This is a genomic window from Arthrobacter sp. U41 (assembly GCF_001750145.1).
GTDB lineage: Bacteria > Actinomycetota > Actinomycetes > Actinomycetales > Micrococcaceae > Arthrobacter.
In genome coordinates, this window is record NZ_CP015732.1 from 3,140,158 (window position 1) to 3,195,543 (window position 55,386).

General features: G+C 65.1%; 57 protein-coding genes, 5 pseudogenes and 1 other annotated feature (1 of these 63 only partly in view). Of the genes and pseudogenes, 34 read left to right on the forward strand and 28 right to left on the reverse strand.

Features of this window, described 5'->3' with window-relative positions:
* Positions 1-101 precede the first annotated feature (101 nt).
* From ASPU41_RS14240 to ASPU41_RS14245, 3 genes and pseudogenes are all read right to left on the reverse strand, one after another.
* The gene (locus tag ASPU41_RS14240) at positions 102-314 is read right to left on the reverse strand and encodes a hypothetical protein (protein ID WP_069951469.1); all 213 of its coding nucleotides are present in this window, start codon (positions 312-314) and stop codon (positions 102-104) included.
* A 219-nt stretch (positions 315-533) separates the two neighbouring features.
* Positions 534-734: pseudogene (locus ASPU41_RS24055) on the reverse strand (IS110 family transposase); the annotation flags it as partial.
* Between the two features lie 55 nt (positions 735-789).
* Positions 790-3,849, reverse strand: coding sequence for a Tn3 family transposase (locus tag ASPU41_RS14245; RefSeq protein WP_069951470.1), 3,060 nt, complete (start codon positions 3,847-3,849; stop codon positions 790-792).
* A 608-nt stretch (positions 3,850-4,457) separates the two neighbouring features.
* On the opposite strand from ASPU41_RS14245, the gene ASPU41_RS14250 reads away from it, so the two are divergent.
* The 9 genes and pseudogenes from ASPU41_RS14250 to ASPU41_RS23465 all read left to right on the forward strand — a co-directional run.
* Positions 4,458-4,889, forward strand: coding sequence for a hypothetical protein (locus ASPU41_RS14250; protein ID WP_083266521.1), 432 nt, complete (start codon positions 4,458-4,460; stop codon positions 4,887-4,889).
* 10 nt (positions 4,890-4,899) lie between these two features.
* Complete coding sequence (locus tag ASPU41_RS14255) at positions 4,900-5,076, forward strand: CsbD family protein (RefSeq protein ID WP_069952709.1); 177 nt, start codon at positions 4,900-4,902, stop codon at positions 5,074-5,076.
* A 105-nt stretch (positions 5,077-5,181) separates the two neighbouring features.
* Positions 5,182-5,523 (forward strand): LapA family protein, encoded by a 342-nt coding sequence (locus tag ASPU41_RS14260; protein WP_231941080.1) that lies wholly within the window; start codon positions 5,182-5,184, stop codon positions 5,521-5,523.
* Entirely contained in the window at positions 5,520-5,918 is a 399-nt protein-coding gene (locus ASPU41_RS14265; protein WP_069951472.1) for a hypothetical protein, read from the forward strand. Before ASPU41_RS14260 ends, ASPU41_RS14265 begins: the two co-directional genes overlap by 4 nt.
* 376 nt (positions 5,919-6,294) lie before the next feature.
* Positions 6,295-6,666, forward strand: a complete 372-nt coding sequence (locus ASPU41_RS14270; RefSeq protein ID WP_069951473.1) for a YegP family protein — start codon at positions 6,295-6,297, stop codon at positions 6,664-6,666.
* Positions 6,667-6,749: 83 nt separating this feature from the next.
* A complete protein-coding gene (locus ASPU41_RS14275; RefSeq protein WP_083266522.1) occupies positions 6,750-7,028 on the forward strand; it encodes a cupin domain-containing protein in 279 nt (92 codons plus the stop codon).
* 143 nt (positions 7,029-7,171) lie between these two features.
* On the forward strand, positions 7,172-7,420 hold the full coding sequence (locus tag ASPU41_RS14280; protein WP_069951475.1) for a hypothetical protein: 249 nt from the start codon (positions 7,172-7,174) through the stop codon (positions 7,418-7,420).
* Positions 7,421-7,711: 291 nt separating this feature from the next.
* A complete protein-coding gene (locus tag ASPU41_RS14285; protein ID WP_069951476.1) occupies positions 7,712-7,972 on the forward strand; it encodes a hypothetical protein in 261 nt (86 codons plus the stop codon).
* 371 nt (positions 7,973-8,343) lie between these two features.
* Positions 8,344-8,711, forward strand: a pseudogene (locus tag ASPU41_RS23465) (Hsp20/alpha crystallin family protein); the annotation flags it as partial.
* Between the two features lie 25 nt (positions 8,712-8,736).
* Here ASPU41_RS23465 and ASPU41_RS14295 read toward each other — a convergent pair.
* Positions 8,737-9,958 (reverse strand): IS3 family transposase gene (locus ASPU41_RS14295; RefSeq protein ID WP_157357005.1). Its coding sequence is split into 2 segments (ribosomal slippage): positions 8,737-9,670 and positions 9,669-9,958, totalling 1,224 coding nucleotides; the frame shifts between segments, so codons are not numbered across the junction.
* Positions 9,565-9,680: a sequence feature (AL1L pseudoknot), on the reverse strand. It overlaps the preceding gene by 116 nt.
* A 223-nt stretch (positions 9,959-10,181) precedes the next feature.
* Between ASPU41_RS14295 and ASPU41_RS14305 the strand changes: the two genes are divergently transcribed.
* Complete coding sequence (locus ASPU41_RS14305; protein ID WP_069951480.1) at positions 10,182-10,364, forward strand: DUF1206 domain-containing protein; 183 nt, start codon at positions 10,182-10,184, stop codon at positions 10,362-10,364.
* Positions 10,365-10,946: 582 nt separating this feature from the next.
* Here the strand turns inward: ASPU41_RS14305 and ASPU41_RS23060 are convergent.
* Positions 10,947-11,099 (reverse strand): hypothetical protein, encoded by a 153-nt coding sequence (locus ASPU41_RS23060; RefSeq protein ID WP_197515662.1) that lies wholly within the window; start codon positions 11,097-11,099, stop codon positions 10,947-10,949.
* A 321-nt stretch (positions 11,100-11,420) separates the two neighbouring features.
* Here ASPU41_RS23060 and ASPU41_RS23065 point away from each other — a divergent pair, with 321 nt between their 5' ends.
* From ASPU41_RS23065 to ASPU41_RS14330, 5 genes are all read left to right on the forward strand, one after another.
* Positions 11,421-11,969, forward strand: a complete 549-nt coding sequence (locus ASPU41_RS23065; RefSeq protein ID WP_197515663.1) for a helix-turn-helix domain-containing protein — start codon at positions 11,421-11,423, stop codon at positions 11,967-11,969.
* Between the two features lie 233 nt (positions 11,970-12,202).
* Positions 12,203-12,877, forward strand: coding sequence for a response regulator (locus tag ASPU41_RS14315; RefSeq protein ID WP_069951482.1), 675 nt, complete (start codon positions 12,203-12,205; stop codon positions 12,875-12,877).
* Between the two features lie 122 nt (positions 12,878-12,999).
* A complete protein-coding gene (locus ASPU41_RS14320; RefSeq protein ID WP_069951483.1) occupies positions 13,000-13,290 on the forward strand; it encodes a hypothetical protein in 291 nt (96 codons plus the stop codon).
* Positions 13,291-13,710: 420 nt separating this feature from the next.
* Entirely contained in the window at positions 13,711-14,067 is a 357-nt protein-coding gene (locus ASPU41_RS14325; RefSeq protein ID WP_157357006.1) for a hypothetical protein, read from the forward strand.
* Positions 14,068-14,485: 418 nt separating this feature from the next.
* Positions 14,486-16,156 carry a GAF domain-containing sensor histidine kinase gene (locus ASPU41_RS14330; RefSeq protein ID WP_069951485.1) on the forward strand — a complete coding sequence of 557 codons (1,671 nt, stop codon included), beginning with the start codon at positions 14,486-14,488 and terminating at the stop codon, positions 16,154-16,156.
* A 58-nt stretch (positions 16,157-16,214) separates the two neighbouring features.
* Here ASPU41_RS14330 and ASPU41_RS14335 read toward each other — a convergent pair whose 3' ends face one another.
* The 6 genes and pseudogenes from ASPU41_RS14335 to ASPU41_RS14355 all read right to left on the reverse strand — a co-directional run.
* The gene (locus ASPU41_RS14335; protein WP_069951486.1) at positions 16,215-16,901 is read right to left on the reverse strand and encodes a response regulator; all 687 of its coding nucleotides are present in this window, start codon (positions 16,899-16,901) and stop codon (positions 16,215-16,217) included.
* A 323-nt stretch (positions 16,902-17,224) separates the two neighbouring features.
* Complete coding sequence (locus ASPU41_RS24060) at positions 17,225-17,626, reverse strand: YegP family protein (protein WP_083266524.1); 402 nt, start codon at positions 17,624-17,626, stop codon at positions 17,225-17,227.
* 123 nt (positions 17,627-17,749) lie between these two features.
* Positions 17,750-17,926 (reverse strand): CsbD family protein, encoded by a 177-nt coding sequence (locus ASPU41_RS14345; RefSeq protein WP_069951487.1) that lies wholly within the window; start codon positions 17,924-17,926, stop codon positions 17,750-17,752.
* 219 nt (positions 17,927-18,145) lie between these two features.
* A complete protein-coding gene (locus tag ASPU41_RS24065) occupies positions 18,146-18,397 on the reverse strand; it encodes an Lsr2 family DNA-binding protein (RefSeq protein ID WP_083266525.1) in 252 nt (83 codons plus the stop codon).
* Positions 18,398-18,862: 465 nt separating this feature from the next.
* Positions 18,863-19,066 (reverse strand): cold-shock protein, encoded by a 204-nt coding sequence (locus tag ASPU41_RS14350; RefSeq protein ID WP_069951488.1) that lies wholly within the window; start codon positions 19,064-19,066, stop codon positions 18,863-18,865.
* 123 nt (positions 19,067-19,189) lie between these two features.
* Positions 19,190-19,907, reverse strand: a pseudogene (locus ASPU41_RS14355) (IS30 family transposase); the annotation flags it as partial.
* 70 nt (positions 19,908-19,977) lie between these two features.
* On the opposite strand from ASPU41_RS14355, the gene ASPU41_RS14365 reads away from it, so the two are divergent.
* Positions 19,978-21,161 (forward strand): IS3 family transposase gene (locus ASPU41_RS14365; RefSeq protein WP_157357007.1). Its coding sequence is split into 2 segments (ribosomal slippage): positions 19,978-20,239 and positions 20,239-21,161, totalling 1,185 coding nucleotides; the frame shifts between segments, so codons are not numbered across the junction.
* On the opposite strand, the gene ASPU41_RS22115 is transcribed toward ASPU41_RS14365, so the two are convergent.
* A complete protein-coding gene (locus ASPU41_RS22115; protein WP_197515664.1) occupies positions 21,049-22,230 on the reverse strand; it encodes a helix-turn-helix domain-containing protein in 1,182 nt (393 codons plus the stop codon). The genes ASPU41_RS14365 and ASPU41_RS22115 overlap by 113 nt on opposite strands.
* Before the next feature lie 286 nt (positions 22,231-22,516).
* On the opposite strand from ASPU41_RS22115, the gene ASPU41_RS14375 reads away from it, so the two are divergent.
* Together ASPU41_RS14375 and ASPU41_RS14380 are read left to right on the forward strand one after the other, a co-directional pair.
* Entirely contained in the window at positions 22,517-23,119 is a 603-nt protein-coding gene (locus tag ASPU41_RS14375) for a TetR/AcrR family transcriptional regulator (RefSeq protein WP_083266527.1), read from the forward strand.
* Between the two features lie 106 nt (positions 23,120-23,225).
* A complete protein-coding gene (locus tag ASPU41_RS14380; protein ID WP_197515665.1) occupies positions 23,226-25,406 on the forward strand; it encodes an MMPL family transporter in 2,181 nt (726 codons plus the stop codon).
* A gap of 520 nt (positions 25,407-25,926) precedes the next feature.
* Here ASPU41_RS14380 and ASPU41_RS14385 read toward each other — a convergent pair.
* Positions 25,927-27,110 (reverse strand): IS3 family transposase gene (locus ASPU41_RS14385; RefSeq protein WP_157357008.1). Its coding sequence is split into 2 segments (ribosomal slippage): positions 25,927-26,849 and positions 26,849-27,110, totalling 1,185 coding nucleotides; the frame shifts between segments, so codons are not numbered across the junction.
* Positions 27,111-27,533: 423 nt separating this feature from the next.
* On the opposite strand from ASPU41_RS14385, the gene ASPU41_RS14395 reads away from it, so the two are divergent.
* From ASPU41_RS14395 to ASPU41_RS14405, 3 genes are all read left to right on the forward strand, one after another.
* Positions 27,534-28,739, forward strand: a complete 1,206-nt coding sequence (locus ASPU41_RS14395; RefSeq protein ID WP_083266529.1) for an IS110 family transposase — start codon at positions 27,534-27,536, stop codon at positions 28,737-28,739.
* Positions 28,740-28,838: 99 nt separating this feature from the next.
* Positions 28,839-29,342 (forward strand): transposase, encoded by a 504-nt coding sequence (locus tag ASPU41_RS23070; RefSeq protein WP_197515666.1) that lies wholly within the window; start codon positions 28,839-28,841, stop codon positions 29,340-29,342.
* A gap of 17 nt (positions 29,343-29,359) precedes the next feature.
* The gene (locus ASPU41_RS14405; RefSeq protein WP_231941082.1) at positions 29,360-30,346 is read left to right on the forward strand and encodes an IS3 family transposase; all 987 of its coding nucleotides are present in this window, start codon (positions 29,360-29,362) and stop codon (positions 30,344-30,346) included.
* Positions 30,347-30,528: 182 nt separating this feature from the next.
* Here the strand turns inward: ASPU41_RS14405 and ASPU41_RS14410 are convergent, their stop codons facing one another.
* From ASPU41_RS14410 to bioB, 6 genes are read right to left on the reverse strand one after another with little or no spacing between them, the layout of a single operon-like run.
* A complete protein-coding gene (locus ASPU41_RS14410; protein ID WP_231941083.1) occupies positions 30,529-31,761 on the reverse strand; it encodes a cytochrome P450 in 1,233 nt (410 codons plus the stop codon).
* Positions 31,737-32,414, reverse strand: a complete 678-nt coding sequence (gene bioD, locus ASPU41_RS14415; RefSeq protein ID WP_069951495.1) for a dethiobiotin synthase — start codon at positions 32,412-32,414, stop codon at positions 31,737-31,739. Before bioD ends, ASPU41_RS14410 begins: the two co-directional genes overlap by 25 nt.
* Entirely contained in the window at positions 32,411-33,568 is a 1,158-nt protein-coding gene (locus ASPU41_RS14420; RefSeq protein ID WP_069952713.1) for an 8-amino-7-oxononanoate synthase, read from the reverse strand. The genes bioD and ASPU41_RS14420 overlap by 4 nt, the downstream gene beginning before the upstream one ends.
* An 8-nt stretch (positions 33,569-33,576) precedes the next feature.
* The gene (locus ASPU41_RS14425) at positions 33,577-34,917 is read right to left on the reverse strand and encodes an adenosylmethionine--8-amino-7-oxononanoate transaminase (RefSeq protein WP_331712760.1); all 1,341 of its coding nucleotides are present in this window, start codon (positions 34,915-34,917) and stop codon (positions 33,577-33,579) included.
* Positions 34,918-34,934: 17 nt separating this feature from the next.
* The gene (gene bsaP / locus ASPU41_RS24070) at positions 34,935-35,174 is read right to left on the reverse strand and encodes a biotin synthase auxiliary protein BsaP (protein ID WP_083266530.1); all 240 of its coding nucleotides are present in this window, start codon (positions 35,172-35,174) and stop codon (positions 34,935-34,937) included.
* Complete coding sequence (gene bioB / locus ASPU41_RS14430; protein ID WP_069951497.1) at positions 35,171-36,196, reverse strand: biotin synthase BioB; 1,026 nt, start codon at positions 36,194-36,196, stop codon at positions 35,171-35,173. The genes bsaP and bioB overlap by 4 nt, the downstream gene beginning before the upstream one ends.
* A gap of 542 nt (positions 36,197-36,738) precedes the next feature.
* Between bioB and ASPU41_RS22715 the strand changes: the two genes are divergently transcribed.
* Complete coding sequence (locus tag ASPU41_RS22715) at positions 36,739-37,323, forward strand: hypothetical protein (protein ID WP_157357009.1); 585 nt, start codon at positions 36,739-36,741, stop codon at positions 37,321-37,323.
* Here ASPU41_RS22715 and ASPU41_RS14435 read toward each other — a convergent pair.
* A protein-coding gene (locus ASPU41_RS14435; protein WP_157357008.1) for an IS3 family transposase occupies positions 37,211-38,394 on the reverse strand; the annotation gives its coding sequence in 2 pieces (ribosomal slippage) (positions 37,211-38,133 and positions 38,133-38,394; 1,185 coding nt in all). The genes ASPU41_RS22715 and ASPU41_RS14435 overlap by 113 nt on opposite strands.
* Before the next feature lie 101 nt (positions 38,395-38,495).
* Here ASPU41_RS14435 and ASPU41_RS14445 point away from each other — a divergent pair.
* Together ASPU41_RS14445 and ASPU41_RS14450 are read left to right on the forward strand one after the other, a co-directional pair.
* Positions 38,496-38,879, forward strand: a complete 384-nt coding sequence (locus ASPU41_RS14445) for a hypothetical protein (RefSeq protein WP_157357010.1) — start codon at positions 38,496-38,498, stop codon at positions 38,877-38,879.
* A 441-nt stretch (positions 38,880-39,320) separates the two neighbouring features.
* Positions 39,321-39,764: an ester cyclase gene (locus ASPU41_RS14450; protein WP_069951499.1), complete on the forward strand. Its 444-nt coding sequence runs from the start codon at positions 39,321-39,323 to the stop codon at positions 39,762-39,764.
* Positions 39,765-39,974: 210 nt separating this feature from the next.
* Here the strand turns inward: ASPU41_RS14450 and ASPU41_RS14455 are convergent, their stop codons facing one another.
* Positions 39,975-40,259, reverse strand: a complete 285-nt coding sequence (locus ASPU41_RS14455) for a helix-turn-helix domain-containing protein (protein WP_157357011.1) — start codon at positions 40,257-40,259, stop codon at positions 39,975-39,977.
* 5 nt (positions 40,260-40,264) lie between these two features.
* Entirely contained in the window at positions 40,265-40,579 is a 315-nt protein-coding gene (locus ASPU41_RS14460; RefSeq protein WP_069951501.1) for a hypothetical protein, read from the reverse strand.
* Between the two features lie 84 nt (positions 40,580-40,663).
* On the opposite strand from ASPU41_RS14460, the gene ASPU41_RS14465 reads away from it, so the two are divergent.
* The 3 genes from ASPU41_RS14465 (at position 40,664) to ASPU41_RS14475 (ending at position 42,971) form a co-directional block, all read left to right on the forward strand.
* On the forward strand, positions 40,664-41,542 hold the full coding sequence (locus ASPU41_RS14465; protein WP_069951502.1) for a hypothetical protein: 879 nt from the start codon (positions 40,664-40,666) through the stop codon (positions 41,540-41,542).
* A 50-nt stretch (positions 41,543-41,592) separates the two neighbouring features.
* Positions 41,593-42,048: a hypothetical protein gene (locus ASPU41_RS14470; protein ID WP_197515667.1), complete on the forward strand. Its 456-nt coding sequence runs from the start codon at positions 41,593-41,595 to the stop codon at positions 42,046-42,048.
* Positions 42,049-42,365: 317 nt separating this feature from the next.
* Entirely contained in the window at positions 42,366-42,971 is a 606-nt protein-coding gene (locus ASPU41_RS14475; protein WP_069951504.1) for a hypothetical protein, read from the forward strand.
* A gap of 178 nt (positions 42,972-43,149) precedes the next feature.
* Here ASPU41_RS14475 and ASPU41_RS14480 read toward each other — a convergent pair whose 3' ends face one another.
* The 6 genes and pseudogenes from ASPU41_RS14480 to ASPU41_RS22720 all read right to left on the reverse strand — a co-directional run bounded on the left by ASPU41_RS14480 (position 43,150) and on the right by ASPU41_RS22720 (position 48,508).
* Positions 43,150-44,247, reverse strand: a complete 1,098-nt coding sequence (locus ASPU41_RS14480; protein ID WP_231941085.1) for a phosphodiester glycosidase family protein — start codon at positions 44,245-44,247, stop codon at positions 43,150-43,152.
* A gap of 103 nt (positions 44,248-44,350) precedes the next feature.
* A pseudogene (locus tag ASPU41_RS23470) lies at positions 44,351-44,821 on the reverse strand (SPOR domain-containing protein); the annotation flags it as partial.
* 1,075 nt (positions 44,822-45,896) lie between these two features.
* Positions 45,897-46,409 carry a universal stress protein gene (locus ASPU41_RS14485; protein ID WP_069952714.1) on the reverse strand — a complete coding sequence of 171 codons (513 nt, stop codon included), beginning with the start codon at positions 46,407-46,409 and terminating at the stop codon, positions 45,897-45,899.
* 309 nt (positions 46,410-46,718) lie between these two features.
* Positions 46,719-46,954: pseudogene (locus ASPU41_RS22125) on the reverse strand (AMP-binding enzyme); the annotation flags it as partial.
* Between the two features lie 50 nt (positions 46,955-47,004).
* On the reverse strand, positions 47,005-48,207 hold the full coding sequence (locus ASPU41_RS14490) for an MFS transporter (protein WP_157357013.1): 1,203 nt from the start codon (positions 48,205-48,207) through the stop codon (positions 47,005-47,007).
* Positions 48,208-48,262: 55 nt separating this feature from the next.
* The gene (locus ASPU41_RS22720; RefSeq protein ID WP_157357014.1) at positions 48,263-48,508 is read right to left on the reverse strand and encodes a hypothetical protein; all 246 of its coding nucleotides are present in this window, start codon (positions 48,506-48,508) and stop codon (positions 48,263-48,265) included.
* Between the two features lie 376 nt (positions 48,509-48,884).
* Here ASPU41_RS22720 and ASPU41_RS23475 point away from each other — a divergent pair, with 376 nt between their 5' ends.
* The 7 genes from ASPU41_RS23475 to ASPU41_RS14520 form a co-directional block, all read left to right on the forward strand.
* A complete protein-coding gene (locus tag ASPU41_RS23475; protein ID WP_231941087.1) occupies positions 48,885-49,061 on the forward strand; it encodes a hypothetical protein in 177 nt (58 codons plus the stop codon).
* A gap of 9 nt (positions 49,062-49,070) precedes the next feature.
* Positions 49,071-49,310 (forward strand): MFS transporter, encoded by a 240-nt coding sequence (locus ASPU41_RS23480; protein ID WP_069951507.1) that lies wholly within the window; start codon positions 49,071-49,073, stop codon positions 49,308-49,310.
* A gap of 1,069 nt (positions 49,311-50,379) precedes the next feature.
* On the forward strand, positions 50,380-50,910 hold the full coding sequence (locus ASPU41_RS14505; protein WP_083266532.1) for an OsmC family protein: 531 nt from the start codon (positions 50,380-50,382) through the stop codon (positions 50,908-50,910).
* Positions 50,907-52,547, forward strand: a complete 1,641-nt coding sequence (locus tag ASPU41_RS14510; protein ID WP_069951508.1) for a sodium:solute symporter family protein — start codon at positions 50,907-50,909, stop codon at positions 52,545-52,547. Before ASPU41_RS14505 ends, ASPU41_RS14510 begins: the two co-directional genes overlap by 4 nt.
* Positions 52,548-52,896: 349 nt before the next feature.
* Positions 52,897-53,340, forward strand: a complete 444-nt coding sequence (locus ASPU41_RS22135) for a hypothetical protein (protein ID WP_157357015.1) — start codon at positions 52,897-52,899, stop codon at positions 53,338-53,340.
* Positions 53,340-54,107: a hypothetical protein gene (locus ASPU41_RS14515; protein WP_069951509.1), complete on the forward strand. Its 768-nt coding sequence runs from the start codon at positions 53,340-53,342 to the stop codon at positions 54,105-54,107. Before ASPU41_RS22135 ends, ASPU41_RS14515 begins: the two co-directional genes overlap by 1 nt.
* A 199-nt stretch (positions 54,108-54,306) precedes the next feature.
* Positions 54,307-55,386 carry the 5' portion of an acyl-CoA dehydrogenase family protein gene (locus tag ASPU41_RS14520; protein WP_069951510.1) on the forward strand. The gene runs 57 nt beyond the window's last position, so the window shows 1,080 of its 1,137 coding nt (coding positions 1-1,080); it begins with the start codon at positions 54,307-54,309; the stop codon falls past the right edge of the window.

Here is a 55,386-nt window from a genome sequence, read left to right on the forward strand (position 1 = left end):
CCGGACACGCAGAACAAACGTGACGCACCGCCGCCGCGTCCCGGCAAGCGGTTTCATCCACGAACGGTGAAGGCCCGTAAGCAGCCTGGATTTGCGGGGTCCTATGCGATCAACGTGTGCAGATCGACCCCGAAGAGGGCCACGAGAGGCCACAGGACAATCGCCGCGAGGCCTTCCAGAATGTTGCCGGGAACGTTCCATGCCACGAGATAGCCGTGGGTGGCGGCGACCACTACCCCGATGATCAGATACACGATCCCGATCAGACCTATTCCGCGCCTGCCCATTTTGCGCCTGCCAATTCCGCGTATCATCGCTCATCTCCCGCTGCGGGGTGTGAATCAGATTATAGTATCGCCGGGGGCGTTCGGGGGAGTGTCACCATCGGCTCAGCTCAGAGCCTCAACGCCTCTGGGATTGCCATCGAGTGAGCTTCTCAACTCAGGCCTCGCCCCAGCTCATCCTTGAACTCCTGACTGAACTGCCGACGTGGTGCAGACACACTGCCGTTTTCTCTTTCAGGGGAAACCTCAGAGCACGTTCGACCGGCCTGCAGCGCGCAGACCGGTGGGACCGGCGTACCTGACCAGCACGGTCCCCGGGAAAGCCCGCTCAAGGCCAGGGAATATCTGCAGCAGCGACCGCAGACGGTTGATCGCGCGGGTGCATTCATGGGTCAGGTCGGCATCGAACCCGGAGAGCACCTTCAGTGCGGAGAGGACCTCGCTGTCCCGGCCACGGACCCATGCCCGGGGATGCGACGTGGCTGCCTGCTCCGGCGTCTTACTCCTAGTCGCTGTCGCGGTGGTCTGGATCGCGCAGCGTGCGGCGGCCGCCGGAGAGGTCGGGAAGTTGGAAGGAGTAGTGGCCGTGGACGTTGATGTGCCGGCGCACGTACGCCGACAGGCGGACGACATCGGCATCGAGCACCGGGTAGCCCTGTTCCCGCAGTGCGGTCAGGGCGTGGTCGAGGTAGACCGTGTTCCACAACGTCACACAATTCAAGACAAGGCCCAGGGCGCCGAGTTGGTCTTCCTGCCCGTCACGGTACGCCTGGTGGAGCTTGCCCTCGCGGCCGTGGAAGATGTGCCTGGCCAGGGCGTGGCGGCTCTCCTGGAGGTTGCGCATCGCTTTCATCTCCCGGCGGTAGGCCGGGTCATCGACGAAGGTGAGGACGTGCAGGGTTTTGAAGATCCGGCCGTAGTGAGCCACCGCCTCGCCCAGATCGGTCGGACGGCCGTCGCGTTGCAGGATGCGGATCACATCGTGGGCGGAGACCTCGCGGGTGTGGATCGAAGCGGCGATCCGGCAGATGTCCGGCCAGTGCCGGCGGACCTTCTCAACGTCAACCTTTCCCCGGGCGGTCCTGTCGAGCCGGCCGTAGTCGGCTGACCCGTTGATCCGCCACAGCTTGGCGTCGGGCAGGTCCGCGAGGACCGGCCGATAGTCGAACCCCAGCAAGGTGACGAGTCCGAACACGATGTCGGAGTAGGAACCCTGGTCGGTGATCAGCACCTCGGGCCGCTGGCTGCCGTCGGGGTTGTAGAGCAGGTCCACGAAGTGAAGGGTGTCCTTCGGGGTGCCCGACACCACCTTGGCCGCCAGCCCGACGGACTGATCGGAGATCATGTTCAGCCAGGTCACGCCCTTCTTTCGGTGGAAGTACTTCGGGTTTGGGCGGGCGTCGACGGAGCGGACCGGCACGATGAACCGCATCCCGTCGACGGCGGCGACCAGCCCACCGCCCCACGCCTGCGCCAAGTCGCTGGTGCCCTGGGCATCGATGAGCACCGCGTTGGCTGCGGCGTAGGAGTCCGAGCCGAGGTAGTGCTGGTCGACGTGGGAGAGCCGGTCGCGGGTCAGCGCCGGAGCGTCGGCGATCACCGGTCCGAACCCGATGTTCAGCGCGTGCGCGGTCAGCAGCGCGGCGACCGAGACGTGCAGGTCGCTCAGCCGGGAGGACACGCCGGCTGCGGAGGTGAAGGAAGCGGTGAAGTCCGGGCGCCAGCCCATCACCTCGAGCACCAGCTCCGACAGATCCACGCGCGGGATCATGCCGGCTACACGGGTACGCAGTTCTTTCAGGCTGGGCGACTCCTCCAGGGCGTCGTCCTTGTCCAGGTGCATCCGGCCGTCGGTGTCCACGGTGATGTCCCCGCCTGCGATCATCCCGCCGGCCACCGTTCGCCATGCCGTGTCCAAGGTCCCGGCATGCTCGGCGAGCAGCGAGTCGGGCTGCTCCGGCAGTAGCAACGCGCCCAGCGCCGGGCCCTTCGCGTTCTCCCACGCCGGGCCGGACAGTAGCCGGGCCCGGGGATCTGACCAGCGGTCGGAGGTGGCCGCGAAGATGTCGCGGTGCTTGAGCGCGGTGTGGAACTGCTCCAGGACGCAGAACACGTAGGCGTTGCGGTCCACCGTGCCCCCGGGCCTGCCGGCGGGGAACACCAGCTTCTGCCACCAGCCCTTCGGCACCACCGACAGGTCGACTTTGCGGGCATCGAGGTACCCTTTGGGCACCTTCACGCTCTCCCGCAGGTCCAGCAGATGCGCCAGGTCCTGCATCGCCGCCAGGATCTTGTGTGCGTCGGCGGTCGCCGCGAACCCGACTACCTCGCATAGCATCTTGGCGAAGCCGCGTACGGTGGCGTACCGCTCCACGACCGCCTCCCGCCACTGCCCCTCCGGTTCGGCCTGCGGCGGCGGGATGATTTCCCGGATTCCCTCCACCGCCGCGGCGATCTGCGCCCGGGAGCCCACCTGGTGCTCGATCATTTCCCACACCAGGCCCAACGGAATCTCCTCACTCGCCCCCTCGGCCTCGAGCAGAAGTTCCACCACCGACTGGAGTACCCGGGCGTGCCGGGCGACCATCGGCGCCCGCTTGATTGTGGCCTTCTCCGCGGCCTTGTTTGCCCGCCCGATCAGCTCGTTGGACATGAATACGTCGAACAGTTCCAGGGCGTCGTCGGTGGCGCTAAATTCCAGCCACCGCACCGTGGCCAGCAGTGTGGTGATCTTCTTCTCGTACGGCAACCGGTCAAGCTTGGTCGCCGTCTCGTTCCTGCCCTCCTTCGCCAGAGCGATCAACCGCCGCTTGGGCACCCCGCCCACATCCACCTCGCCCAGGTGCAGCCCAGCGATCTCCGATACCCGGTTCAGCGCCATGACCATGCCGCGCCCTGTCGTGTTCTTCCCCGCCTTGCGCCACATCTCCAACTGCGACCAACGGCTAGGCTCGGGCACCTGCAGCAGTTTCTCCAGCTCAAGGGCCTGCTCGCCGGTCACCGCCCCCGCCAGGGCGGCGTACAGCCTGGTCTCCGCCTTCTTACGGACGCTGGCCACCTCGTCCCGTAAAGTCGTGACCCCCGGCAGCAGCGCTCTCCGCGCCCGTAACCATCCCACCGCCGCGTAGAACAGCGGCTTCGGTTGATCACCGGTCGTCCACGCCTGTCCGTCCAACCAGCCGATCAACTCCGCCTCCGCCGAGGCGTAGGAGACATAACCGTATACCTCGGCGATCTCCGCCTGATGCTCAAACCGCGTCGGCCGCCGTTCCAAGTACCCCTTCACGCACGACGGATCCGCCACCCCGACTTGTCCGGCCACATAATCCACCACCGTGGTCGGTACGTCGAGGGGGTCCTCCAGAAACGTGCCCAGGTGTCGGACGGTCACCAGCTGGAGACTGAACCCGATTCGGTTGCGATCACCGCGCCGTTTCGCGACGAGGTCCAGATCGGCGTCGTCCAGGAAGAAGAACCGCTCCAACACCGCCTGTTCCGGGGCTTGCGCCTCGAATCTCCCGTACGAGGCCTCCTCGGCCGCAGTCAAATATTTATGTTTATCCATACAGGCTCAACGAACCGAGGCGACCATCGTTACCACTGGAGATCGGCTTAGCGTAGCGTGGTCGATCCAACGAAACTCGCCTACGCAGCACACCTTCGCGACCAGGAGGACCGTGGACCGTTTGCTCATAGCTGGCTCTCGAGTTAGCTCCGCATGCTGCCACGTCACCGGTGTACCACCGTCCGGGGCACGTTATGGTCAGGCCGCGTTCATGCGTTCTCCTTGCTGGAGCGGGGCGGCCAGTGACCAGCACCAGCCGGCGAGCTCGCGGGCGATGGCGGTGTTGGCCTTGACTGACATTTTATGGCGGTCATCGAAGTGCTCCCACTTGTGGTCACAGGCTGCCGCCGGGCGTCCATGCCCTCCAGCTGGACCTGCGCGAGGCCATGTCCACGGTCCATGATGGGGAACGTGGATGGGCCTCCGCCAGCGCAGCCACACTCACCGATGGCCAGTGCGTCATCTTCGCCCGCAGGATCCTGGACGCCGCCCGCCTCCTGCGGGAGGAACGCGGCGGTGCCCAGGTACGCCGGCCGGGCCGGTTGTGGGAGAGAATGAGGAACCGCCGGCCGGCGGGGTGGTGGTGCTGCTGGCGGAAGGGAGGGGCTGTGGAGGACCCGTACACGGTTTCGCTGCACCTGATCTTCCTGGGAACGCTCATGCTGGTCACCATGTTCCTCGCCGGGCTTGTGCTGTTCGCGGCCCTGCTGTTCCTGGCCGGGGCTGCCCGGTTGCTGGCACTGCTCGCCCGAGGGCTCTTCCGCCGGGCGGTTCTCAGGCACCGGCCACGTCCCCTCGGGAAGGCATCCGGATCAGGCCGAAGCGGCAGCGCGAATGAACAGCGCGCAGTGCCCACGGTGCCTCGGAATCCGGGTCTGACGGGGATGCCCGGGGGCCGGACCGCGGGCGGCCTTATCAGCACAATGTCGGGCCAGGGCGAGGGCAGGTCCTCCGGCGCGCAGAATGAGGATCCGGTGACGGCACCCGGGGTTACGATGAACATGTCCCCGGGGCTCTCCGGCGGACCATCCGCTCGATAGGGGAATGATCATGGGTTTGGGTGACAAGTTCAAGCACGCTACCGAGAAGGCCGCGGGCAAAGGCAAAGAGACGACCGGGGAAGCGACCGGCGATGAAAGCCTGAAAGCCGAAGGCAAAACCGACCAGACCAAGGCAAGCCTGAAGCAGGCTGCAGAGAAGGTCAAGGACGCTTTCAAAAAACGCTGATGCGCAACTCATGGATTGCCGCGGACGGGGCGCACGGACCGCCCTGCCCTGGTTAGTCCAGCCCTCGGGGATGGAGAACGCCAATGGGAGGAACGAGGAGACCGCGTGAATGCTGAACCGCCTCCGGCGCCTCAGCCGGCGCCTCAGCCGGCGCCCGGCCCGGCGCCCACACCGGCCGCCGGCAAGCGCCCGGCGGTCACCCGCGCCGGGATGGTCTGGGTCTCCACGGTAGCTGCCCTGGTGCTGCTGGTCCTCCTCATCGCCTTCATCGTGCAGAACCAGGACGATGTCAGGGTACGTTTCTTCACCCTGGAGGGAACCATATCCCTGGGGATGGCCCTGTTCATCGCAGCGGTGGGCGGAGGTGTCCTGGTCGCCGTGGCCGGTGCGGTAAGAATCATCCAACTCAGGTCCCGCAGCCACCGGACCGTAAGGAGATCACCATGATCGGATGGAACAAGACCGCGCACGACGTTCAGCCCCGCGTGGCGGGCTGGATCAAACACGTCGCCCAGGACCGCTCGCCCCAGGCGGAAGCGGCTGTGCGATGGGCGCTGTCCCGGCTCGACGACGCCAATGTGCCCGAGGTGGCCCACGCGGTGGTCCTCACGCTCACGGGGAATCAGAAGGCCGCGAAACAGGCACGGAAGGCTGCCGAAACGGCAGTACACCGCGCCGAGCGCAAACTCAGGCACACAGACCACGGCCACGCCAAGGCATGGCTGGCCGCGGGCCTCCTCACCGCGGCCGCGGCCGCAGGAGTAATCATCTGGCGGAGCCTGTCCGGTAGCGGAGAGCCCGAAGCAGCCCAGTCAGGGGACCACCCCACGGACCTCACCTGACATCAATTCCGGATACATGCCCGGAACGGACACCAGCCCGGTTGCCGGTGTGCAGAGGAGTTCTGGACCGACGGCCTGATAGTGGTACCCGCTGCCGGGGTCGAGACCCAAGGAATGCGGGAATTCCTCGCGCTCTGGCACTGCCGGCCTGGTTCAAGTTCAGGGCCGCGGGCTTCCGGTCCGTCAGGCCCGGCCTGGTTCGGGTACTGGTCAGTACGCTTGCTGACCGCGTAGTCTTAGCCCGCATGTGCGTGTCGCGCGTCACAGACACGCAGAACTGAGTCCCTTGCCTGACCAGAGTCTCCGGAATGCAACGTCGCGTCCCGGACCCGAGGAGAAAGCCGGCGCGGCTCCTTCCGCGTCCAGGAGGACACCCATGACAGGTACATTCGAACTCTTCCACGACGAAGACAAGCACTTCAAATTCAGGCTCACGGCCCCCGACGGGACCGTGATGGCCGTTTCCAGGCCATTCCCTGACAAAGCGGCCGCTGTCGCCGGCATCACCGCCGTCCGCGAATACGCCGGCATGGGCTTGATCACTGATCTCTGCCCCGACATCCCCCTCCACAGACCATCGGCTAAAACCCGGCCCGCGACCCGGACTACCTCCCCGGTATCCACCGCCGCTCCGCTGACGGCGGCCCGTTCGGCCGGCGCGCTGCCACCCTGGACGGCGACCGGCGCGCCCGCAAGGCCGGGACACAGCACACGCGACCGCGACCCCCGCCGCCACAGGGCTGCCTGAACCGTTCCAGGGCAGTTCCCCTGGCCGGGGACGGATCGCCCCGGTGACCGGCACGGCGGCAACAGCAACCCATAGGAGCGACCTTGCCCATCAGTGAAACGCAGATCGAGAACGGCACCTTCCGGGTAACCCGCTGGGAACTGGAACCGGGCGATACGATCCCGGCGCACGTGCACGAGCACGAGTACGTGGTCGTGCCCCTCACCGAGGGCACCCTGTGGGCGACCGCCACGGACGGCACCGAGACCGCCGTCGAACTGAGTATTGGCATAAGCTACGCCCGCCCCGCCGGCGCCTCCCGCACCGTCGAAAACCGCGGCACCGCCTGGATCATGTTCGTCGAAATCGAGACGCTTTCCTAGCGTCCCCGTGCTTCACCCGCGCCGCCGGCCTGCCCCTGTCCCTTCACCGACCGGAGGGCGTACCCTGAGCACACTCTCATACCGGGATCCCATGCCGGGGTTCTGTCGGCATGAGTTCACACAGGAAGGAAGCAGAGATTGGCATGAGCATCAAGGATCAGTGGGACCGCCTCGATTCCGCCACACGGAAGTGGCTCATCGATAATCCGGGGTGTCTGATCCTGCCCCGCACCATCACCGCGACTATATGTAAGGAGACGGGCACCGACGAGGGTGACCGGCCCGGCGAGACCGTGCTCTCCCAGGAGGACCGCGACTTCATCCAGGCCAAGGCACACGAGGCGGAAGCCCCGCCCCGGGAGTACCGGTTCTTCGACGCAGCACAACCCTGAAAAACCGGGCACCCTTGCCGCCGGGCAGGGGTGATGCCCGCAGAACCGCCCTGCCGACGGGGGATTCCGGACAGGCCGCCTCGAGAGTAGAGTGACCCGAACCCCCGCTCTGGTATCCGCGCCCATTCGGAACCCTTCAACAGGAATACGGGCCTGCGCCGGCGGGGCGAGCCAGCATCTGATTTGCGTACACCTGCCGGGAGAACCATGCCGGGACCGGTACCTTGCTCCCGGGATTGGATCCGGGCAGAACAGGCCGGCATCACTTAATGAGGAGTGTGTGGGACCTACATGACAATCACAGCCCCGAGACGCGACCGGCGACACCTCCGGGAGTCCGTTCCCGCCCGACCGCCGTCACTGCCCAGCTGCCGTCACTGCGGCACCGACGCCTACCTGGAATTCAGCGGATATGTTCCGGCATCCTACGCCCCGGACCGGGACAGCCTGCGGCCTCCGGTCGTCAGCTACGGCTGCAAACACTGCGGCAAACACTACTCCCACCATGCCCCGGAAGACTGGGCACCGCCGGGCTGGCAGTGGTACGCCTAAACGCGCACCGGCCGAACGCGGGCTCCCCGCTGGCGGAGACCGGCGCGCTCCGGTCCCGATGCGCACCCGTGCACGGGCGACACTGAACGCCTGAATGCTTCCGGTCCCTCGTTGTGGCAGAGGATATCCGGTCCGGTCCGGAGCGGGTGCCGGCGCTGATCCCGCCCCGCCTCTCAACCGGGACCCCCGATGACAGGGGTGGGCGCTTAGCGGAAGTTGAGCAGCGGCCCGGCGATGACAAGGTCAAGGTCGTCGCCCAGGGCGGCGAACGCCGCGAACATCACCAGCGCCGTTCCGGCCAGCGACAGATCCTTCAAGAACTGGACCTGCTCCATCGCCCGGCTTTGAGGGTAGCTTTCCTTCCCGAAGGCATGCATCAGGAAGGCCGTCGGCAGGAGAAAGACGAACAGGATCAGCGCGCCAAGTTGATGCTTAACGATCCGTTCCGCCGGCTGGACCGGCTCGCCGAACAGGTGCTGGGTACGGTGGCGCACCCGGCGGCGATGCCAATGGATGCCTGGCGGGAAGGCGATGAATTCGTCGTCGCGGTCGATCTGCCCGGCGTAGAGGTCGACTCGATCACCTCAACGTGGAAAAGAACACCCTGACCGTCCGCGCCGAGCGGAAGAACCCGGTAGGTGAAGGCACCGAGATGGTCGCTTCCGAGCGTCCCCGCGGCATCTTCGGCCGGCAGCTGATCCCCGGTGATGCCCTGAAGCCGGACAACGTCAAAGTGTCAAGCCCCGGGTTTTGTGGAGACGTTTTTAGCAGGAAATTGAGAGCAGTTCCGGGGCCGGGTGGCCGGCGTGGAGCTGCTCGTATTCGACTGGCGGGACGTGGCCGATCTCGCCGTGGAGACGCCGGTGGTTGAACCAATCTACGTACTCAGCCACGGCGACCTCGAGATGGTTGATGTCCCGCCATGGGCCCTTGTTGCGGATAAGTTCGGCCTTGAACAGCGAGTTGAACGCCTCGGCGAGGGCATTGTCATAGCTATCGCCCTTGGACCCGACGGAGGCCACCGCATCCGCTTCCTCGAGGCGCTGGGTGTAGCGGATCGCACGATACTGCACGCCGCGGTCCGAATGATGCACCAGCCCGGTAAGGTCTGCGCCGTCCCGGGTCCGGGCCCAGATGCCCATCTCCAAAGCGTCCAGCGCCAGGTCGGTGTATAGGCTCGTGGCCACCTGCCAGCCAACGACTCTGCGGGAGAACACGTCGATGACAAACGCCGCGTAGACCCAGCCGGCAAACGTGCGGACATACGTGATGTCTGCAACCCATAACCGGTTGGGCGCTGCCGCCTGAAACCGGCGCTCGACCAGATCCGCGGGCCTGCCGGTCTCCGGCGCCGGCCTCGTTGTGCGCGGCCCCTTGGACCGCGAGATCCCACGCAGACCCTTCTGGCGCATCAGCCGCTCGACGGTGCAGCGCGCCGCCGGGATGTCCTGCCGGTGCAGCTCCTTGTGGACCTTCCGGGCCCCGTAGACGCCGTAGTTCCCGGCGTGGATGCGCTCGATCTTTTCCCCCAGCTCCCGGTCGCTGGCCGCTCTGGCGGACTCTGGCCGGGACCGGCGGGCGTAGTACGTGCTCGGGGCGATCTGCAGCGTCTTGCAGATCGGCTCGACCCCGTGTTCATCGCGGTGCTTGTCCACGAAAGCGCACATCACCTCGACGGGCGGTCGAGCTCCGCCGCGATAGACAAGCCGACGCCTGCTTCAGGATCGTGTTCGCCCGGCGCAGCTCTCGGACCTCACGCTCGAGTTCTGTGATCCGGTCCGCGTCCGCCGTCGTCGTTCCCGGCCGCAGGCCCTCGTCGGTCTCGGCCCGGCTAACCCAGGTCCGCAGCGCCTCGGGATTCACCCCGAGCTGCTCACCGATCCGGCGGAACGCGCCGGTCCTGGTCGCAGGGTCTTTCCTTGCATCAATGGCCATCCTCGTTGCGCGCTCACGCAGCTCGTTTGGGTATTTCCGTTGTGCTGGCATGGGAATCATCCTTCCGGGTAATCGATGTCTCCATCAAACCCGGTGCGATTCAAAGCAAACTACAACGCCGGCGTCCTGACACTTCGGATCCCCGTGACCGAAGAGGCCAAACCGCGCAGAATCGCAATTGAAACCAAAGGCGGACCACTGGAGATCGGCTTAGCGTGACTTTCCCGAGCATTGGTCCTCAAGCCCCATAGCCGAGGGAGTCGCACTGTTTCTGGTGGGATTGCTGTTCATCATTGCCACCGTTACCGCCCGCCCTCAGGAGTGCACTGGCCTGGATGGCGGGTTGAAGGCGCTGCGCGAGCAGCCCTACGGGGTATATATGCTGACCGCCGTCGGCGCCGGTCTGATCTGCTACGGCCTTTACCTGATGGTGAAGGCCAAATTCGCGCGGATGTAAACTTCCCCCGGCGCGGCCGGCTCCTGCTCCATTGGCGTGAGGGGGAACGGCCGGCCCGCTCGGGACGGCAGCCGCCACGAGCGCGCCGACAGTCGACGGGGCCGGGCGGTGGGAAGGTCGGCAGGCCTCACCGGAGTTGACCTGCGCGCTGCAGACGTGAACCGTGCCGGTTCCGGACGCACCTGGTCACACCCGGATCCAGATCAATGCGGCCGCAGGTGATTCCAGGACAAAACGGCCCGCAACACTGATACGCCCCGGGCACCGGAAATCCGACAACCGGTCCTTCGCACTGACGTGGACGGCTCGACGCCGCACCGTGCCGCGTTGGATTCGCCCGATAAACGGCCCCCCGTCATGCGTTCGGCTGACGGGGTCACCGGGATGAAGGATGCTCGCCCGGACCCGCAGCCCGTCACGGTAGGCGTATGAGAATGACACCCGCCCGTCGCCTGATTTCGCATCCGAGGATTGAATGAGCATCCGCAAAAACCCCTGCGATCGCCGCAGTTCACCGCCATCGGCAGGTCAGGGCCGACCAGCCGATAGCGACTCTTCGCAGACTCCTGCCGCCCGGGGTTTTCAGGTCCTCCTGCGCCCGGCGAAGAAACCGACGGCAGCGAGGATCAACAGCACCACGCCAACCCAGATCAGGAAGTTCAAAGAAGGAACCAGCCCTCCTCCGAAGAAGAACAGAACCGCAAGGACCACTACGACGATGAGAAGAATGTTCATGACCGTTACCTGCCTTTTCTTTTTTTGAAACGTTCAACAATGACACTCATAATCGGATGGTCCCACGGCGCCTGGACATGCGGCAGGGTATTGAGGCCTTTTCCTGCAGACCCGGGATGGCCCCGACTCCAGCGGGGCTCCAGTGGCAGGCGCCAGGAGCGGGACTCCTGTGTTGTCCGTGGCTTGGCCTCGATCCACCGATGATCCTTGGATCGGGTCCGGCGTTTTAAACACGAAATGCCCCGTTGGGGCGAATCCAAGTTGCCGTCTCTGGTCAGCTTAAAGTTGCAGCTAACAGCCCGGAGAGCCGATACGGCCGCGGTGATCGCCGCCGCTGTCGAAGCCAAAACCGCCACGGGCCATGGGCACCGGAGGATCGCGGCCAGGCTGGGCCGGCCTGTCTCCACGGTGCGCGGCTGGCTGCGCGCTTTCGCCGCTTCCGCCGGCCCGATCGTCGAAGTGTTCACCGCCCTTTCCCACCGTTACGGCGCGGACGCGGCCGAACTCTGGCCTGCCCCGGCCCCGGCACCGGCCGGGCGGGCGCTGGCCGGGCGGGCGCTGGCCGCGGCGGCGTACGCGGGCGTGCTTGCAGCCCGGTTTTCCGTCGCCACCCTGGCGTGGCAGAGTGCCGGGCTCGCCGCGGCGGGCCCGTGGTTCTTCAGCGCGTCCGGGTGGGTCGGGCGGGAGCAACACGAGCTGGCCCTTATGCCTGGTACTCCGGGCCAACCACATCAAACCAGGCAAATACAGGACACTACGACGCCCGGCAAAATCTTAGAGATATTTCACTGTTTCACAAGCCGCCCCTTCTTTAAGGTGGGCCCCGATCAAGCTGCGATTTACCACCAAAGTGGGCTCAAGTCAGATTGACAAAATCACCACAGCCCCTGCGCGTTGCGACTGTCGCTAGAATCTGCCGCGTACTTAGGGGGCTCCGGACAGGCTGACACATCCGGACGAGCTGGGGGTGATTGAGCTCACTCAATCACCGGGACTTTCTGCTCTGTCCGGCCCGCAGGATACCCGGACATGCTGAAAGTGGATTTCTATGCCCTCCTTCCGGGGGGCCAGACGGGAGCACTTTGGGCACGATCTTGGAAGCAATGGAAGGCGACGGCGAAACAAGGCCGGAGAGGCTGAGAGTCTTCATCCTCGATGACCACGAGTTGGTGCGGCAAGGCCTGCGCGAGGTCCTTGAAGACGAGGGCATGGAGGTGGTCGGCGAGACGGGATCAGCGGCCGAGGCAGTCCGTCGCATCCCGGCCCTGCGACCCGACGTGGCAGTGCTCGACGGTCGTCTCGCCGATGGGACGGGCATCGCCGTCTGCCGGGACGTCCGCTCAGTGGACCCTTCCCTGCGCTGTCTGATCCTGACCAGCTATAACGACGAGCAGGCGTTGCGCGGTGCGGTTCTTGCCGGGGCCTCCGGGTACGTGCTCAAAGAAATCGCCAGCAGCGATCTCGTCTCTGGAGTACGCCGTGTCGCTGCGGGGGAGTCTCTCTACGCCCCTGATGTGGAGGCAAGGGCCCGCGAAGGACTCGCCACGGCCCCGCCCGAAGACATGAGGCTGACAGGTCTGACGTCCCAGGAGAGGCGCGTGCTGTTACTAATCGCCGAAGGCCTGACAAACCGCGAGATCGCACGGAAAATGTTCCTCGCAGAGAAGACCGTGAAGAACTATGTGTCCTCGCTGCTGGCAAAACTCGGTTTCCAGAGGCGCACCCAGGCAGCGGTGTACGTCAAGCACGGAACACTCCCTGCGCCCTCTTCCTCCTGACGGGGGCACCGGCGGATCCCGGCGGTCGGGCGCGGTGGCGGGGATCCCTGGCCACCCGCCTGTTGGGCCGCACTTGAGCTGAAAGATGCCCGGCCAAGGACCTTTGTTGCAAGGACCCGGCTTTGAACAGCGGGCTGGGCGCCCCGGTGAGGGCAGCGCCGGACAAGACGCTCCTGGACTGGGTGGCGGTCGCCGCACCGGCGTTCTTGAGCCGCTGCGTGTACAGCCTTCGGTATCGCCGCCCGGTCACGGTCCACTTCTCAAATATCACCCGGCCGAGGTTGAAAAATCCTCACCCGCACACCAGCGGCGTCGTTGCGCACCGGGCAGGAATCGGCTACTACAACACCTTCCTGCTCTCCATGCGCCGTCAAGGACAGGCGAGAGATCTGATCACTGCGACCGGGTCTTAGGCCCTGTCTTTCCCCGGCCGGGTCTTTGGCCCCTGTATTGACGCAACGGTTGGCGCGATGCTTTGGGAAGTGCTGCTCGTGGAATCGGCGCGCGGCGGCCCTGAGTCCGTCGCTCACACAGGGCCGGGCTTCCTCGAAGGATCCTGCTCCGGCGAGTCGTCGAGCAGCGGCCGTCCCCGTTCGTACGGCACGCAAAATTGCGGGCTGGCGGGCAGGCGCCCAGTACCACCTCTTGAAAGGACTGCCGTGGCAGCCAAGTACCTAGTCCTCGCCGCATACCGCAATGCCGTCGCCGTGGGAGCTGCCCCGGTCTTGCCTGATGCTGTGTCCGCATCGGCCCGGCTTGAGGCGATGCGGACCCATCCCTCCAGTTTCCGGCCTACGGCGGTACAGCGCCCCCCGCTGCACCTGGTGTCCTGAATGCCGCGGCGGCGAAGCGTTCCCCTGTCGGCAATCCCGGGCCTGCCGGCGCATAAGCTCAATGTACTCGTTGGCCTGGACAGCGAGTTGACCTCCGCCCTGATCGGCGTGCGGGGGGCCGTCACCGCGGATAACCTCGGGGCGCTGTATGCGGTAGTGCGGCGCACCAATTCCTTCCTCGGGGGCATGGAAATTGTCCTGGATCTCAGCGGAACCACGGCAGATGCGGTGGTTCTGGAGAGCATCCGCGCCTCGGTTCGCACGGGACTACTGCCGCCCGCATCGGACCCGGCCGGTGCGCCCTGCAGGCTGCGTATCATCGACCCCGTACCGGCAGGTGGACTCGTCGCTGCGTAGACCGTCGTGTTCCGGGCAGCCCCCTCCCTGACCTTTTTCAGCGCAGCGGACAGTCCCTTCAGGCTCCGTCCGAGCGGCAGTCCGGTCCGGTCGGCAGTTACGTCGAAGCCGCTTCGTGATCCCACCGGGCGACGGACCGGCCCTCCGCGGCTGCCGGGGTAGGGTGGCTTCGGGTGATTGGCGGAAACGGTCATTCCAGCTGACCCACGATTCGCTTGTTCCCGGTGGTCAGCTGGGTTTGATGTTGCCGCAACACGTGGGTCGGCCATCACCTGTCCCGGAAGCAGTCCGCGGTCGGGGGGGACAGCGCCGCCACACGGGAGAACTTCATGAACCCAGACTCCAGATTCCCATTCACAACCGCACCCGCGGGTGCCTTGGCCATCGGGTCTCCTCTTAGCCGGAGAGGTTCCCTCTGATGGGGAGAGATCCGCTGAAGCAACGGGTAGAGGATCAGCTGCGTGAGTTGATGGCCCGGGCCGATGAACTTCTGCACACCCAGGATCAGATGCGGGGACTGCATTCGGCCGTGGTCTCCCTCACCGAGGATCTGGGCCTGGAGACTGTCCTGGACCGTGTGGTGCAATCGGCGTGCGATCTCATCGGTGCCCGGTTCGGGGCGCTCGGCGTCATCGGCGAGGACCAGGCGCTGAGCCATTTCATCACCGTCGGCATCGACGAGGACGGAATCCGGATGATCGGTGAACTGCCCAAGGGGCACGGTGTTCTCGGTCATCTGATCCGGGAACCCCAGCCGCTGCGGCTCCACGATCTGGGCGGGCACCCCATGGCATCAGGCTTCCCGCCCAACCATCCGCCCATGAAGACGTTCCTGGGTGTCCCCGTCAGGGTCCGGGATACCGTCTTCGGGAACCTGTACCTGACGGAGAAGAAGGGCGGCGAGGACTTCACCGACGAGGACGAGTACCTCGCTGTTGCGCTGGCCGCGGCCGCCGGTGTTGCCATCGAGAACGCCCGACTGTTCGAGAACAGCGGCCGCCGGCAGGGATGGCTGGAAGCCGGCATGGAAATCAGCGGCAAGCTGATCACGGCGGCGGATCCGGGGGCTGCCGAATACCTCGATCTTGTCGCTGAACGCGCCCTGGGTGTTTCGGATTCAGCGCTGGCAGTCATCGCGGTTCCCGCTCCCAACGGTGTTCTCCGGTGCCAGACCTCCGTCGGGGCACAGCCGCTGCCTGGAGGGTATGAGCTGCCCCCCTCCGCGGTGGTTTCCGGCGTTCTGGAGACCGGAGACCCGGCGGCGGTGCTGGACCCCGTGCAGATCTTCGGGGCAGAAGCGGCGCAGAAACTCGGGCCCGTCCTTGTTGCCGCCCTGGGCCACTCCGGCACCAACAACGGCCTGTTGATCCTGGCCCGTCAGGCGGGGGCCGCCCGCTACCCCGGGTCTGACCTGGAATCCAGTGCCCTGTTCGGATTCCGGATCGGGCTGGCCCTGGACCTGGTCCGGTCCAACCGGCTGAGGGAAGAACTCATGCTGTTCGCAGACCGGGACAGGATCGCGAAGGACCTGCACGACCTGGTGATCCAGCGCCTGTTCGCCGCCGGTCTGAGCATCCAGAGTCTGCGCCGATACACGGACAACGCCGTGGCCCATGAACGCATCGCCGCGGCCACTTCGGAACTGGACGCAACGATCCGTGAACTCAGAACCACCATCTACTCGCTCCAGGATGGCCAGGGCGGCCAGGAACTGCTGGCCGGCCGGGTCCTGCGCACCATCCAGGAGGGTGCCCGCAACACCGGTTTCACTCCCAAAGTCCAGCTGATCGGGCCCGTGGACGACGCGGTGCCGGATGACATCGCTTCTCACCTGCTGCCCGTGCTCTCCGAAGGTCTCAGCAATGCCATCAGGCACTCCGGGGCGAAAAACATCAGCGTCAGCCTCACGGCCGGCCAGGGTCAGGTGGAGCTGCTGATAACAGACGATGGTTGTGGCTTTGAGAATCCCACGCGGATCAGCGGCCTGACAAACATGGAACAACGCGCCGCCTCGCTCGGTGGCAGCTGCACCATCGACAGCACCCCCGGCCACGGCACCCGGCTGATCTGGACTGCACCAGCGACCTGACCGGCAGCAGGCCGCGCCGACAGAGGCCCCTACTCCCTGACGAATCGAGGTCCCTGAGTCAGGGCACCTCAAATCCGCCCGCTGCCCACCTGATTGAGAAGCCGGCGGCCCGGGTGCTGCGTCCGAACCCGAGTTTGGCCAGAAGTGCAGAGACATGGTCTTTCACGGTTGTCTCGGTCAGAGCCAGATCCTCACTGATCTGCCGGTTGCTCAGGCCTTCGGCGATCAGGGCCAACACATCCGTCTCCCGGGCGGTCAGGCCATCGAGCCCGGGGACCCTCGGTGATTCCGGCAGACCCGCCCTCACCCTCTCCACCACTCCCGGGGCGAGGAGCGACTCGCCGGCAGCCGCACGACGGATTGCCTCGACCAGACCATCGCTGCGGACCTGCCTGAGCACATAGCCTGCCGCTCCGGCAAGCACGGCGCCGCGAAGCGCCTCATCGTCGTCGTAACTGGTCAGAATCAGGCACTGCACGCCCGGATCCACGGAGCGCACATTCCGGCAGACTTCGATGCCGGTACCATCAGGCAGAGACCCGTCCAGCACCGCCACATCCGGACGCACCTCCACGATCCGGCGGCTGGCTTCAACTCCGGACCAGCACTCACCGACCACCTCAAGACCCTCACCTTCCAGCAGGTCCCGCAGGCTCTGCCGGACCAACTCATGATCATCGACGATGAATACACGCACCGGACCCGGACCCGGCAGGACACCGGCTCCGGCTGCAGGCAAACCCATGAAACTGCTCCCGTTGTATCGGCGCCTCAGACCCGCCACTTCGTGCGGGTCCCCCCCAAGCTGGCGGGCACCTACGGCCAATCGTTCCGTAAGGAAGACCGTGGCACTAGGGTCAAAGGGCCGCCACCCCACCAAGAGAAAAAGAGCCGGTTACCGCCCGTGGCCGACAGAAACCCCGGTGCGGGTGCGCGCATCAAGCGGTCCAAGCCACCGCCGGCAGGCCCCCTCAGACCGCCACAGCACCTTAGCCACGACGACATGTTGCGTGGCACCCGGACGACTCTGCGCCCGGTCAGGGTTCGGATTACGCCAGGGAACTCCCATCAGGGCCTGAATGCACTCGCCTTCGGACATCCGTGCAGACGACTTCGGAAAATGACACCCGGCCTTGCGGGCGCACCGGTCGCCGTCCAGGGTGGCAGCACGTCGGCCGAACGGGCCCCCGCCGGCGGAACGGCGGTGGATACCGGGAAGGTGGTCCGGGCCGCGGACGGGATTGTAGCCAATGGTCTGTGGAGCGGGATGTCGGGGCAGAGATCAGTGATAAGGCCCATGCCGGCGTATTCGCGGACCGCGGTGATGCCGGCGACAGCGGCCGCTTTGTCAGGGAATGGGCTGGAAACGGCAATCACGATCCCTTCGGGGGCCGTGAGCCTGAATCTGAAGTACTTGTCCAGGACACCTCCGCCCACCGCTACGAACAACAGGGCCTTCCCCAGGGACATGGTTCCCTCCAAGGTGAAGAAACCTACCCTGATATCGTCCGGTTCTGCACCATGAAGACGATGAGCAGGACCAGCAGCCCAGCGCACGGCACTCCTCGTCCGCGGCAATCCATGAGTTGCGCGTCAGCGTTTTTTGAAAGCGTCCTTGACCTTCTCCGCAGCCTGCTTCAGGCTTGCCTTCGTCTGGTCGGTTTTGCCTTCGGCTTTCAGGCTTTCATTGCCGGTCGCTTCCCCGGTCGTCTCTTTGCCTTTGCCCGCGGCCTTCTCGGCAGCGTGCTTGAACTTGTCGCCCAAACCCATGATCTTTCCCCTATCGAGCGGATGGTCCGCCGGAGAGCCCCGGGGACCTATTCATCGTAACCCCGGGTGCCGTCACCGGATCCTCATTCTGCGCGCAGGAGGACCTGCCCTCGCGCTGGCCCGAGATTGTGCTGATAAGGCCCCCCGCGGTCCCGCTTCGGCCGATCCGGATGCCTTCCCGAGGGGACATGGCCGGTGAACCGTCGCCGGTCCCTAGTCTCAGCTGGTCGCCGACTGGAAGGCTTCGGCGATTCTCACCGGGATCGTGCCGTGGGAGATGACCTGACACCCGTTATCGATGGCCCAACGGCGGATCGCGCAGGGTCGGAGAGCCTGCCGGGCGGGGCATCTTTGCCGCGGTACAGCCGCTCCTCTGGTCTGGCGTCCGTCGGCAGCCGGAAGGTGTGCAGACGACTTCGAACATTCCGTGCGGACGACTTCGAAAAATGACACTGCCTTCGGCAAATCCATTTAGGTAGTCTCCCTGGCATCTCAAATACGATCAATTACTGAGACGGTTGGGCGCGGTTTTCAGGTGGCATCAGGAGTGTCGAGGATCTCGCGGTTTGAAACGGACCTTGGCTGTCTCGGAAGCCGTCCAACAACAAATAGTCTCTCATCGCCATATGTTGTGGGATTAATAGAATATTGAGGCGGCATAACATGACGGTTGGTGCGGGCGACGTCGGTCAAAACGACGGCTGATATTGACGATCGAGGGCCTCCATGTCGGGAGCCGCCCAGACCAGCGTTCGATTCTTCGTGCCGAAATGACGGGCAACTCTACCACCTAGTGTCGCCTGATCTGTCGCAACGGGTCCAAAAGGCTGTGCGGCTACCGCCGGATTAACCTCATCGTGCCACATGTGCACTCTCGCCCCCGGACACAGCAAGAGACTGGCCGGCCGCAACGGCTGACCAGTCTCTCGGGGACTGCTAGAGGGGCTGAATGTTTTCAGCCTGGGGGCCCTTGGGGCCCTGGGTGATGTCGAACTGAACCTTCTGGTTCTCGTCCAGGGACTTGTAACCGCTGGATGCGATTGCCGAATAGTGTGCGAACACGTCAGCGCTTCCGTCGTCAGGGGCAATGAAACCAAAGCCCTTTTCGGAGTTAAACCACTTGACAGTACCTGTTGCCATGCTTGATTTCCTTCACGGGTCGCTGGGCGGTTCCGCTTCTCGGAATACCGTCCCCGCCACTCACATGGATGAGCCTATGGGCGATCGTTTGCAGGGGCAACAGTTGGCTTCAAAAGGGCGGATTCAAGGGGTCGATGCAACACCCGAGGTCAATTGGCTATCAGTAAACCACGGAGACGCTCCGCGGGGGTATCCCATCCAAGGGTCTCTCGTGGTCGTCCGTTGAGTTCCTGGGCGACGTGCTCCAGGTCCTCGGGTCCGTAGGCGTTCAGGTCGGTGCTTTTGGGGAAGTATTGTCGCAGCAAGCCGTTGGTGTTCTCGTTGGATCCGCGCTGCCAGGGGCTGGCGGGGTCGCAGAAGTACACGTCCATGTCCGTGGCGATGCCGAATGACTTGTGCAGGGCCATTTCCGCACCCTGGTCCCAGGTCAGGGATCCGCGCAGATGTTGCGGCAGTGTGGCCATGGTCTTGATGAGACCGTCGCGCACGGATTCGGCGGTGTGGTCTGTGGGCAGGTGCACGAGCATCACGTAGCGGGTGGTGCGTTCCACGAGCGTTGCGATTGCCGACTGGTTGTAGGCTCCGGTAATTAAGTCGCCTTCCCAGTGCCCCGGAACGGCGCGGTCTTCGATCTCGGCGGGGCGTTCGGAGATGTTGATCATCGGGTCCCGGAAACGGCTGGTGCGTTCTTCGGGGTTTTTGTGCTTTTGCGACGGGTCCGTCCGGTGCGCAGGGCTTCTTTGACCTCGCGTTTGAGTCCGCCGCGGGCTTGGATGTAGAGGGCTTGGTAGATCGTTTCGTGGGTCACACGCATGAGGGGGTCATCGGGGAATTCCTTGATCTGGGCTGCCGCGGAGATCTCGGACAGTGGGCCCCCTTAAAATGGGGGTCTACCGAAAGTAGAGATCAGCATGACCGCATCACGGAAGCGTTTTCCCCAGGAGTTCAAGGACGAGCTGTGCCGCGAGGTGATCAACACGTCCAAGCCGATCAAGGACGTGGCCACCGCCTACGGTGTCGGGTCCGAGACGCTCCGCAACTGGCTGGTCAAGTACCGCGAGGCCAACGGCGGGACAGAGGTGGATCTGACGGTGCCGGAACGGGCCCGGCTGAGGGAGCTCGAGCGTGAAGTTCAAGAGCTGCGGGCGGAGACTGCCTTCCTGAAAAAAGCCAGCGCTTACTTCGCGCGGGAGCAGCGGTAGTGAGCAAGTATGAATTCATCGATTCCCAAAAAGCTGAGCCCGCCAATCGGAATTCGGTGGTGAGAATGTGCCGCTGGCTGGCCGTCTCAACGTCCGGTTTCTATCACTGGGCCACCCGTCCGCAATCGGCCACCTCGGGGCGCCGCCAGGCCCTGACGGCACGGATCCAGCACTATTTCGAGGAGTCCGAGGGCACCTACGGGTACCGGCGGATCCACGCCGATCTCGCCGCGGAACAGACCGAGTGCTCGCCCGAGCTGGTGCGGCAGATCATGCGCCACCAGGGCCTGGTGGCCTGTCAGCCACGCCCGTTCCGCATCACCACCGAGGCTGACGCTGAGGCAGCCGCGGGCATGCCCGACCTCGTCAACCGGGACTTCACCGCCGACCGCCCCGGAGTGAAGTTCGTCGGCGACATCACCTACATCCACACCTGGCAAGGGTTCGTCTATCTCGCCACCGTCATCGACTGCTACTCGAAGAAAGTCGTCGGCTGGTCCATCGCCGATCACATGCGCACCGAGCTCGTGACCGATGCGCTTAGGAACGCCGCCGCGACAACCCGGATCGAGCCGTCCGCGATCTGGCACTCCGACCGGGGCAGCGTCTATACCTCGACGGATTTCAGGGCCCTGGTGGCCGGCCTCGGTATGCGCTCCTCGATGGGACGCACCGGCGTGTGCTGGGATAACAGCATGGCCGAATCGTTCTTCTCCGCCCTGAAAAACGAGCGTGTCTACCGGACCGTTTACGCGACCAAATCACAAGCCCGGAGCGATCTCATTCGCTACATCGAGGGGTTTTACAACAGCCGGCGCCGTCACTCCGCGCTGGGTTACCGCCGGCCCAACGAAGTCCACTATGGTTATCAACAGCCAGCCTTGGCAGCGTAGAAGAATCCACTAATTCCGCTGTCCGAAATCCCCGCAGCAGCCCAATCAGCAAGTGCGAGATCTGTTCCGGGGACCAGCGTGTGAGCAGCTTGGCGTGCACATAGTTGCGCAGTTTCCCGGGTGCGGCCAGTTTACTGTCCTTGGGCCGTGCCCGGGCCGCGGTGGCACGCCGGTTGGCGCCGTACGGCAGGTAGCCAAGCACCGGGTGGCTATTGCGGCCGATCTCCCGGCTGACCGAGCCCGGCGACCGGCCCAGAGTCCGGCCGATGTCACGCATCGACTTGCCGCCGCTGAGCAGGTCAGCGATCAGCTCCCGCTCACGCAAGGACAGGTAGCGGGTGCTGATGGGTTGCTCCAGGGCATCCAGGGCCGCCGGGGCGGGTGCAGCAGAGTCCGCCGCCGGTGCCGTCGGCCCGGGCGCCGCAGCAGGGGCTGGAGGTTCTGCAAAAGTAGTTCTCACCTCTTGGTTATACGGCAGATCCGCGGTATCGTCCCCGGCGGTCTCCTTGTCCTTTGCAGCCCGTTGCCGGTCCCATTGGTAGGAGCTGTGTTCGCTGGCGCCGGCGGCGAGGGCGGCGTCCCTGCGGCCGGCTCCTTCTTGGCGCAGGCGCAGGTAGTGAAGCTGTTTCGCTGACGGGCGTCGCGGGCTGGGGGAGGCCATGCCGGCATCGTTCGCCCAGTTCGAGCACGTGGAGATGTTCAGGCCGAGTTCCCTGGCGGCCGCGCTGACGTTGCCGACGTTCCGCAGCACGTCCAGGAACTCCTCAATCACCGCTGATGAGTGGCGCTGCTGCGGGCCGCGTTTCACGGTTCTGGTTGTGCGCGGCTTCCCGGCCGCGCGATTGACCCGGCCGGCCCAGGAATTCGCCGTGCTGGTGTTCAGCCCCAGTTTCCTGGCCGCCGCGACGATGTTGCCGGTCCGATCAAGGACGGCATGGAACTGGTCCTTGTCGGCCTGGACGTACTGGCGGTGACGCCTGATCCCGGCAGCGTTCGCCCACTTCTGGCAGGTGCTTCTATTGAGTCCCAGCTCTTTGGCAGCCGCGGCGACACTTCCAAACCGCGCCACGGCGGAAAGGAAATCCTGTCTTTGGGCACCGGAATGGGACCGTTGATGACGCTTGCCGGCTACACCTGCCGGGGACGCCGATTTTACCGTTGAAGGAGATTCTTTCCATGAGGAAGAACTCCTTCCTGATGATGATTCCATTCGCGCCGCCACTCCCGATAATTCAGGGGTGTTGCAACGATCGCTTGAACCCGCCCCGCTGCGGGTGGGGAATTGCCGCCAATGGCCAATTCCGGATGGCTTCGTCTTGTATGGTCGAGATCAAAGCACTCCCGGAAAGGCCGCCATGCCCAGCCCCAAACAGCCAGCAGTCCCGCGCGTTGATGTCGAACGCCATCATCGGGCACTCCTTGCGGCCGCGGCCGATGAACTCTCCCGCAACCCCGACTCATCCATGGCGGACGTGGCGCAGGCGGCGAATCTGACCAGGGCGACCCTGTACCGCCACTTCAGTAACCGGCAAACACTGCTCAAAGCCATCCAGGCTGAGGCCCTCGCGCGCGCATCGGAGACGCTCATTGCGTGCCGCCTCGACGAGGGCAGCGCCCTGGAGGTCCTTGCGCGCGTGATTGACTCCCTGAGCAGGCACGGGATGCGTTTCCGCATCATTCTGCTCAGGGCGCCTGACCAAAATGCCCGGTTCCTCGCCCAGCGCGACGAGGTCCTCGCCCCCCTGGTCGAGGTCATCCGGCGCGGGCAGAGAGAGGGCGACATCCACGCCGATCTATCGCCGGAATGGATCGTCACGGCGATGGCCTCCCTGCTGATTTCCGCTGTGCGGGCAGCGCCGAAAACAAAGCACTCCGACGCGGACGTGTCCAACCTCATCTTCCGCACCCTCGTCGGCGGGATCGCCGCATGCGCCACTACTGGCGGTCCGAAAAACTAGACATTACTGTCTCACTTCATCTAGGCTCAGGTTAGACGCCCCAAACTGGTGCCGTCCGACTCTATGAACTGTGATGGGAATATCCGTGCTCTCTGCACTCGCTCGTATGTCAACCAGGTACCGCTGGATAGTGGTCGCAATGTGGCTGGTGTTGATACTGGCGGCGGCGCTGGGCAGCCGTGCGCTCGGCGGGACGTTCAACAATGACCTGACCCTCGCCGGGACCGACTCCCAGGCCGCATACGACAGCCTCCGTGAGCAGTTCCCTGAGCTTGCCGGTGACGGCATGCAGGTCATCGTTCACAGCACGGAAGCCGGGGAGTCCGTCACCTCACCGTCCATGCGGGCCGCAGTGGAGAACGCCGTGGCCACGGTCGCCTCGCTGGACGGCGTGGCCGCTGCCAGATCGCCCTACGGGCCGCCCCTGCCGATGGTCTCCGGGGATGGCATGACGGCGATGGTGACGATCCAGTTCACCGACCGATCCAAAGACATCCCGCTTGAGACGGTGAACCGGGCGCAGGCTGCCTTCGAGGGTGTGCAGGATGCCGGGGGCCAGGTTGAATTCGGAGGTCCGGCCGCTCAGACCGAGTCCGGACCATCCGGCAGCGAAGCCTTCGGGCTGCTCGCGGCAGCCCTGGTGCTGCTGCTCGTGTTCGGATCGCTGTTCGCCATGCTGGTCACTCTGGCCACCGCCCTCGTGGCCCTCGGCGTCGGGCTCGCCTCAATCTCAATGCTCGCTTCAACAGTGACAATCGGCACCTCCGGTCCCATCGTTGCCGCCATGATCGGACTGGGCGTGGGCATCGATTACGCCCTGCTGATCGTGACCAGACACCGGGAGGGGATGTCCAGGGGCCTGGCTCCCGACGAGTCCATCGAAGCGGCCATGACCACCGCCGGCCGCTCAGTCCTCGTTGCCGGCGCCACAGTGATTATCGCCATCCTCAGCCTCTACGCCATCGGTATCCCGTTCGTCTCCTCACTGGGCCTGGCCAGCGCCATCGTCGTCAGTGCCACGATGCTGGCCTCCATCACCCTGCTGCCGGCACTGCTGTCGATTTTCGGCCGGAACCTGGACCGGGTCAGGGTGCGCAAGATCGGCAGGAAGACCTCCGCAACGTCGGATGCGCCCGGCCAGCCCGCTTCCTCGCCCGCGACGGGATGGCGCGGTTGGGTGGGAGGCGTCCAGAGCCGCCGATGGGCCGCAGCGTTCGCCGCCATGCTCGTCCTGGCCATTCTTGCCCTGCCACTGCTGTCGCTGCGCCTCGGTACCGCCGACGGCGGGTCCCAGGCCGCGGACACCACGCAGAGAAAAGCCTATGACCTCATCGTGGATGGTTTCGGGGCTGGCTGGGCCGGCCCGCTGCTCGTCACGGTCGACTTCGGCCCCAACTCGGCGCCTGCCGATAACCGGACCGCGAGCATTGAAGTGCGCGACCAGTTGGCGGCGACGGATGGCATCAGCGCGGTGACCCCGCCGCGGCTCGGTGAAGACGGGGCTACCGCGCTGTACACGGTGATCCCCGCGAGTTCGCCGGATGACGCGGCCACGGAAACACTGGTCCATGAACTGCGCGACACCGTCCTGCCCGCGGCGGCGCCGGGCGCCGCCGCCCACGTTGGCGGGGCAACGGCGACCAGCATCGACCTGGCCGACACGCTCCTGGCCCAGATCGGCTGGTTCATCATGGTTGTCGTCGTGCTGGCCTTCATCGTCCTCCTGATCGAGTTCCGGGCACCGTTCATCGCGGCCATGGCTGTCATCATGAACTTGTTCGCGGTGGGGGCAGCTTACGGGCCAGTTGTCGCAGTGTTCCAGTGGGGATGGTGGCCCGCTGAACTGCTCGGGGTTGTCCCCGGCCCCGTCGAATCGTTCGTTCCGGTCATGCTGTTCGCGGTGCTCTTCGGACTGTCCACCGACTACACCGTGTTCCTGCTCAGCCGCGTGAAGGAAGAGTTCGACCGCACGGGAGATCCCGACCTGGCTGTCCGCAGCGGCCTCGCCGCCACTGCCAGGGTCATCCTGGCCGCGGCCTCCGTCATGGTCGTCGTCTTCGGCAGCTTCATGCTTAACGACCAACGCACCGTCACAATGTTCGGCTTCGGCCTCGCCATGGCCGTAGCCGTGTATGTGCTCGTCGTCATGCTGGTCCTGGTGCCCGCTCTCCTCGCCATCGCGGGCCGCACCGCCTGGGGGCGGACGAAACGTCACCCCTCAGATGATCCCGTGGCCGAGCCCGAACGAGAACTGGAACCCATCCCGGCAACTGTCGGACGAGGATGAGTAAAAAGTAGCGCAGTGCAGCCTTGGTCAGGAGAAAACGCGCATCACGGCTTGAGCGCCCGCGTTGTTTCCTGGCGGGCCCGAACACTACGCCGCCTCCTGGGCCCGTAACCTCCAGTGGGTTCGAACTAAAACTCGTTGCCACGGCAAAGATCAAAGTGTCATTCCAAAAGGCGCTTAGGGCTTCTCATTTGGGGACCTATTCGATCCAGAAGCTGCTCCGCGAGTTACCGGTAGAACCACGCGGTATTGCACTGATGCATCATCTACGCAGATTCAATCATGGAGGGTGGCTACGACAGTCCGCGATCCGCGCTCTTGCCGGGGGCAGCCGGGAGAAGGGGTTGCACTCCAATGGGGACAGCCTGAGCTGTGCGGAGGGCTTCCGGAGCGCGCCGCAACCGCCTGTCCATAACGGACCCCATCCTGCCACGGCCCTGCCCAGACAATACGGGGGGCACCGCGGGACCAAGGACTGGGCTGCTGCGGGGATTTCGGACAGCGGAATTAGTGGATTCTTCTACGCTGCCAAGGCTGGCTGTTGATAACCATAGTGGACTTCGTTGGGCCGGCGGTAACCCAGCGCGGAGTGACGGCGCCGGCTGTTGTAAAACCCCTCGATGTAGCGAATGACGTCGCTCCGGGCTTGTGATTTGGTCGCGTAAACGGTCCGGTAGACACGCTCGTTTTTCAGGGCGGAGAAGAACGATTCGGCCATGCTGTTATCCCAGCACACGCCGGTGCGTCCCATCGAGGAGCGCATACCGAGGCCGGCCACCAGGGCCCTGAAATCCGTCGAGGTATAGACGCTGCCCCGGTCGGAGTGCCAGATCGCGGACGGCTCGATCCGGGTTGTCGCGGCGGCGTTCCTAAGCGCATCGGTCACGAGCTCGGTGCGCATGTGATCGGCGATGGACCAGCCGACGACTTTCTTTGAGTAGCAGTCGATGACGGTGGCGAGATAGACGAACCCTTGCCAGGTGTGGATGTAGGTGATGTCGCCGACGAACTTCACTCCGGGGCGGTCGGCGGTGAAGTCCCGGTTGACGAGGTCGGGCATGCCCGCGGCTGCCTCAGCGTCAGCCTCGGTGGTGATGCGGAACGGGCGTGGCTGACAGGCCACCAGGCCCTGGTGGCGCATGATCTGCCGCACCAGCTCGGGCGAGCACTCGGTCTGTTCCGCGGCGAGATCGGCGTGGATCCGCCGGTACCCGTAGGTGCCCTCGGACTCCTCGAAGAAGTGCTGGATCCGTGCCGTCAGGGCCTGGCGGCGCCCCGAGGTGGCAGATTGCGGACGGGTGGCCCAGTGATAGAAACCGGAGGTTGAGACGGCCAGCCAGCGGCACATTTTCACCACCGAGTTTAGATTGGCGGGCTCAGCTTTTTGGGAATCGATGAATTCATACTTGCTCACTACCGCTGCTCCCGCGCGAAGTAAGCGCTGGCTTTTTTCAGGAAGGCAGTCTCCGCCCGCAGCTCTTGAACTTCACGCTCGAGCTCCCTCAGCCGGGCCCGTTCCGGCACCGTCAGATCCACCTCTGTCCCGCCGTTGGCCTCGCGGTACTTGACCAGCCAGTTGCGGAGCGTCTCGGGCCCGACACCGTACGCCGTGGCCACGTCCTTGATCGGCTTGGACGTGGTGATCACCTCGCGGCACAGCTCGTCCTTGAACTCCTGGGGAAAACGCTTCCGTGATGCGGTCATGCTGATCTCTACTTTCGGTAGACCCCCATTTTAAGGGGGCCCACTGTCCGAGATCTCCGCGGCAGCCCAGACACTGCTTCGGGCGTCCGCTGGCGCGGCCGGCTGTTGGGTCCAGGGTGCGCCGTCGCAGGGCTCCGGCCCGCCCTGGCCCTCTTGTCTACGACGTCTTTTGGTTGCTGTCCTTATGTTGTTACCGGGTGAAGTTCTGCGGCCATTGTAGGGTCGTGGCTACCCAGGGGAGGCGGGTATGGCTTTTGTTGCTGTGCCGGACGGTTCATGTCGTGACGGCTTCGAAGGATTGGCCGCCCGCACTCTCCGCGATGACCCGACCGCTGATTGAGAGACGCGACATGATCGCCGGATAAGGACACGACGGCGCGGTTATCTGCTGGGTTATATCTAACCGACAGACTGGAGGCTGTTTTGGCGAAACTCTGGGCCGGTATCGACGCCGGCAAAGCCCATCATCACTGCGTCGTGATCGACGCCGACGGAGCACGGCTGCTCTCGCAGAAAATCCCCAACGACGAACCGGCCCTGCTCGAGCTCATCGCCGACGTCCTGAAACTCGCCGGCGGGGATGAGGTGATCTGGGCAACGGACCTGAACCACGGGGGACCGGCACTGCTGATCGCGCTGCTCGTCGCCCACGGCCAGAACATCCTCTACATCCCGGGCAGGGTCGTCCACCATGCCTCCCGCCTTTACCGCGGCGAGGGCAAAACGGATGCCAAAGACGCTGCTGTGATAGCTGACCAGGCCCGGATGCGCCGGGATCTGCAGCCGCTGCGGGCAGGGGATGAGATCAGCACGGGGCTGCGGATTCTTACCGCCCGCCGGGCGGATAAATCCGCGGACCGGGTCCGGGCGATCAACCGTCTGCAGGCCCAGCTGCTCGAATACTTCCCGGCGCTGGAGCGGGCTTTTGACTACAGCCGCTCCAAGGCAGCCCTGTTGCTGCTCACCAGGCACCGGACCCCGGAGGGGATCCGCCGCACCGGCCAGGCCAGGCTCCAGGCGTGGCTGAAGAAACACGGTGCCCGTTCGTCCGCCGCGGTGGCCCAGGCCGCCGTGGACGCCGCGAAATCTCAGCACACCACCGTGCCGGCCCAGCACGTCGGGGAGTTGATCGTCGCCGCCCTCGCCGAGGAAATCATCACCCTGGACAAGGAACTGGCCGACCTCGACGCGCTGATCAGCGAGAAGGTCATCGAACACCGGCACGCCCGGGCCCTGTTGAGCATGCCCGGCTTCGGGCCCGTCCTCGCCGCGGAGTTCCTCGGCGCCACCGGCGGGGACCTGGAAGTCTTTGAAACCGCGGACCGGTTTGCCGGCGTCGCCGGACTCGCACCCGCACCCCGGGACTCCGGCAGGATCACCGGCAACCACCACCGCCCCCGACGCTACGACCGGCGGTTGCTGCGCGTCTTTTACCTCTCGGGCCTCTCGGCCCTGAAAAGCTGCCCCGCCTCCCGGGCCTACTACGACCGCAAACGCGCTGAAGGCAAAACCCACATCCAGGCCATGCTCTCCCTGGCCCGCCGCCGACTGAACGTCCTCTGGGCCATGCTCCGCGACGGCACCACCTACACCCCGGTCTCCGCTCAGGCAGCCCGCCTGGCTTCCTGAGCTGCCCAGGTCCCGCGACGGGGGCCCCTATCGGCCAGACTCGTTAGAGACCGCTTCTTGAACGAGAATAGAGGCTGGAGGCAGGAGGGAAACTTCACCATGAATACATCCACACCAGCAGGGACTGGACAGCCCGTACCGGAAGAAATAGCCAGCCAGGACCAAGGATCAGCGGAGCAGGGCCCGCGTTCCAACCGGTCGGCACGCAGGACCTTTACCGCCGAGTTCAAACGCGCGATCGTCCAGGAATACGATGCGGCACCGAACGGTTCCAAGGGCGCAGTGCTACGCCGCGAACGGCTCTACGATTCCCATATCCAGGAATGGCGGGCCGCGTTCGATGCGGGCAGGCTCGCGAAGCCGGCGGCACGCCGGGGCCGGCCGAAGAACACGGACGAGCAGGCCCAGATCGCCCAGCTGACCAAGGACCTGGTCGCGGAGCGGGCCGCACACGAGCGGACCCGCGGGAAGTTGGCTTCCTCGGATGCCGCCCTGGATACCTTGGGAAAAGGAGTCGCGTTCTTGGAAGCTCTCTCATCGAAGAACGCGCAATCACCAGCACCGCACACCAGTCGTGGCAATCAGCAACCGCAACGGAACTGACCGGGCACCTCGGGGTGGTGAGGGCCTGCAGGCTGGTGGGCCGCTCCCGGGCCACCCATCACCGGCAGGCCGCGCCCAAGCCCCGGATGCACGGGCCCTGGCCCAAGGCCCAGCACCCGGCGGAGCTCTCGCCGGCCGAGCGTGCCGAGATCCTGTCGGTGCTCAACCGCCAAGACTACGCGAACCTTTCACCGACCCAGGTCTATGTCCGTGAGCTGGACGAGGGGCGGTACTGGTGTTCGCAGCGCACCATGTATCGCGTGCTGGCGGACGCGAAGATGGGCGGGGAACGCCGACGGCAAGCCACTCATCCGACCAAGGTGATTCCGGAGCTCATGGCCACAAAACCGTGCGAAGTGTGGTCCTGGGATATAACGAAGATGCGTGGCCCGGCGAAGGGAATCTGGTATCACGCCTACGTGGTGCTGGATATTTTTTCCCGTTACGTGGTGGGCTGGCGCATCGAGCGTATCGAGGACGGCCAGCTGGCCGCGGACCTCGTGCAGGAGATTGTCGCCGAGACCGGTGGTAACCCTCCGGGGTACCTGCACGCCGATGGTGGGGCGGCGATGACGTCCAAAGCCCTTGCCTCGATGCTGGTGGACATGGATATCACCAGGTCGCATTCCCGAGCCCATACATCGAATGACAATCCGTTCAGCGAGGCCCAATTCAAGACCATGAAATACACCTCTGACTACCCGGAACGGTTCGACTCCGTGAACGAGGCCAGGACCTGGATGGAAGGATTCACCGCCTACTACAACCACGAGCACAGGCATTCCGGGATCGGCTATCACACCCCGGCCAGCGTGCACTACGGCACAGCCGAGGACGTGCGTGAACAACGCCAGCACACCCTGGACCGGGCGTACGGCGCGCATCCCGAGCGGTTTGTCCGCCGTCCTGCCGCACCTCCGCTGCCGCTGAAGGCGGCGATCAACGACCCGGCAAAAAGAGCCGCGCCCTCGGTGCATTTACAACAACCACTACGTCTCATTTGATTTGACAAATTCCGGGCGGTCGGGGTGGGCTGGCTGGGCGCTGATTCCGCGCGTTGGTCCTGGAATCCGGACCCGTGCTGTTGAGGGGTGCGCACGGAGCCGGTCCCTGGTGGTTGGTTACGTCGCTGGCGGTACGAGCTTGAATTCCGCCGATTTCGTTCCTCTCAGCAAAGTCAGGGCGGTCAGAGTGGCTGGTCCATCACCGTCACAGCCCGAGGGGCTTGGAATGACAGGAGCCGGATCCAGTCTGGATTCACGTCCCGGAGCTGTATTCGCGAAAGTGCCGCGGCGGTTTCCTGGACAATGATGGCGGCCTCGAGTTCTGCCAGTTTGGCACCGAGGCAGCGGTGGATGCCCGAGCCAAAAACCAGGCCGTATGTGGTCGGTGGTTTGTGCTGGGGCTCTTGAGTTCGGGGAGAGGAACCTCGGATTTCGGCTGGTACCGTGACGTGGTTGCCACTCAGTTCGAGGAGGATTTCGGTGCCAGCAGGGATCGGGGCTCCCTCAAGGCTCGTGTCATGGGCTGCCACTCGGCGCCAGGTCGGGACGGATGATTCGGTGGCGAGCACGTGCCGGACCGTGCTCCTGGAGCCTTCTTCGGATGCGGCGTCTTTCCAGCCCACTGGGTTGGATCCTTCAAGGAGTCGGAACAGGGTGGTGCTGATCAGCTGGGTGGTTGTTTCCTGTCCGGCGATGAGCAGGAAGTAGCCGAGCGAGCAGATCTCGGGGGTTGACAGGCCGTGTTCAGCCAGAGATTTGAAGAGGTTGCGTCCCGGTGCCGTCATGGATTCTGCGACGAGTTTGCGGAGCCAGACGTAGAATTCGGCGGCGCTGTGGGCGAGTTCGAGTTGCCGGGCTTCGTCGGGCCAGCCCCAGAACAGCTCCATGGAGTGAAGACTCCAGCGTTTGAGGTCTGCAAGGTCCCGTACGGGCAGCCCGAGGAGTTCGAGCATGACGATTGCCGGCGGAAACGCCGCGACTGTCTGGACGAGGTCCACATGGCCGGACCTCGCGAGCTGGTCCGCGGCGTTCCTTGCCGCTTCCTGTGCCAGTTCCCGGATCCGCGGCTCCATGGCCGCGACTGTGGCGGGCGTGAAAAACCCTGCCACGGTCTTGCGGATCCCGGCGTGCGTGTCGGTGTCGTTGCTGGCCAGCACGGGAGGCAACGCAAAGCGAACGCGCTGCAGCACGCGCAGGGCAGGCCCTGCCAGGGGTGTCACCGCGACGAGCGCATTCGCGGGGCTGAAGTCGACAGGCCGGTGCAGGACCTCGCGGACCGTGTCAGGGTCACGCACCACGAGGTACGGGCAGCGCGGCTGCTCGGGGGTCTCCCGCTGTCCCGGGCATGCTGTCAGCGGCTTCGCGTGTCCCGTGGTCGTTGATGTCGGGGTCATCCGGGTAGACCGCTCAGCCATGCAGCTGCTCCGGCACGGAAAGCGGCCGGGGACAGTCCGGAGGCGTGCCCGGGGAGGGCGCCGAGGAAGGGCACCGACAGCGATCCGAGCACCTGTCGGTTGCTGTGGTGTACGACGTCGGGGTTGCCTGGCCAGCTTCCCAGCACTACGCCGAGGACCCGGAGGTCGCGGGTGTGCAGCGCTTCGAGGGTCAGGGCGGTGTGGTTCAGGGTGCCGAGGTCCGGCCGGGCGACGACCACGAATGCCGCTGCCAGGAGCGATCCGAGGTCCGCCAGGGTGCAGCCGTCGGAATCCAGCTCCACCAGCAGGCCGCCTACGCCCTCAACCAGGACATGGTCGTGGGACGCGGCGAGCTCGCGGACCCTCCCGGCGTGCGCAGACACCCGGGGGAGGGGTGTTTTATCGATGGCGGCTGCCGCTACGGGTGCCAATGGCTCCTGGAGAACCACCCCGGTTTCTGCTGTCACGGCGCCTGCGAGCCGGATGATTTCGGCTGTGTCGGAATCGCCGGCGGCAGATCCTGACTGGCAGGGCTTGTAGACCGCGACGCTGCGCCCTTTTTCGTGGAGGGCGGCGGCGAGGGCCGCCGTTGTGATGGTCTTGCCGACGCCGGTGTCCGTTCCGGTGATCATGATGACATCGGGCAGGTTCATGGAAGTTCCTCCAAAATGCTGCGCAGTACTGCGCAGCTGTCTTCGATTTCCTGGGGCGTAAGGGTGGCCCGGGCGGTGAGCCGCAGCCGGGAAATCCCGTCCGGAACGGACGGGGGGCGGAAGCAGCCGATCCGAACGCCGGCGGTGCGCGCGGCCCCGGTGGCTGCCAGGGCCGATTCGGCCGACGGCATGGCGATGGACTGGACCGCCCCCGCCCCGTGCTCGACCTCAGCGCCGCGGGCTGCAAGGGCCGGTTCCAGTCCGGCGGCCAGCGCCGCAGCATTGCTTCGGACGGATCCGGCCCGCCAGGGTTCCTCGCGGATGATCCGCACCGCGGCGAGGGCCGCCGCTGCAGAGGCCGGCGCCAGGCCGGTGTCAAAGATGAAGCTTCGGGCCCGGTTGACGAGGTGTTCCCGCAGCAACGCGGATCCCAGGACCGCCCCGCCCTGGGATCCCAGGGCCTTGGACAGCGTCGCGGTCACGATCACGTTCGGATGCCCGGCGAGGGCTGTTCCGGCTACCGAGCCGCGGCCCTGAAAGGTGCCGGCGCCGGTGACTCCCAGGCTGTGCGCCTCGTCGATGAGCAGCACCGCGTCGTACTGCACGGCCAGGGCCAGCAGACCCGCGAGCGGGGCTTCGTCGCCGAGGACGCTGTAGAGGGATTCGATGGCGATCAGTGCGCGCGGCTCCGGCCGGCCGGCCAACAGACGGCCGGCGTCCTCCACTCTGTTGTGGGTGAACGATTCGGTGCGGGAGCGGCTGAGCCGGAATCCGTCGATCATCGAGGCGTGGCAGTGTTCATCCGCGACGATCAGGGTCCCCGGACCGCCCAGCGCGGTGATCACACCCATGTTCGCCAGATAGCCGGAGGAGAACACCAATGCTGTCTCCATACCGGCCAGCATGGCCAGTTCCTGCTCGAGGTCCAGGTGCAGCCGGGTCGTTCCGGCGACCAGCCGCGAGGACGTGGCTCCCGCACCCCACATTGAGGCTGCCGCCGCGGCGGCCTCCGCAAGCCGCGGATCCGTTGCGAGGCCCAGATAGTCGTTGCTGGCCAGGTCGATGAACTGTTCGTCCGCGGCGCGGGGGAGCGGGCGGCGGACCAGACCACGGCGGTCCCGGACGGAAGCCTGCCGTTCAAGCCACCGGGTCATCGAGGTGCTCATGCTGCGTCTCCGGAGCGTTCCGGGCCGCGTTCGTGGACTTCGGTGACGGCAGCCGTCATGCCTGCGGTGATCTGTTCGATGTCCGCCGCGGTGCTGACGTACGGGGGCATGGTGTAGACGAGGTTCCGGAAGGGGCGCACCCAGACCCCCTGCCGGATGGCAGCCCGGGTGACGGCGGTGACGGCGACGGCGTCATGGAGTTCGATGACTCCGACGGCGCCGACGGTGCGGACCTCTGCCACGGACTCAAGTCCCCGGGCGGCGGCGAGCCCGGATGCCAGGCCCGTGCCGATCCGGGTGACGTCGGCGCGCCAGGCACCGTCGTCGATGATGCCCAGGCTTGCGTTGGCCACCGCACATGCCAGCGGGTTGCCCATGAAGGTGGGGCCGTGCAGCAGCGCGCCTGCTGGCCCGTTGGACACGGCACTAGCGACGTCTGCGGTGCAGAGCATGGCGGCCAGGGTCAGGTATCCGCCGGTCAGGGCCTTGCCCACGCACATGATGTCCGGGACCACGCCGGCATGGTCGGCGGCGAACAGCTCGCCGGTGCGGCCAAAGCCGGTGGCGATCTCATCGAAGATGAGCAGCAGACCGTGCCGGTCAGCTGTCTGCCGCAGTACTGTCAGGCATTCGGCCGGGTAGGGATACATGCCCCCGGCGCCCTGGAGGATAGGTTCGACGATGATCGCAGCCAGCTCCCCGGAACGCGCTGCCGCGATGCTCTTGAGCTCGGAGGCCCACGCCTGGATCGTTTCCGGGGTTGCGGACGCCGCGGCCGGGGGCCGGGGAGCAAACACGTTGCCGCCCAGCAAACCGGGGAAATCCGCGTGCATCCCGTCCACGGGGTCACAGACCCCCATGGCCGCAAAGGTGTCACCGTGGTATCCGCCGCGGATGCTCAGGAACCGCTGCCGCTGCGGGTGGCCGGACGCGGTCTGGAACTGCACTGCCAGCTTCAGCGCGACCTCCACCGATACCGAACCCGAGTCCGCGAGGAACACCCGGTCCAACCGTGACCGTCCTCGTGCGGAAGGGGCCATATCCACCAGCCGCTCGGCCAGTTCCACCGCCGGGGCATGGGTGAGCCCGCCGAACATCACATGGCTGAAATCATTGAGTTGCCGCTTCGCGGCCGCGTCCAGTACCGGATGGCGGTAGCCGTGGATCGCCGACCACCACGAGGACATGGCATCAATGACCTCATGGCGTGTGCCGTTTTCGCTGCGGAGCCGCAACCGCACACCGTCGGCCGCCTCGACCTCCCACAACGGGAGGTTGGGGGACGCGGGGGCGTACGGGTGCCACAGGCGTGCGCGGTCCCGCTGGATCAGGCTCATCGGAGCCGCAACCTGCGTCATCGGATGAGTACTCCGTGGCGGGAACATTCTGCGCTCCAGCCGGTGGGCGTGACCTGGACCTTCATCCGTCTCCTGCAGTGGGCGCAGTAGCGTGGCGGTTCCAGCGTCAACAGCTCGACGCAGCGCCGGTGCTCATCCCACGCCGGGAGGCGGACGTCGTCGGGCTCCCCGCAGTGTCCGCAGAATGGGCCGTTGCTCGAGCCGGTCCGGGCCCCGGCGGCCGGGACCGTGTTCATAGTGACTTCTGGAATTCCTTGATGGGCATGTTCAACTCGACCAGCAGGTTCAGGTCCGCGTCGGCGGCCCGGCCCAGGGTGGTCAGGTAGTTCCCGACGATGACGGCGTTGATGCCGCCGAGCAGGCCGTCCCTGGTTCCGAGGTCACCGAGGGTCAGTTCGCGGCCGCCGGCGTAGCGCAGCACGGTCCGTGGCATGGCCAGACGGAACGCAGCGATCGCGCGGAGGGCGTCCTTTCCGTCCATGATCCCCTGGTTTTCGAGAGGGGTCCCGGGCCGGGGGTTCAGGAAGTTCAGCGGGACCTCGTGGGGTTCGAGGGCGGCGAGCTGGGCGGCGAGTTCGGCGCGCTGTTCGAGGGATTCGCCCATGCCGATCAGGGCGCCGCAGCAGAGCTCCATGCCGGCGGCCTTGACCATGTTGCAGGTCTCGAGACGCTCCTCGTAGCTGTGCGTGGTGACCACCTCGGAAAAATAGCTGCGCGCTGTTTCCAGGTTGTGGTTGTAGCGGTGCACCCCCCAGGCGGCGAGCTGGTTCACCTGATGCTGGGTCAGCATGCCCAAGGAGCAGGCGATGTTGATCTCCACGGCTTCGTTGATACGGTCTATCGCGAACTTGATCTGGTTCATCAGTTTGATGTCGGGTCCACGGACGGCGGCCACGATGCAGAATTCGGTGGCACCGGTCGCGGCCGTTTCTTTTGCCGCCTTGACCAGTTCGGGAATGTCCAGCCACACGCCCCGGACGGGGGAATCGAAGAGCCCCGACTGGCTGCAGAAATGGCAGTCCTCGGGGCACCCGCCGGTCTTGATGGAGATGATGCCTTCGACCTCGACGTCCTCACCGCAGTGCCTCAGACGCACCTCGTGGGCCAGCTGCAGCGCCGCCGGAAGGGCTTCATCGGGCAGGCGAAGCACCTCCAGCAGTTGGCCCTGCGTCAGCCCGCGTCCTTCTTCAAGGACCTGCTCTCTGGCTGTTTCGAGAATCTCGTACCGGGTAATCGCCGGATGTGCCGGAATCGTCATTGATCGTCCTTTGCGCTGCTTGGTTGCGGGTATGCCGTAGAACTGAGGCTAGTTTCCTGATCAGGACAGGATTTTGTTGAGTATCTACAACCGGGCGGTTGAGGCCTTGGTCCGGCCCTCACCTTCAAGCGACCTGCATCCCGGTGTCTGGTCCCCGCGCCGAAAGCCCTCAGACTGCGTGAATCGCTCGACTCCCAACCCCCTACGGAGACGTCGGACGCTGGGCGGCGGCGGGGAGGAAAAGGACCTCGCTGCGCTCGGACAGCACAAGCATTTTTTCTTTTTTGCTGCTGTCCGTTGGATCATACGTGCCCGCTCCACCGGCTCAACCGTCCTGCGGACGGCCGCGCCACGGCTGTCTTGGGTTCGGCGCTGCGCTTATTTCCTCACCCAATCCATCCGTTGCTTGCCCTTCGGTTGCCCCGGTTCCGTCGGGCACAGCTACGCGATGCTCCGCCAGCAGGCAAAAAACATGGTGGGGGAGAGGGATAGCCGGTTGTTCAGGTGCCCGCCCCGCCCGAGCGAAACGGAGCAATCACCTCATGAACACAGCAACAACCACCCGCCGTCTGACCGACGACACTGCTGAACTTTTGACCGCACCGGCGCTTCCGGCCGACGACCGGGCAGGAGACGGATATGACTGGATCGCCGCCCTCGAAGGCACGGCGTGGTCCGTGCTGCCGAACTGGGCCAGCGAGGGCTGGGACGCCGGATCCTGGCCGTACATCATCTTCGCCGTCGCCCGCAGCCGTGACGTGAGCGGGGAACTGTTTGGCTACGGAACCTACGTCGAGGGTGACACCTCCACCCACTGGTTCCGGTCCCAGGACGCCTGCTTCGAAGCCATCACCGCCGAGGTCTTCTTCCACTGGGCATCAGGCCAGTCCGACGGCCCGGACAGCCTCCCCGCCACAGCCGCGGAACTGCCGGACCAGGACCGGAAGCCCTACCCCGGCTGGACTATCTCTGGGCTGCTGCGGGGATTTCGGACAGCGGAATTAGTGGATTCTTCTACGCTGCCAAGGCTGGCTGTTGATAACCATAGTGGACTTCGTTGGGCCGGCGGTAACCGAGCGCGGAGTGACGGCGCCGGCTGTTGTAAAACCCCTCGATGTAGCGAATGACGTCGCTCCGGGCTTGTGATTTGGTCGCGTAAACGGTCCGGTAGACACGCTCGTTTTTCAGGGCGGAGAAGAACGATTCGGCCATGCTGTTATCCCAGCACACGCCGGTGCGTCCCATCGAGGAGCGCATACCGAGGCCGGCCACCAGGGCCCTGAAATCCGTCGAGGTATAGACGCTGCCCCGGTCGGAGTGCCAGATCGCGGACGGCTCGATCCGGGTTGTCGCGGCGGCGTTCCTAAGCGCATCGGTCACGAGCTCGGTGCGCATGTGATCGGCGATGGACCAGCCGACGACTTTCTTTGAGTAGCAGTCGATGACGGTGGCGAGATAGACGAACCCTTGCCAGGTGTGGATGTAGGTGATGTCGCCGACGAACTTCACTCCGGGGCGGTCGGCGGTGAAATCCCGGTTGACGAGATCGGGCATGCCCGCGGCGGCCTCAGCGTCAGCCTCGGTGGTGATGCGGAACGGCCGTGGCTGACAGGCCACCAGACCCTGGTGGCGCATGATCTGCCGCACCAGCTCGGGAGAGCACTCGGTCTGTTCCGCGGCGAGATCGGCGTGGATGCGCCGGTACCCGTAGGTGCCCTCGGACTCCTCGAAGAAGTGCTGGATCCGTGCCGTCAGGGCCTGCCGGCGCCCCGAGGTGGCAGATTGCGGACGGGTGGCCCAGTGATAGAAACCGGAGGTTGAGACGGCCAGCCAGCGGCACATTTTCACCACCGAGTTTAGATTGGCGGGCTCAGCTTTTTGGGAATCGATGAATTCATACTTGCTCACTACCGCTGCTCCCGCGCGAAGTAAGCGCTGGCTTTTTTCAGGAAGGCAGTCTCCGCCCGCAGCTCTTGAACTTCACGCTCGAGCTCCCTCAGCCGGGCCCGTTCCGGCACCGTCAGATCCACCTCTGTCCCGCCGTTGGCCTCGCGGTACTTGACCAGCCAGTTGCGGAGCGTCTCGGGCCCGACACCGTAGGCGGTGGCGACGTCCTTGATCGGCTTGGACGTGGTGATCACCTCGCGGCACAGCTCGTCCTTGAACTCCTGGGGAAAACGCTTCCGTGATGCGGTCATGCTGATCTCTACTTTCGGTAGACCCCCATTTTAAGAGGGCCCACTGTCCGAGATCTCCGCGGCAGCCCAGTCCGGCCGTTGCCGCCGCCGTACCCGTGCCCGTGGACGGGGAGTTCTCTTGGCCCTGTCCGGACTTCGTTGCCGATCTAGACGTCACGGGCAAGGCGGGAACCATCGTCCTGCCCGGTGACCGTCTGACCTTTACCGGTCCCGACCTGAGGGTCACGGTATCGGGTCCGACGGGGAAGTCCGTTAGCTATGTCATCACCGGGGCGACCCACGTTCAGATCCTCGCCGACGGCGGACAACTTGTCACAGCGACCGGAAGGAACGTCGTTCTGGTTCCCGAGACCGAGGACCATTCCGCGGGGCTGTTCCTCACTGTCGGCACCGTCAGTTGGACCCTCAATCCTGACGGCTCGGAAAATACGCTGTTCTCCGGCGAGGGCAAGGTGACCGACGTCTGCGCGCTGGTGGCGCCGTAATCCCCAATAGGACACGAGGCACCCCCGGCCTTCGCCGGGGGTGCCTCTGTGCGGTCGTCAAGTTATTGGCACAGCTTCGTGGTTCATTCGGTTTGCGCGGCCGGGGCCGCGGGCAGGAACTGGCTGGCGCCGGGGGCAGTTCCTCGACAGCCAGATCGAGAGCGTCCGCCGCCTGGTCGACGCCGGCCCCAGGTGGCCCGTGACGTCGGCATGTCCCGGGCGACTTGTACCGGCGCGTTGGCGGGCCTCGACGCCCGGCAATGTCACCTCAAGACTCAGTGAGGCAGACCGGTAGAAGTGCGCTGCGTATTGCTCACTCCGGCAGGCATTGACACTCGTTCTTGCCCGGGCGTGTACTTGAATCGGCTTCTGTTTGAACAGGAGCCCAGCCTGGGGCGGCCCGCCCTTCCGTGAGGCAGCCCGTAGACGGAGGTCGAGAAAATGGGACAGGCACGCGAGGTCATGGACCGCTTAACCATGGCCATGACGGCGAAGGATATAGAGACGCAGGCGGCGTGTTACGCCGCGAATGCGGTGGCTGTTACTCCCGATCAGGGCGAGATTGTCGGGCCGGAAGCCATTAGCAACTACTTGTCGCAATTTGGGGAATCGTTCCCTGACGTTGGCTATGAGTATGTGCAGAAGTATGAGGCTGGAAATGTGGCGATTGATGATGGCTTTGTCACTGGAACGAATACAGGACCGCTGGCCTTGCCGTCCGGGGAGAGCCTGCCTCCCACGGGCAAGAGCATCAGGGTGAGGAGTTGCGACATCGCGCACGTCGAGGACGGCCTGATTACACAGCACAAGTTCTACTTTGACCAGATGGAGTTCCTGGGACAGCTGGGCCTGCTCCCTGAATCCCTGTCCAAGCCAGGGGCCTGAAGGGGAGCCGGCGCCGACGAGGGAGGCAGAGCGCACTTGCTAGCGTGCGAGGGTCTTCAAGCGGCTCTTGCACCAATGCTCAACGGCGGGGACAAGGATGACCTGAATGGCGAGTGCGGCGCACTCCGCTGAGTCCGGATGTGAGGGCCGCGGAGAGCCCGGCATGGCCCGCCGGGTCGTGGCTGCCCGGCTAGTCGGGTCTTAAGGAATTCAGTTAGTATCCCGGATAAGTACAAGGCGGCGCTTTGCGGCCAGCTGGGCCGTCTCGTTGAAAAGGGCCAGCACCGGGACGCCCAGGGCCGCCGAGATTGACTCGACGTCATCCAGGGTGAGCGGGGCATCGTCGCGCAGCCGCTTCGCCATGTAGTTCTGGGAGACACCGGCCATGGCGGCCAGCCGATTGCCGGACAAGTGTTGCCGTCCCATGTGGCCGCGAATGGCCTCCGACATCGAACTGGCCATGACGCCGGAACATTCCATGGAACCTGACGGCATGCCGGCTACTTCCCCAGGGCCTGAAGATCAGCGGCCAGTGCCACCAGCCCCGACGTAGGCGGCTCCGGCTCGCCCGCAGTCCCGCCCATTCTGTCCCCGAACCATTTGTGCCAGACGGTGGCGACGACCTCCGGCGTGATGGGCGTGCCGGCGGCAATCAGCGCCGCGAAGTCTTCCATCTCCGGGTCGTACTCGTCCTCCGGCGCCCCGTGGTCCATCACGTCGAGCAGGTCGTGGGCGTTCAGGAGCTCGGTGATGGCGGTGGCGCAGTCGGGCGTATTCCGGGGTGATGGTGTCCATGGCGGCCAGTCTATGAGCAATCGGGACCGCCTGTTTGAACGGGCAGGTGCCCGTCCCTCACCGCTCTCGATGTGTACGCTTCGAGAATGACATTGGGGGATTTCATGACTAACTATCGCGACTTTAGCGAAGCCAGGGCCGCCGCGGCTCTTCAGGAGTATCTCGACGAACGCGGCCCGGCACTCGAACGGCTCCGGGAGCGGCTGCTGGCAGATGGCCAGAACCCGGCAGTACTCCTCGACGGCACACCAGAAAGCCTCGTTCCCCTGTGGCGTTGGATGCTGTCCCGCCTCACACGCCAGGACGCCCCCGGCGCTACCGACCCCAACTCCGCGCCTCCGGAGGAACTGCCCTCATGGGAACGGTACAGACCCGGGACGGAGCCGATTCTGTCGCTGGAGTCGCTGACGCTCATTGACGGGCTGGTGTCCTACCTCGGGGAAGTGGTGCAGGAGCGTGCACCGATGGCCCGCTGGGAGTTCGCTCGCCATCGCATCAAGGGCTACCTGCTCAACAAGCACCCGGTCCTGGTCAGCGGCACGGGAGAGACCCACAACTTCCTGCCCATGTTGCCCCTGATCGACGCGCGTGGTGTCCTTCACGGGGTACGGGAGTCGCCGGATGGCACGATGTTGGACTATGCGCGGCGGCTCATCGAACAACTAAACGGGCCCGGGGAAAACACCGACTGGCTGACGGAACCGGAGCCTCCCTTCGAGGTGGAGGAAATCCGTGACGAATCGGGCGGGTACGACTTCGAGATCGGCCTGAGCGAGGAGATCGCCCACGTCTATTCACTCAAGGTCGACTGGCTGGTCCGCAAGCTATCCCGCGAGGACGGCGTCATCGAGGCCTTCCGTGAGGACCGGGAAGTCATCCTGGTGCGGGCACCGTCATGGAGCGCTGCCCAGCTCGAGTCGTGGCTGGTGCCGCGCCTAAAGAACGGATGGATCTCCGCCATCATGCGCAAGATCCGGCAGTAGTAAAAGTCCGGAGGCGGCTGGTCGGTACAGTCCAGACCATGGATACGAACGTGGGAATTCAGGCAGATGGTCGGTTGCAGTCGCTGTTGGATGCGGCCGAACGGGGCGAAAAGTGCCCCGACATCTTTCTCCTTGTCGGCGGTTGGGTCGTCCAGGGACGTTCGGTGAGCACGGCCGAGTTCATGAACATCACCTACTGGGACTACCACCGGCAAGTGGCTGAATCCCGGGAGGCGCGCAAGATGAGTAAAAGCGTGGAAGAACGGGACCGGCTCATCGGACAGCACCTCGCCCCCGTCATGGAAGCGTTTGGGAACCCGTCCCCGCAGGACGGCATGGCGCTGAGCATCGCGAACGCCACTGTCTCTGGACTGGCTGGACCGAACCTCCAGGTGCCCGCCCTTCGGGTGCCGATCGGAGCCGTCCAGACGTGGTGGGCGGCAGCGGCCACGGTCGACCTGAGCCGCGGGTACAGCGGCGGCGTTGCGGTCGGCTTCGCCTTCTAGTCACTGGAGGGCCGAGGGAATTTGGGCTGAACCTGAGGCGAAGTAGGTGCCAGAGTTTCCGTCCCCGGTGCGCCTGCTGGCATCCCGCCGCGCGTCTGCTTGCATGGAGGCATGACTGAGCAGCCGCCGGCAGCAGTAACCGAAGACTGGACCGGCTGCAGGCAGCGCTGGCCGCCGCTGTTCCCGCCCGGACCGATTCGAACCTCCTAGTCGGGACCTGGAACATCCGTGCCCTGGGCGACCTGACCGCCAAGTGGCTGGCCGGGCCCAAGGACTCACCGAAGCGTGACTGGCATGCCAGCGCCTGCCTGGCCGCGGTGATCACCCGGTTCAACGTCGTCGCCGTCCAGGAGTCCCGCCGCAAACCCGTGGCCCTGAAGCGGCTTATGGCGACCCTGGGCCCGCACTGGCAGGTCATCATCTCCGACGTCACCGAAGGATCCGCCGGCAACGGTGAACGCCTCGCGTTCCTGTACGAGAGCAACCGGGTCCAGCCCTCGGGCCTGGTCGGGGAGATCGTGCTTACCCCGCTCGGGGATGACCCGAAGCGCCAGTTCGCCCGCACCCCGTACACCGCCAGCTTCTCCCGGGCCGGCGTGGAATTCACCCTCGCCTCCGTCCACATCCTGTGGGGCAAGAAACCCGCCGAGCGCCTACCTGAGATCACCGCCTTCGCCCAATGGATGCGTGACTGGGCCGTCCGGCCCAACGACTGGAACTCCAACCTCATCGTCCTCGGCGACTTCAGCCTGGACCGGATCGGCGACCCGCTCTACGAAGCCTTCATCTCCACGGGTCTCTGGCCGCCTGCGGAGCTGAACGCCGCCCCCGGACGATTTTCGATGACGACAAGACCCGGCACTTCTACGACCAGCTCGCCTGGTTCTCCAAACCCGACGGCACTTCCCTGCTCCGGGGCCTGACCTACGGGCAGCGGGCCGGATCCTTCGACTTCATCCCGCACATCTACCGGGGGCTCACCCGCAGCGAAGTGTCCTGGCGGATCTCTGACCACTACCCGCTCTGGTGCGAGTTCCGGCTGGGTCAACGGAGAAGACCCCGCCCGCGACAACAGGTGCCGTGGGTGGGGTTCGACCGGGCCTAGCCTTTGCGGCCGGCCAAAATGAGGAGTGCGTCTCCGGCCGGGCGTTCACCGGTTTCGTCGGAGGGGGAGTTTACGACCTGGCCGTCCTGGACCATGGTGGTTGATCCTCCGCCGTCGAGGTTGATCGCGTCAACCATGCCCAGTGAGCGGGCCACGTCGGCGGCTTCTTTGATGCTCAGTCCGAGGGACGTCGTCTGGCGCCCGTCGGCTGTGACCAGGAGGGTGCGGCCCTGGGCGTCAACGCCTGCAATCGTACGCGGGTTGCGCTTGTGCACCCACCCGTAGAAAAAGGAGTTGCTGTCGTCGGTGCGGACCATGCCGTCGCGCCTGGCGGTCACGTTGAGCTCACCGTTTTGGACGAGTGTGGGTCCGCCGTTGACAACGTCGGTGGTGGCGCTGGTCTTGAGGAGCTTTCCGCCCTCGTTGAGGAGGTCTGTCTCTACCTTGAGCTTGGAGCCGGGTTTAGCCAGGGCGGCGAGCTTGTCGACGTCGGTTCCGATCGCCTGCAGGGTGTGGCCGCCGGCCGGGACGGCGGTGCCCCGGGTGTTGTTCACGGCGGTGACCGTGCCGTGGGCGTCGAGGACGGCTTCAAGTCCTGGACCGGACGGTGTCAAGGCGCCGAAGTCAGGGGTGAAGGCGACGATCTCGTTCGCGTCGGTGCAGGTGAAGTCGTGCAGCGGCGGGTTCGTCGGAGTGTCGTCGGTGCCGCCGCAGTTGCGGATGAGGCCCGGCACCCGGTTCAATCCGTCCAGAGCGAGCGTTGCTGTGTTGCCGGGGGCCGTGACTGTGCCGTGCCAGCGCAGTCGCTGGATGGAGGTCTCGTTCTTGGCGCCGATGACCAGGGAGGGCCGGTCCCCGACGGGCTCGCTGAGGACCTTGCCGTCGTGTACTGCCGCGCCTGCGGGATCGCCCGGGGCTCCGGCGGCAGGGTCCATGACGAAGTAGCCGCCGTTGGTCGCAGCGAGGGCGCCCGATGCCGCCGCGAGCTGGCTGGTCTTTTCCCGGTCCTCGAGGTTGGGGCCGAAGGAGGACGTGAGGTCGCCGCCGGAACTCCTTGGGGTCGATAGTGAGGACCTCCAGCTTCCAGGGCCCATGGTCGTTCTCGCTGGAGTTTTCGTCGCCGTCCCAGCCGGTGTAGATCACCGAGGATTTGTAGCCGGCCGCCTTGACTTGAGCGACTGTCGCGGCGCCGTCGGCTTTGGCCGTGAAGTGTCCGGCACGCACGCGGTAGCCGAGATCCCCTCCGGCGTCGGCCAGCTGCGGTGACTGGACATGTTCGACGCGGGCAACAACGCCTGCGGCGTTGAGCTTGTCGGCGACCTTCTGGGCCTGCGTTTGGGTGGACAGCGCTGACGCCGGCGCGTCCGGATCCGGGGAGGTGGACGGAACGGCAATCTCAGCGGTCCAGAAGAAGTCCTGGTTGGGGGTTCCCCGGGTGATGGATGTCCGAGTCAGGCCGGGGGCCAGGGTGGTGACGGTGAGGGACTCCGGGAGGCCTGGAGCACCCAGATCGAGTTTGGCGGACGGGTCTGGGGTGACGGCAGCAGCGTGGAGTGCGGTGCCCGGCGCCGTCGTGGAGGCACCGGCGGGGGCAAGGAAAGCAACCGGCAGGGTCACGGCCAGGGCGGCGATGGCAGCATTGCGGAAACGATGATTGGGTGTGATCATGATCGAGACGCTACGGTGCCGGGGGACGCGGGTTTCAACGCACACGCCGCAATTCACGGTGTCTTCGCCATGTGTTCACGGCGGATCCAACACTCACTTCGGTGTTGTTGGCGTAGCCGTCCGCCAGTCTCGCGAACTATAGGTCATACTACATCTGCTTTGCGGTTCCCGTTTTTCGAGGAAACGTGCTCAAAAATGTCTCACGAACCCGGTACAGATTGTTGTCTCAGATGCCCTCAAGGAAACCCGGACCCGAGCTGTCACGAAGCTCGGTAAGACGGCATCTCCACCTCAGACCACGCAAGCGAAGGGGCCGAAACGCTCGGATTGGTCATCCCCAGGCTTAAGTAACGGCGCAACGCAGAGCCTTGGGTGCCCCACTTCTGCAAGGGCGGCCAGTGAGTGTCGGGTCATGCAGCTACGTACCCGTTTGCTTATGAGATGTTCGGAAAGGAGGAACGAACAGCCATGACTCATGTCCACTCCCAAACTGTGCAATGCCACCTCGGTGGGTATCTGATAGCAGTCGTCACCGACGCTTCGGAGAACATTAGGCCAGAGCGGAGCCATCACGTGCAGCGTGAAACTGTCGTTGCCCGCACTGTCACGGCAGACGTTTGGGCCGGCAACAAAATGGGCAAAATCAGGGTGTGTGCACAGTGTGCACACCCTGAGCTTCGGATCGGATCGTATATCGGCCGGACTGGGCCGGACTGCGGAGGTTTTCGGGGGAGTGGCGGGAATTCAAGTGCTGGAACCTGGGGTGACCGTGGTCGGCGACGGACGTCGTCGGTGAACGCCCACGCGGCCGGATCGGGGGAGGGCGAGGGTGCGCGGGACCTGGCTCCCGCAGAGCACGAGTTCAGCCTCAATCATGCTCGACAGGACAGGTGAGCGCGGGATTTCCGGGGCCATAAAACACCACGTGGATCCGGTATTCGTTGTCGTTTTCCGCCAACGGCGGGGAGAGCGCAGAGGCGCCGGTTATCGGCTGGACCACGAGTTCGACCAATCCGGCAACCGAGTGGACGGAGCGGCGAAATGAGAGGGACCCGGTCCTGTCAGAAGCCGTGTCTCACGGCTTGAGAGGTGGAATCCCGGCTTTTTCGGGGGTCTCTCCTTTCGCCCTGGAGCCCTTCCATAGATGATGGGAGCGGTGGCTGCTTTCGGCATGCAGCACTAAGACGGGGCAGTCCGCGTGGGCAACACATGCAGAGCTCACGGAGCCGAGGTGCATGCCCAGGAAACCCCCATGGCCCCGGCGTCCAACCACCAGCAATGAAGCGCCGGCCGCCGCTTCCACGAGCTTCGCCGCAGCCGGTCCGCGGACCAGCTGCGAGGTGAGTCTTTCCGGAGTCTCCTCACCGAACGCCTTTTCCAGGGCGTCCGCAAGAGTCTTCGCCGCAGCCGCTTCAAACCGGGCGAAATCGGGTGGGACATATCCGGCGTAAATCTCCGGAAAATCCCAACAGGCAATAGCGACGATGGTGGCGTTCAGGGCCGGCGCCAGCTGCGCCCCCAGACGGAGCGCCTGGATGGACGATTCCGAACCGTCCACCCCGACAAGGACTTTCGCTTCCGCATCCATGATCATTCTCCTTCGAAGGTGAATCCCCTGGTTGTTCCTAGTTTGCAGCTCCCGCTGGTGGTAGCTGTGTGCCGAGCATATGCGCACCCGCAGGCGAACGGAACTGCCTACGGATGTTTGTCGGGATGAGTCGGGCATGACATCTTCGACAATGCCCGTCGTGTCGGCATAGGTCATTGTCGATATGAACGTCCACCGCCCTTCCGGCCAGGGATACCCGTTCCCCCGTGCGGCGCATCCCTGGGATTGCGGCGCGCCTGTTATCTATCCCTTGCTACGCGTTCTTTGCGGGTGGGTGGGGCTATTTCTTCAGTGATTGGACGATCGTGGCCATGTGTTGTCGGCCAAGGTGCTGGCGCCGCCCACTTCCCTCCGCGATGTCCTTGAGCAGCCAACATGATTTTGCCCGAGCGGGTCTTGGGCAGTTCGGGCACTATCAGGATGGTCTTGGGCTTGGCGTTCGGCACGGTCTCTTTGCTGACGTGGTCCCGGAGCTCCTGGACGATCGCGTCCCCGGTGCCCGCGGCGTTGCCGCTCAGGATGACCCCACCCGGTCACAGGGCGCATGTACCGCGGGCCTATGCAAAACCGGAGGTCAGGTGTTGTTCCGTTCGGGTCGGGCCCGGTAACTTTTCTGTCCTGACAAGAATACGGCGGCCATGGTGAGGGTGGTGGCGGCTGCGGTGAAGAGCAGGGCCTGGGGGTAGCCAATGGTCGGGGCTATGAGGGCCAGCAGGAATGGTACCGCCAGTCCGGAGTAGGCGAGGCTGTAGAACAAGGCGATTAGCGCGCCCAGCTGCTCGGGCGCAGCGATTTCCTCGACCTCCCGCAGCCCGACAATAAGGCATATTCCATAGCCCGCCCCTAGTATTAGGGCCGCCGTGGCCGCGGTGGCAATCCCGGGGAAGGCGGTGGCGAACGCTGCCGCGGCGCAGCCCGCAGCCACAATGCCAAGGCCTGTTACCGCGGCGGTGGTGCTGCCGCGGGCCGCCCCGGCCTCGTACAGGCGCCGGCCCAGACGCTGGGAGACCACGCCCGCGGCGAGGGCACCGGCGGCGAGCAGTCCGGGAAAAGCCACACCGAGTACACCCGTGGGTCCGGTTCCGTGCCCCGGAAGGGTGGTGAAGACCAGCGTGACGCTGCCGAAAACCCAAGGCCCAAGCGGCACAACCACGAGGCGGAACCGCGCCGAGGAGGCCGACGGCGGCAGCAAAGGACCCGGAGGATCTGATTTCCTGGCACCTGACACAGTCTCCCGGGCGCGCGGGAGCATCAGCAGGGCACTCCCGGCCAGGGCCAGGTGCACAATGTAGGGCAGGACCTGCGGCGCCGGCCCCCACTGCGCCAACGGACCGGCCACGAGCGGGCCGATACCGAACCCCGCTGTCAGCGCCAGCGCCGCCCGGCGTGCGCCGGCACCGGCACGTTCGTCTCCGGAGAGCTCCTTTACCCAGGCGGTGCCGGCCGTGAAGACCGTTCCGGAGACCAGCCCGGTCAGCAGCCTGCCTGCGTACAGCCCGGCCGTACCCCACTGCCCGGTCATCAAGACGGCTGTAGCCAGCAACGACAGTGCGGTGAAGGCCAGTAACACTGGACGCCGTCCCCGTCTGTCGCTGATCCTTCCGCCGAAGATCAGACCAGGGATCAGGCCCAAAGCGTAGACGCCGAACACGGCGGTCGCATCCGCGTCCGTGAGGGCGAGGGTGCGGCGGTAGAGCGCGAGCAGGGGAACGAACTGGTTCGCCCCGTAACCGGCGGCGAACATCGCAAGGGCCGGCCACCGCCATTGTCCCCTCACGGACGCGGCGTCACGGCGCGGTCTCCTGCAGCGAGGGTCTTCGCCAACAAGGGGGTCAGAGGCTGGAATGGCCGGCAAGGGCTTCCTCCAGGGCGCCTTTGCGGGCCAAAAGCGTCCGGTCCACTCTGGCTGGGTCCTCACCACCGCGTTCCCGCACCGCCGCGGCTACCTCGTCCAGGGGACCGCGCCGTCGGCTCACGAGCTTGAGTCTGACCGAACGTGCGGCCAGCTGCAATGCCAGCGTCGCACCGCTACCGCCGCCGGGCCCCGTGGGCAGAATTGAACGGTCTTGCAGATCCATCGAGCGTCCCGTCAGAAAGCAAACAATAGTATGTGGTGTACGCGGCCCGGTCGCCGCAGGGACTGGGCCCGAAAGCCACAACCCCTGCCTGGGCGCCGGCATTTCTTCGCCTTCGAAAGCCACGGAGCTCATCGTTACCTCCCGTGGTCAATCCGTTGTCTCGCACAATGGTGGAATTTCTGAGGCCCGTATCGATTTGGGCAGCCCGGAGTAACGCGTTGGAGGACCTAGTGAGCCTGCCCAGGTGTTGTCCCCGGGCTTTGCAGACAAGGATACTGTGTGCCAACGGACGAGGCCGTCTTTGTCAACGTGAATGAGGCCAGTGAGTCAGGCGGCCTCGTTTGTTGTGGTCCTCCCGGCTGGATTGGCAGGGGCTATGAGTGCCGGGCCGACGACAACTGCTCGGACCAGCTCCGGTCTGGTCCTGGCGGTGCTGGCGGCCAGCCAGTTCCTGATGACTGTCGACAGTTCGGTGATGAATGTTTCGATGGCGGCCGTGGCCGCGGACCTCGGCACGACGATCACCGGCATCCAAACGGCCATTACCCTGTAAACGCTCGTCATGGCCTCACTGATGATCACCGGAGGCAAGGTAGGAACCATCTTGGGCCGCCGTCGCGCGTTTGCCCTCGGCCTGATCATCTATGCCGCCGGTTCGCTGACGACGGCGCTTGCGCCAGACCTTGGGGTGCTGCTTCTGGGCTGGTCCCTTCTGGAAGGCGACGGTGCAGCACTCGTTATGCCCGCGGTCGTCTCGCTTGTTGCGGCCAATTTCCCGCCCGAACGCCGTGCCGGGGCATAACGGGCTGGTGGCTGCAGCAGGTGCCATGGCCGTCGCTGCAGGTCCGATCATTGGCGGCAGTGACCACCTTTGCATCCTGGCGATATGTATTCGTCGGAGAAGTCATCATCGTGCTGACCATCCTGCCGGTCCTGCGCAGGGTCGAAGACGACCCACCGGCCAGGGTCAGGCTCGATTACTGGGGCTCTGCATTGTCGATAGTCGGACTGGGCATGATTGTCTACGGTGTGCTTCGTTCGGGTGAATGGGGCTGGGTGCAGCCCAAGCCCGGCGCGCCAACGGTCCTCGGCCTCTCCCCGGCGGTGTGGCTGCTCATCGGCGGGCTCAGCGTGTTCTTCGCTCAATTCCTCATTCAGGCTGGCGTGTTCTTCACCATCCCACTGTTCCTGTCGGTGGTGTTGGAGCGCTGGGGGCACTGTCGTCCCAGCTGGGGGCCATCACGGTTTCCGCGGTGCCGGACTCGCAGAGCGCGGAGGTCGGCGGGCTCCAGAACACGGCCACCAACCTCGGGCCTCCCTGGGGACCGCCCTGATCGGGTCGGTCCTCATTGCCACGTAGAGCGCCTCGTTCATGGACCCGTCCTCGCACGCTGCGCAGGCCGCCAATGCTGACAAGCCACGATAGGCTCTGGGCCTGCTGCGTCGTTGGGCAGCCGGTGACCGAGTGCGGAGTGACGACGGCGGCCGTTAAAGGCTCTCGTAGCGGCCGGCCGCAGTTCAGGCACCGCTGGCAGCAGTCGTGGAACCGGCCTCGATGACACACCGCCGGCTGCTGTTCCAAGTCATTGGATGACGGGTTTGAAAAGCGCGGCCCCTTCATCGGTTGTGAGTCGTTTATTACGGCGCGGTTTGGTGTCCGGTACGGATATGCCGTTATGTGGCGTGTACTGACCATCCCGAGCGGCCGAGAGACCTGGATCGATGACGCCGCAGCAACCCTGGTCACCGGGACCTTCCGTGGGTTCCGGTGATAACAAGGGGCAAAGCCGTGGGACGCGGTCTGACCTCGCAGGCCAGACCGGAAGGCTTGCTCCGTAGGGTGCTACCGCCAGGACCGATGGAGTGATCTGATGAACGCAGTGTCTGTCCCCGCGCCCGCCGCCGACCTGGCGGTGACGGTGCCCCGGCCCTGGATGAAACCGGTGCGTGCCGCCGGTTCCTGGCAGGGCTCAATGACGACCGAAGTCCAGGTGCGGAAGTTTAGCTTCCGCACAGACGAGCCCATTGCGGTGGGCGGCACCAACCAGGCCCCCACTCCGATGGAGGTCGTCGCCGGAGCGGTGAACGGCTGCATCACGGTCGTCATTGAGACGGTCGCCAAGGAACTGGGCATCAGGCTCGAGCAAGTAGAAACCGAATCTGTTGCCTTCATGGATTCTCGCGGTTTCCACGGCACTGCCGAGGTGTCGCCGCATTTCCATGACTACACTCTCCGGATCCGGGTAGTGACGCCGGAACCAAAGGCCTCGCTCGCCGGCTTCCGAGCACAGGTGGAAAAACGCTGCCCCGCGCTGAACCTTCTCCGTGATGCCGGCGTTCCCGTGGACCTGCTCTGGGAATTCTCCGTGGGGCCGCTTCCAGCCGTGGAGGCCAGCGAATGACCGCCCCCGGACTCTGGACGATCGGCCTGGCAGTCGGGTACACCCTGCTCCTTGCCATCGGTGGGCGCTATGTTCAGCGCCGGGCGGCCGCGGGGGAAGGCAACGGAGGCTTTTTCGTCGGCGGCCGCACGTTCAGCCCGTGGACCGTGGCTTTCTGCATCACCGGACTGTTTTCCGGCTCCTCCTATATCGCCATCATGGAGCTCAGCTACAGGACGGGAATTTCAGCGGTCTGGTATGGCGTGGCCGAAACGGTCCAGGTCTTGCTGATAGCGCTGCTCCTGGTGAAACCATTGCGCGAGAAGCTGGTCGTGACCGTAACGGGGATTATCGGTGACCGTTTTGGGCGGGCGGCGCAGGCCGTCGCTGGCATCATTACGGCATTCACCTTTCCCATGTGGTCTGTCGCCACAGCCATCGCCTTCGCCTCGGCCCTCCACGCCTTCACCGACCTGTCAATCTACGCCTCTATCATCGTCACGGCTGTGCTTCTGCTGGTCTTCCTCTGGTCTGGCGGGATGAGGGCCGTCGCCTTCACCCAGACCATGAACTGTTTCGTCTTCGTCGCCATGTTGATTGTTGGGGTGGCAGCGTTCCTGATCAATCCGGGCTTTGCAGGGCTCCGCCACCTCGCCCTTGAACGGCCGGGAATGCTTGATCTTTACGGCGCCGGTCCCACCCTCATCGCTGCCTGGTTCGGGACCTTCATCGTGAACGTGATCTTGGCCCAAGCCGCTTTTCAAATGACGATGTCGTGCCGGACGCCGGAGGAGGGACGCAAGGGTCTATTCATGGCCGCGAGCTTTGGCATCCCGCTGATCGTCGTCGGCGTTCTGCTGGGCACCGCAGCCGCCGTCGTCGTACCTAATCAGAACCTGCCCCTGGTGGCGGTTCCCGTCTATATCGCGCAGGTTCTTCCCGCGCCGCTTGCCGGCGTCTTCTTCTTAGGAATATGGGCCTGCGCTCTCGGCTGGGCGGGACCTTGCCAGTTCTCCGGCGCCACCAGCCTGGGCCGCGATGTGGGAAGCGCGTTGCGCCCGCGCGCCAGCGAACAGGATTTGATCCGTTACACCCGCTGGTCCCTGGTCCTGCTGACTGTCCTGATGATCGTTTTCGCTTTCCTGCGCACAGAACAGTCCGCTTGGTGGAACGTTCTGGCCTGGACTCTTCGCAACGGTGCGACTTTGGCGCCGGTTCTTGCAGCGTTCTTCTGGCCGCTGGCAACTCGCCGCGCGGCACTTGCGGCCATGCTTGTTGGCTTTGCGGCAGGTTTGATTTGGTACCAGCTGGGTGGATGGTCTCCGAGTAAGTTCCACCTTGGGATCCATCCGGTCTGGGTCGGGATGTCGCTGAACGTGGTGGTCCTGATCGGGGTCACCTTGGGCAGCGTTCGCTGGCGGGTCACGGGAAATGCCGTGCGGAGGCGGCGCGGATTTGTTGCCGCTGTGCTCTGCCTGGCCGTCATCGGGACGGCCGGTCTCAACGCGCCGTTGCTCGGGTCCTCCGGGTTTTTGGGGCTGGTGGCCTTCGTCGTCGTCGTTCTCGGAGCGATTGCCACGTTCTTGCTAACGCAGGCATCTGAGAGGCAGCAGGACAACGACATTCCAGCGAACAACGAACGTCGGGTCACCGTTTAGCTGACACAGGCCGCTGGCGAGGCCGTGCATGCGGAACCCCGGATCGCTCGCCGCTCAACAGCGGTCGGGCCGATGGGCGTTTCGGTGAACTGGTCCCGGGCCGCGGGTGAGCTGCCGCGGAGATCTCGGGATGTGCACCCTCTTAAAGATGATGTTCGTCATAACGGAATCAAAAGTCGAAGCCCCTCCAGCATTGCTGATGGGGCTTCCCCTTTGCCCTGACAGCCCGGCGTCAGCCGCGGCAGCCTGCCGCACCGGCCCACGCACACTCAGCCAAAGCCATAGAAACGGGGCCGCATCGCCCCAGCCGGGGTCGGGTACTCCGCCGACCTGGTTTGGTTGGTCAGTCATGATCTTCCTTCTGTTGTCGGGGGACAACCGCCGCCGGTCTGCCGGTATCCGCCGTCCTGGGCGCCTGCACACCGACTACCGCCACTCGCTGGACCTGCAAAACCCTTTGCCGCCGCCCTTCCTGCAGTCGTCGTCGGCCGCGACATCGACGACATCAACATCGATCGGCTCGCCGGTTCCAGCCACACAACCGAAGGTTTCTGGGCAGCCCCGAGGGCGGATATGGCTGAAGCTGATAGCAGTGGGACGTCGTTACATGCAGCGGGCAAGATCGACCGCACTTCTGCTACAACTGAAGAACCGCTGCCAACGAAAGGGCCGCCTCATCATGAGCAAGACCGCCGTGATCGACGCTGAAGTCCCCGCATCGGCACCGGCCGGTGAGCCGGCCGCTACCGGCAGCCACCAGGTCTGCGTGCGGCGTGCACGTTTGCACCCGTGATGACCACCAACGATACCCATGGAGTCCGGCGCCGCCCCATTCGGCTGCTCGCGGGCCTTGTCCTGCTTGGGATGCTCGCGTCAGTTCTGGTCCTCCTCGGGCCCGGCTTGCTCAACGGCTTGCTCGCCGAGGACGGTCCGCTGCGAGGGGGCCCGGCATGCACGGTCGAAACCGCGGAGGGAAAGATCGAGCTCCACCGCGAGGAGGCGCAGCTGGCCACGACGGCGGTGGCGCTCATGGCCCGTGGGGCAGAGGCACCGGACACTTCCGGCATCGACCAAGCGGTATTACAGCGGCTGGCCGACGGGCCACCCGGAGACGCCGGTGCCAGCCTGAGCTGTCGGGGACAAGCCTCCAGCGACCTTAGGGAGGAGCAGCCGGGTGCCACCGGTCTGACACCCCGCGCCCAGCAGTTGCTCGAGGCCATGACCGGGGTGTTCGACAAACAGAGCCTGGGCGGGTACGCGCCGGGCGGCGTCGGCCAGGGGCACGGAGCGGACTCGACACACTATGACGGCCGGGCGATCGACATCTTCTTCCGCCCGGTGACGGAGGAGAACCGGCGTGAGGGGTGGATACTGGCCCACTGGCTCGTGGCTCATGCCGGGGACCAGGACATCCAGTTCGTTATCTTCGACGACCGGTTCTGGAGCGCGCGCAGCTCCCGGGGTCAGTGGCAGGACTACGCCGCGCCTGACCCCGGTAACGAGATCCTGCGTCACCTCGACCACGTGCACGTGGATGTGCTGGGCGGCCGTGCTGAGTGAGGGGAAGACCTGCCGCCCGGCGCCGGGCGGTGATCCCGGGTTTCCTCAGTCGTGCGGCGGACGCCATGAAACTGGTGATGGGCGGGTGCCCGTGCCGCGGGCCCGCAAGGGGATTTGTCGAAAATATAGTAGGAAGTCCTAGTAATTAGCGGGACTTCAGACTACATTGAGTCAAAATCTATACTTCGGAGGACTGGGTATGTTTGAACTCAACGAGGACCAGCAGGCGCTGGTCCAGATGGTGCGCGAATTCGCCAACGAGGCCCTTGCGCCGAACGCCGCGAAATGGGACGAGACCAAACACTTTCCCGTGGACGTGCTGCGCGAAGCAGGCGCCTTGGGCATGGGCAGCATCTACGTCCAGGAGGAATTCGGCGGCTCCGGCCTCACGCGCAGCGACGCGGTGCTGATCTTCGAGGAACTGGCCAAGGCCGATCCGACGATTGCCGCATACATCTCCATCCACAACATGGTGGTATGGATGATTGACTCGTTCGGCAACGACGAGCAGCGCGCCCAGTGGGTCCCGCAGCTCGCCTCCATGGAGGCGCTGGGCAGCTACTGCCTGACCGAACCCGGCGCCGGATCCGACGCCGCAGCGCTGAGCACCAAGGCAGTGCGCGACGGCGAGGACTACGTGCTGAACGGCGTCAAACAATTCATCTCCGGGGCGGGAACATCCAGCTACTACATCGTGATGGCCCGTACGGCCAACACCGGAAACCGCGGCATCACTGCCATCGTCGTGCCGGCGGACGCGCCTGGTCTCTCGTTCGGGGCGAACGAGAAAAAGATGGGTTGGAACGCCCAGCCAACCCGCCAGGTGATTTTCGACAATGTCAGGGTTCCGGTGGCCAACCGTCTCGGTGAGGAAGGCAGCGGTTTTGGAAGCGCGATGAAGGGACTCAACGGAGGCCGCATCAACATGGGTGCGTGCTCCCTGGGCGGTGGCCAGACCGCCCTGGATAAATCGGTGGCATACCTCAAGGAACGACAGGCGTTCGGCGGCCCGCTGATCAACCAGCAGGCGCTGCTGTTCCAGCTGGCGGACATGGAAACCGAACTGGTCACCGCACGGACGCTGCTCTGGCGGGCAGCGGACGCACTGGACCGCGGCGCCCCCGACGCCGTCAAGCTCTGCGCCATGGCCAAACAGGTCGCCACGGATGCCGGGTTCAACGTCGCCAACAGCGCCATTCAGCTGCACGGGGGCTACGGCTACCTCTCCGAATACGGTCTGGAAAAGATTGCCCGTGACCTGCGGGTCCACCAGATCCTC

What these genes read in the sequence shown, in the direction of transcription:
- ASPU41_RS14240 (WP_069951469.1), bottom strand. Translation starts at nt 314, where the DNA reads ATGATACGCGGAATTGGCAGGCGCAAAATGGGCAGGCGCGGAATAGGT.
- ASPU41_RS14245 (WP_069951470.1), bottom strand. Translation starts at nt 3,849, where the DNA reads ATGGATAAACATAAATATTTGACTGCGGCCGAGGAGGCCTCGTACGGG.
- ASPU41_RS14255 (WP_069952709.1), top strand. Translation starts at nt 4,900, where the DNA reads ATGGGTTTGGGTGACAAGTTCAAGCACGCTACCGAGAAGGCCGCGGGC.
- ASPU41_RS14265 (WP_069951472.1), top strand. Translation starts at nt 5,520, where the DNA reads ATGATCGGATGGAACAAGACCGCGCACGACGTTCAGCCCCGCGTGGCG.
- ASPU41_RS14270 (WP_069951473.1), top strand. Translation starts at nt 6,295, where the DNA reads ATGACAGGTACATTCGAACTCTTCCACGACGAAGACAAGCACTTCAAA.
- ASPU41_RS14280 (WP_069951475.1), top strand. Translation starts at nt 7,172, where the DNA reads ATGAGCATCAAGGATCAGTGGGACCGCCTCGATTCCGCCACACGGAAG.
- ASPU41_RS14285 (WP_069951476.1), top strand. Translation starts at nt 7,712, where the DNA reads ATGACAATCACAGCCCCGAGACGCGACCGGCGACACCTCCGGGAGTCC.
- ASPU41_RS23060 (WP_197515662.1), bottom strand. Translation starts at nt 11,099, where the DNA reads ATGAACATTCTTCTCATCGTCGTAGTGGTCCTTGCGGTTCTGTTCTTC.
- ASPU41_RS14315 (WP_069951482.1), top strand. Translation starts at nt 12,203, where the DNA reads ATGGAAGGCGACGGCGAAACAAGGCCGGAGAGGCTGAGAGTCTTCATC.
- ASPU41_RS14325 (WP_157357006.1), top strand. Translation starts at nt 13,711, where the DNA reads ATGCCGCGGCGGCGAAGCGTTCCCCTGTCGGCAATCCCGGGCCTGCCG.
- ASPU41_RS14330 (WP_069951485.1), top strand. Translation starts at nt 14,486, where the DNA reads ATGGGGAGAGATCCGCTGAAGCAACGGGTAGAGGATCAGCTGCGTGAG.
- ASPU41_RS14335 (WP_069951486.1), bottom strand. Translation starts at nt 16,901, where the DNA reads ATGGGTTTGCCTGCAGCCGGAGCCGGTGTCCTGCCGGGTCCGGGTCCG.
- ASPU41_RS24060 (WP_083266524.1), bottom strand. Translation starts at nt 17,626, where the DNA reads ATGTCCCTGGGGAAGGCCCTGTTGTTCGTAGCGGTGGGCGGAGGTGTC.
- ASPU41_RS14345 (WP_069951487.1), bottom strand. Translation starts at nt 17,926, where the DNA reads ATGGGTTTGGGCGACAAGTTCAAGCACGCTGCCGAGAAGGCCGCGGGC.
- ASPU41_RS24065 (WP_083266525.1), bottom strand. Translation starts at nt 18,397, where the DNA reads ATGGATTTGCCGAAGGCAGTGTCATTTTTCGAAGTCGTCCGCACGGAA.
- ASPU41_RS14350 (WP_069951488.1), bottom strand. Translation starts at nt 19,066, where the DNA reads ATGGCAACAGGTACTGTCAAGTGGTTTAACTCCGAAAAGGGCTTTGGT.
- ASPU41_RS14375 (WP_083266527.1), top strand. Translation starts at nt 22,517, where the DNA reads ATGCCCAGCCCCAAACAGCCAGCAGTCCCGCGCGTTGATGTCGAACGC.
- ASPU41_RS14380 (WP_197515665.1), top strand. Translation starts at nt 23,226, where the DNA reads ATGTCAACCAGGTACCGCTGGATAGTGGTCGCAATGTGGCTGGTGTTG.
- ASPU41_RS23070 (WP_197515666.1), top strand. Translation starts at nt 28,839, where the DNA reads ATGAATACATCCACACCAGCAGGGACTGGACAGCCCGTACCGGAAGAA.
- ASPU41_RS14410 (WP_231941083.1), bottom strand. Translation starts at nt 31,761, where the DNA reads ATGGCTGAGCGGTCTACCCGGATGACCCCGACATCAACGACCACGGGA.
- bioD (WP_069951495.1), bottom strand. Translation starts at nt 32,414, where the DNA reads ATGAACCTGCCCGATGTCATCATGATCACCGGAACGGACACCGGCGTC.
- ASPU41_RS14420 (WP_069952713.1), bottom strand. Translation starts at nt 33,568, where the DNA reads ATGACCCGGTGGCTTGAACGGCAGGCTTCCGTCCGGGACCGCCGTGGT.
- ASPU41_RS14425 (WP_331712760.1), bottom strand. Translation starts at nt 34,917, where the DNA reads ATGAGCCTGATCCAGCGGGACCGCGCACGCCTGTGGCACCCGTACGCC.
- bsaP (WP_083266530.1), bottom strand. Translation starts at nt 35,174, where the DNA reads ATGAACACGGTCCCGGCCGCCGGGGCCCGGACCGGCTCGAGCAACGGC.
- bioB (WP_069951497.1), bottom strand. Translation starts at nt 36,196, where the DNA reads ATGACGATTCCGGCACATCCGGCGATTACCCGGTACGAGATTCTCGAA.
- ASPU41_RS22715 (WP_157357009.1), top strand. Translation starts at nt 36,739, where the DNA reads ATGAACACAGCAACAACCACCCGCCGTCTGACCGACGACACTGCTGAA.
- ASPU41_RS14450 (WP_069951499.1), top strand. Translation starts at nt 39,321, where the DNA reads ATGGGACAGGCACGCGAGGTCATGGACCGCTTAACCATGGCCATGACG.
- ASPU41_RS14455 (WP_157357011.1), bottom strand. Translation starts at nt 40,259, where the DNA reads ATGCCGTCAGGTTCCATGGAATGTTCCGGCGTCATGGCCAGTTCGATG.
- ASPU41_RS14465 (WP_069951502.1), top strand. Translation starts at nt 40,664, where the DNA reads ATGACTAACTATCGCGACTTTAGCGAAGCCAGGGCCGCCGCGGCTCTT.
- ASPU41_RS14480 (WP_231941085.1), bottom strand. Translation starts at nt 44,247, where the DNA reads ATGGGCCCTGGAAGCTGGAGGTCCTCACTATCGACCCCAAGGAGTTCC.
- ASPU41_RS14485 (WP_069952714.1), bottom strand. Translation starts at nt 46,409, where the DNA reads ATGGATGCGGAAGCGAAAGTCCTTGTCGGGGTGGACGGTTCGGAATCG.
- ASPU41_RS22720 (WP_157357014.1), bottom strand. Translation starts at nt 48,508, where the DNA reads ATGGATCTGCAAGACCGTTCAATTCTGCCCACGGGGCCCGGCGGCGGT.
- ASPU41_RS23475 (WP_231941087.1), top strand. Translation starts at nt 48,885, where the DNA reads ATGAGTGCCGGGCCGACGACAACTGCTCGGACCAGCTCCGGTCTGGTC.
- ASPU41_RS23480 (WP_069951507.1), top strand. Translation starts at nt 49,071, where the DNA reads ATGGCCTCACTGATGATCACCGGAGGCAAGGTAGGAACCATCTTGGGC.
- ASPU41_RS14505 (WP_083266532.1), top strand. Translation starts at nt 50,380, where the DNA reads ATGAACGCAGTGTCTGTCCCCGCGCCCGCCGCCGACCTGGCGGTGACG.
- ASPU41_RS14510 (WP_069951508.1), top strand. Translation starts at nt 50,907, where the DNA reads ATGACCGCCCCCGGACTCTGGACGATCGGCCTGGCAGTCGGGTACACC.
- ASPU41_RS22135 (WP_157357015.1), top strand. Translation starts at nt 52,897, where the DNA reads ATGATCTTCCTTCTGTTGTCGGGGGACAACCGCCGCCGGTCTGCCGGT.
- ASPU41_RS14515 (WP_069951509.1), top strand. Translation starts at nt 53,340, where the DNA reads ATGACCACCAACGATACCCATGGAGTCCGGCGCCGCCCCATTCGGCTG.